General features: G+C 50.5%; 48 protein-coding genes and 1 pseudogene (2 of these 49 only partly in view). 20 read left to right on the forward strand and 29 right to left on the reverse strand.

Annotated elements, in window-relative coordinates:
• From M0L20_RS15670 to M0L20_RS15685, 4 genes are all read right to left on the reverse strand, one after another.
• On the reverse strand, nucleotides 1-2,157 hold the 5' portion of the coding sequence (locus M0L20_RS15670) for a S9 family peptidase (RefSeq protein ID WP_435531831.1). 63 nt of this gene lie to the left of the window's left edge; 2,157 of the gene's 2,220 nt are visible here — the first part of the coding sequence; the start codon lies at nucleotides 2,155-2,157; its stop codon lies off the left edge, out of view.
• Between the two features lie 69 nt (nucleotides 2,158-2,226).
• The gene (locus M0L20_RS15675) at nucleotides 2,227-2,547 is read right to left on the reverse strand and encodes a heavy metal-binding domain-containing protein (RefSeq protein WP_232561857.1); all 321 of its coding nucleotides are present in this window, start codon (nucleotides 2,545-2,547) and stop codon (nucleotides 2,227-2,229) included.
• A gap of 130 nt (nucleotides 2,548-2,677) precedes the next feature.
• Nucleotides 2,678-5,215 carry a carboxylesterase family protein gene (locus tag M0L20_RS15680; RefSeq protein WP_248477874.1) on the reverse strand — a complete coding sequence of 846 codons (2,538 nt, stop codon included), beginning with the start codon at nucleotides 5,213-5,215 and terminating at the stop codon, nucleotides 2,678-2,680.
• Nucleotides 5,216-5,497: 282 nt separating this feature from the next.
• Entirely contained in the window at nucleotides 5,498-6,844 is a 1,347-nt protein-coding gene (locus tag M0L20_RS15685) for an alpha-L-fucosidase (RefSeq protein ID WP_248477876.1), read from the reverse strand.
• A 186-nt stretch (nucleotides 6,845-7,030) separates the two neighbouring features.
• On the opposite strand from M0L20_RS15685, the gene M0L20_RS15690 reads away from it, so the two are divergent.
• Nucleotides 7,031-7,564, forward strand: a complete 534-nt coding sequence (locus M0L20_RS15690) for a lipocalin-like domain-containing protein (RefSeq protein WP_248477877.1) — start codon at nucleotides 7,031-7,033, stop codon at nucleotides 7,562-7,564.
• A 61-nt stretch (nucleotides 7,565-7,625) separates the two neighbouring features.
• Here M0L20_RS15690 and M0L20_RS15695 read toward each other — a convergent pair whose 3' ends face one another.
• A complete protein-coding gene (locus M0L20_RS15695) occupies nucleotides 7,626-8,306 on the reverse strand; it encodes a uracil-DNA glycosylase family protein (RefSeq protein ID WP_248477878.1) in 681 nt (226 codons plus the stop codon).
• Between the two features lie 118 nt (nucleotides 8,307-8,424).
• Here M0L20_RS15695 and M0L20_RS15700 point away from each other — a divergent pair, with 118 nt between their 5' ends.
• From M0L20_RS15700 to M0L20_RS15710, 3 genes are all read left to right on the forward strand, one after another.
• On the forward strand, nucleotides 8,425-9,300 hold the full coding sequence (locus tag M0L20_RS15700) for an SMP-30/gluconolactonase/LRE family protein (protein ID WP_248477879.1): 876 nt from the start codon (nucleotides 8,425-8,427) through the stop codon (nucleotides 9,298-9,300).
• Between the two features lie 79 nt (nucleotides 9,301-9,379).
• The gene (locus M0L20_RS15705; RefSeq protein WP_248477880.1) at nucleotides 9,380-10,915 is read left to right on the forward strand and encodes an FAD/NAD(P)-binding protein; all 1,536 of its coding nucleotides are present in this window, start codon (nucleotides 9,380-9,382) and stop codon (nucleotides 10,913-10,915) included.
• Nucleotides 10,887-11,810: an AEC family transporter gene (locus M0L20_RS15710; RefSeq protein WP_232561864.1), complete on the forward strand. Its 924-nt coding sequence runs from the start codon at nucleotides 10,887-10,889 to the stop codon at nucleotides 11,808-11,810. The genes M0L20_RS15705 and M0L20_RS15710 overlap by 29 nt, the downstream gene beginning before the upstream one ends.
• Nucleotides 11,811-11,925: 115 nt before the next feature.
• Here the strand turns inward: M0L20_RS15710 and M0L20_RS15715 are convergent, their stop codons facing one another.
• The 8 genes and pseudogenes from M0L20_RS15715 to M0L20_RS15750 form a co-directional block, all read right to left on the reverse strand.
• Nucleotides 11,926-13,032, reverse strand: coding sequence for a vWA domain-containing protein (locus M0L20_RS15715; protein ID WP_232561865.1), 1,107 nt, complete (start codon nucleotides 13,030-13,032; stop codon nucleotides 11,926-11,928).
• A gap of 230 nt (nucleotides 13,033-13,262) precedes the next feature.
• Nucleotides 13,263-15,602, reverse strand: coding sequence for a TonB-dependent siderophore receptor (locus M0L20_RS15720; RefSeq protein WP_248477881.1), 2,340 nt, complete (start codon nucleotides 15,600-15,602; stop codon nucleotides 13,263-13,265).
• A gap of 462 nt (nucleotides 15,603-16,064) precedes the next feature.
• On the reverse strand, nucleotides 16,065-16,988 hold the full coding sequence (locus tag M0L20_RS15725; RefSeq protein ID WP_248477882.1) for an aspartate carbamoyltransferase catalytic subunit: 924 nt from the start codon (nucleotides 16,986-16,988) through the stop codon (nucleotides 16,065-16,067).
• A gap of 73 nt (nucleotides 16,989-17,061) precedes the next feature.
• Nucleotides 17,062-18,486: an arylsulfatase gene (locus tag M0L20_RS15730; RefSeq protein WP_248477883.1), complete on the reverse strand. Its 1,425-nt coding sequence runs from the start codon at nucleotides 18,484-18,486 to the stop codon at nucleotides 17,062-17,064.
• Nucleotides 18,487-18,520: 34 nt separating this feature from the next.
• Nucleotides 18,521-19,453: a M20/M25/M40 family metallo-hydrolase gene (locus tag M0L20_RS15735; RefSeq protein ID WP_248477885.1), complete on the reverse strand. Its 933-nt coding sequence runs from the start codon at nucleotides 19,451-19,453 to the stop codon at nucleotides 18,521-18,523.
• Between the two features lie 319 nt (nucleotides 19,454-19,772).
• Nucleotides 19,773-19,997: pseudogene (locus M0L20_RS15740) on the reverse strand (DUF433 domain-containing protein).
• 52 nt (nucleotides 19,998-20,049) lie between these two features.
• Nucleotides 20,050-21,609, reverse strand: coding sequence for an alpha-amylase family glycosyl hydrolase (locus M0L20_RS15745; RefSeq protein ID WP_248477887.1), 1,560 nt, complete (start codon nucleotides 21,607-21,609; stop codon nucleotides 20,050-20,052).
• A 118-nt stretch (nucleotides 21,610-21,727) separates the two neighbouring features.
• Nucleotides 21,728-22,327: a Maf family protein gene (locus M0L20_RS15750; protein ID WP_248477889.1), complete on the reverse strand. Its 600-nt coding sequence runs from the start codon at nucleotides 22,325-22,327 to the stop codon at nucleotides 21,728-21,730.
• Between the two features lie 85 nt (nucleotides 22,328-22,412).
• Between M0L20_RS15750 and M0L20_RS15755 the strand changes: the two genes are divergently transcribed.
• The 4 genes from M0L20_RS15755 (at nucleotide 22,413) to M0L20_RS15770 (ending at nucleotide 26,214) form a co-directional block, all read left to right on the forward strand.
• Nucleotides 22,413-22,943 (forward strand): GNAT family N-acetyltransferase, encoded by a 531-nt coding sequence (locus M0L20_RS15755; protein ID WP_248477890.1) that lies wholly within the window; start codon nucleotides 22,413-22,415, stop codon nucleotides 22,941-22,943.
• 158 nt (nucleotides 22,944-23,101) lie between these two features.
• Nucleotides 23,102-25,039 carry a BamA/TamA family outer membrane protein gene (locus tag M0L20_RS15760; RefSeq protein ID WP_232562813.1) on the forward strand — a complete coding sequence of 646 codons (1,938 nt, stop codon included), beginning with the start codon at nucleotides 23,102-23,104 and terminating at the stop codon, nucleotides 25,037-25,039.
• A gap of 60 nt (nucleotides 25,040-25,099) precedes the next feature.
• Nucleotides 25,100-25,555 carry a MarR family winged helix-turn-helix transcriptional regulator gene (locus M0L20_RS15765; RefSeq protein WP_232561873.1) on the forward strand — a complete coding sequence of 152 codons (456 nt, stop codon included), beginning with the start codon at nucleotides 25,100-25,102 and terminating at the stop codon, nucleotides 25,553-25,555.
• A gap of 53 nt (nucleotides 25,556-25,608) precedes the next feature.
• Entirely contained in the window at nucleotides 25,609-26,214 is a 606-nt protein-coding gene (locus M0L20_RS15770; RefSeq protein WP_232561874.1) for a YceI family protein, read from the forward strand.
• A gap of 81 nt (nucleotides 26,215-26,295) precedes the next feature.
• Here the strand turns inward: M0L20_RS15770 and M0L20_RS15775 are convergent, their stop codons facing one another.
• The gene (locus tag M0L20_RS15775) at nucleotides 26,296-26,739 is read right to left on the reverse strand and encodes a type I restriction enzyme HsdR N-terminal domain-containing protein (protein WP_248477891.1); all 444 of its coding nucleotides are present in this window, start codon (nucleotides 26,737-26,739) and stop codon (nucleotides 26,296-26,298) included.
• Between the two features lie 79 nt (nucleotides 26,740-26,818).
• Here M0L20_RS15775 and M0L20_RS15780 point away from each other — a divergent pair, with 79 nt between their 5' ends.
• Nucleotides 26,819-27,589 (forward strand): AMP nucleosidase, encoded by a 771-nt coding sequence (locus M0L20_RS15780; RefSeq protein WP_248477892.1) that lies wholly within the window; start codon nucleotides 26,819-26,821, stop codon nucleotides 27,587-27,589.
• Between the two features lie 58 nt (nucleotides 27,590-27,647).
• Here the strand turns inward: M0L20_RS15780 and M0L20_RS15785 are convergent, their stop codons facing one another.
• Nucleotides 27,648-28,985: a tetratricopeptide repeat protein gene (locus M0L20_RS15785; protein WP_248477893.1), complete on the reverse strand. Its 1,338-nt coding sequence runs from the start codon at nucleotides 28,983-28,985 to the stop codon at nucleotides 27,648-27,650.
• 340 nt (nucleotides 28,986-29,325) lie between these two features.
• Here M0L20_RS15785 and M0L20_RS15790 point away from each other — a divergent pair, with 340 nt between their 5' ends.
• On the forward strand, nucleotides 29,326-29,748 hold the full coding sequence (locus tag M0L20_RS15790; protein ID WP_248477894.1) for an Hsp20/alpha crystallin family protein: 423 nt from the start codon (nucleotides 29,326-29,328) through the stop codon (nucleotides 29,746-29,748).
• A 69-nt stretch (nucleotides 29,749-29,817) separates the two neighbouring features.
• On the opposite strand, the gene M0L20_RS15795 is transcribed toward M0L20_RS15790, so the two are convergent.
• Nucleotides 29,818-30,483: a phosphoribosylanthranilate isomerase gene (locus M0L20_RS15795; RefSeq protein ID WP_248477895.1), complete on the reverse strand. Its 666-nt coding sequence runs from the start codon at nucleotides 30,481-30,483 to the stop codon at nucleotides 29,818-29,820.
• Nucleotides 30,484-30,570: 87 nt separating this feature from the next.
• Between M0L20_RS15795 and M0L20_RS15800 the strand changes: the two genes are divergently transcribed.
• Nucleotides 30,571-31,824 carry an MFS transporter gene (locus M0L20_RS15800; protein ID WP_232561880.1) on the forward strand — a complete coding sequence of 418 codons (1,254 nt, stop codon included), beginning with the start codon at nucleotides 30,571-30,573 and terminating at the stop codon, nucleotides 31,822-31,824.
• 98 nt (nucleotides 31,825-31,922) lie between these two features.
• On the opposite strand, the gene M0L20_RS15805 is transcribed toward M0L20_RS15800, so the two are convergent.
• Complete coding sequence (locus M0L20_RS15805) at nucleotides 31,923-32,132, reverse strand: hypothetical protein (RefSeq protein ID WP_248477896.1); 210 nt, start codon at nucleotides 32,130-32,132, stop codon at nucleotides 31,923-31,925.
• A 195-nt stretch (nucleotides 32,133-32,327) separates the two neighbouring features.
• Between M0L20_RS15805 and M0L20_RS15810 the strand changes: the two genes are divergently transcribed.
• Nucleotides 32,328-33,194, forward strand: coding sequence for an SMP-30/gluconolactonase/LRE family protein (locus tag M0L20_RS15810; protein WP_248477897.1), 867 nt, complete (start codon nucleotides 32,328-32,330; stop codon nucleotides 33,192-33,194).
• A gap of 159 nt (nucleotides 33,195-33,353) precedes the next feature.
• On the opposite strand, the gene argH is transcribed toward M0L20_RS15810, so the two are convergent.
• The 4 genes from argH to M0L20_RS15830 all read right to left on the reverse strand — a co-directional run bounded on the left by argH (nucleotide 33,354) and on the right by M0L20_RS15830 (nucleotide 38,822).
• On the reverse strand, nucleotides 33,354-34,688 hold the full coding sequence (gene argH, locus M0L20_RS15815) for an argininosuccinate lyase (protein WP_248477899.1): 1,335 nt from the start codon (nucleotides 34,686-34,688) through the stop codon (nucleotides 33,354-33,356).
• Between the two features lie 117 nt (nucleotides 34,689-34,805).
• The gene (locus M0L20_RS15820) at nucleotides 34,806-35,360 is read right to left on the reverse strand and encodes a pyridoxamine 5'-phosphate oxidase family protein (protein ID WP_248477900.1); all 555 of its coding nucleotides are present in this window, start codon (nucleotides 35,358-35,360) and stop codon (nucleotides 34,806-34,808) included.
• Between the two features lie 50 nt (nucleotides 35,361-35,410).
• The gene (locus M0L20_RS15825; RefSeq protein ID WP_248477901.1) at nucleotides 35,411-37,501 is read right to left on the reverse strand and encodes a glycoside hydrolase family 97 protein; all 2,091 of its coding nucleotides are present in this window, start codon (nucleotides 37,499-37,501) and stop codon (nucleotides 35,411-35,413) included.
• Between the two features lie 67 nt (nucleotides 37,502-37,568).
• Nucleotides 37,569-38,822, reverse strand: a complete 1,254-nt coding sequence (locus tag M0L20_RS15830) for an MFS transporter (protein WP_248477902.1) — start codon at nucleotides 38,820-38,822, stop codon at nucleotides 37,569-37,571.
• Between the two features lie 145 nt (nucleotides 38,823-38,967).
• On the opposite strand from M0L20_RS15830, the gene M0L20_RS15835 reads away from it, so the two are divergent.
• Nucleotides 38,968-39,621, forward strand: a complete 654-nt coding sequence (locus M0L20_RS15835) for a DUF1345 domain-containing protein (protein WP_232561887.1) — start codon at nucleotides 38,968-38,970, stop codon at nucleotides 39,619-39,621.
• Here M0L20_RS15835 and M0L20_RS15840 read toward each other — a convergent pair.
• Both M0L20_RS15840 and M0L20_RS15845 read right to left on the reverse strand, forming a co-directional pair.
• Nucleotides 39,618-39,797, reverse strand: a complete 180-nt coding sequence (locus M0L20_RS15840) for a hypothetical protein (RefSeq protein WP_232561888.1) — start codon at nucleotides 39,795-39,797, stop codon at nucleotides 39,618-39,620. The two genes, M0L20_RS15835 and M0L20_RS15840, sit on opposite strands and share 4 nt — an antisense overlap.
• Before the next feature lie 60 nt (nucleotides 39,798-39,857).
• Nucleotides 39,858-41,093, reverse strand: a complete 1,236-nt coding sequence (locus M0L20_RS15845) for a nucleoside recognition domain-containing protein (RefSeq protein ID WP_232561889.1) — start codon at nucleotides 41,091-41,093, stop codon at nucleotides 39,858-39,860.
• Nucleotides 41,094-41,202: 109 nt separating this feature from the next.
• On the opposite strand from M0L20_RS15845, the gene M0L20_RS15850 reads away from it, so the two are divergent.
• Both M0L20_RS15850 and M0L20_RS15855 read left to right on the forward strand, forming a co-directional pair.
• Nucleotides 41,203-41,892, forward strand: coding sequence for a M15 family metallopeptidase (locus M0L20_RS15850; RefSeq protein ID WP_248477903.1), 690 nt, complete (start codon nucleotides 41,203-41,205; stop codon nucleotides 41,890-41,892).
• A gap of 169 nt (nucleotides 41,893-42,061) precedes the next feature.
• A complete protein-coding gene (locus tag M0L20_RS15855; protein ID WP_248477904.1) occupies nucleotides 42,062-45,370 on the forward strand; it encodes a cellulose binding domain-containing protein in 3,309 nt (1,102 codons plus the stop codon).
• A gap of 66 nt (nucleotides 45,371-45,436) precedes the next feature.
• Here the strand turns inward: M0L20_RS15855 and panC are convergent, their stop codons facing one another.
• On the reverse strand, nucleotides 45,437-46,276 hold the full coding sequence (gene panC, locus M0L20_RS15860) for a pantoate--beta-alanine ligase (protein WP_248477905.1): 840 nt from the start codon (nucleotides 46,274-46,276) through the stop codon (nucleotides 45,437-45,439).
• A 137-nt stretch (nucleotides 46,277-46,413) separates the two neighbouring features.
• On the opposite strand from panC, the gene M0L20_RS15865 reads away from it, so the two are divergent.
• The 3 genes from M0L20_RS15865 to M0L20_RS15875 all read left to right on the forward strand — a co-directional run bounded on the left by M0L20_RS15865 (nucleotide 46,414) and on the right by M0L20_RS15875 (nucleotide 50,090).
• Nucleotides 46,414-47,220 (forward strand): glycogen/starch synthase, encoded by an 807-nt coding sequence (locus tag M0L20_RS15865; protein WP_232561892.1) that lies wholly within the window; start codon nucleotides 46,414-46,416, stop codon nucleotides 47,218-47,220.
• A 151-nt stretch (nucleotides 47,221-47,371) separates the two neighbouring features.
• Nucleotides 47,372-49,210, forward strand: coding sequence for a glutamine--fructose-6-phosphate transaminase (isomerizing) (glmS, locus tag M0L20_RS15870; RefSeq protein WP_232561893.1), 1,839 nt, complete (start codon nucleotides 47,372-47,374; stop codon nucleotides 49,208-49,210).
• Nucleotides 49,211-49,382: 172 nt separating this feature from the next.
• A complete protein-coding gene (locus tag M0L20_RS15875) occupies nucleotides 49,383-50,090 on the forward strand; it encodes a head GIN domain-containing protein (protein ID WP_248477906.1) in 708 nt (235 codons plus the stop codon).
• A 44-nt stretch (nucleotides 50,091-50,134) separates the two neighbouring features.
• Here the strand turns inward: M0L20_RS15875 and M0L20_RS15880 are convergent, their stop codons facing one another.
• From M0L20_RS15880 to M0L20_RS15895, 4 genes are all read right to left on the reverse strand, one after another.
• A complete protein-coding gene (locus M0L20_RS15880) occupies nucleotides 50,135-50,716 on the reverse strand; it encodes a cupin domain-containing protein (protein ID WP_232561895.1) in 582 nt (193 codons plus the stop codon).
• A 38-nt stretch (nucleotides 50,717-50,754) separates the two neighbouring features.
• Complete coding sequence (locus M0L20_RS15885) at nucleotides 50,755-51,207, reverse strand: hypothetical protein (protein WP_248477908.1); 453 nt, start codon at nucleotides 51,205-51,207, stop codon at nucleotides 50,755-50,757.
• Between the two features lie 144 nt (nucleotides 51,208-51,351).
• Entirely contained in the window at nucleotides 51,352-53,553 is a 2,202-nt protein-coding gene (locus tag M0L20_RS15890) for a penicillin acylase family protein (RefSeq protein ID WP_248477910.1), read from the reverse strand.
• Between the two features lie 275 nt (nucleotides 53,554-53,828).
• Nucleotides 53,829-54,674: an SDR family oxidoreductase gene (locus tag M0L20_RS15895; RefSeq protein ID WP_248477912.1), complete on the reverse strand. Its 846-nt coding sequence runs from the start codon at nucleotides 54,672-54,674 to the stop codon at nucleotides 53,829-53,831.
• Nucleotides 54,675-54,775: 101 nt separating this feature from the next.
• Between M0L20_RS15895 and M0L20_RS15900 the strand changes: the two genes are divergently transcribed.
• Nucleotides 54,776-55,213, forward strand: a complete 438-nt coding sequence (locus M0L20_RS15900) for a winged helix-turn-helix transcriptional regulator (RefSeq protein ID WP_232561899.1) — start codon at nucleotides 54,776-54,778, stop codon at nucleotides 55,211-55,213.
• Between the two features lie 3 nt (nucleotides 55,214-55,216).
• Here M0L20_RS15900 and M0L20_RS15905 read toward each other — a convergent pair whose 3' ends face one another.
• Nucleotides 55,217-57,043, reverse strand: coding sequence for a M61 family metallopeptidase (locus M0L20_RS15905; protein ID WP_248477914.1), 1,827 nt, complete (start codon nucleotides 57,041-57,043; stop codon nucleotides 55,217-55,219).
• Between the two features lie 327 nt (nucleotides 57,044-57,370).
• Between M0L20_RS15905 and M0L20_RS15910 the strand changes: the two genes are divergently transcribed.
• Nucleotides 57,371-57,671: the beginning of a hypothetical protein gene (locus M0L20_RS15910; protein ID WP_232561901.1), read on the forward strand. The gene runs 383 nt beyond the window's last position; only the first 301 of its 684 coding nucleotides appear in the window; the start codon lies at nucleotides 57,371-57,373; its stop codon lies off the right edge, out of view.

Raw genomic sequence — 57,671 nt, forward strand, 5'->3', positions numbered from 1 at the left:
CGAGGTGCCCGGTCCTTCCGAAATACTGTGTGTTCGGTTTGGATAAGGCATCACCTGAAACTGCTTGTTGTGTTTAACCAGTTCGTTGATCAGTACTTCCGCATTGGAGTAGTGTACGTTATCGTCACCGGTGCCGTGAATATACAGTAGGTTGCCCTTCAGGTTCTTAGCGTAGGTGATGGGCGAACCCGCCACGAAATCCTCGCGATTTTCCTGCGGCAAACCCATGTAGCGTTCCTGGTAAATATTGTCGTAAAACAGCTGGTTGCCAACGGCGGCAATGGAAATACCGGTTTTATAAATGTCGGGATATTGGAACAGCAAGTGCAGCGTCGTAGAACCACCACCGCTCCAGCCCCAAACCGCCACGCGGCTTGTATCGAGATACGCGTGTTGAGAGAATAGCTTTTTAGCGCCCATCGCCTGATCGCGGACGTTGATGCGACCGATCTGCCGGTAAATGGCTTTCCGCCAGGCAGCCCCTTTCAGGTTCGGGGTTCCTCGGTTGTCGAGCGCTACGTACACATAACCCGCTTTGGCCATATCGCCCGCAAACAGATTATTCATGCCAACCGAAAAAACATCGTTGACCGTGCTGCTGGCCGGTTCGCCGTACACGTGAAAAACAACGGGGTATTTTTTGGTGCTGTCAAAATCGGTAGGTTTTGCCATCCAGCCGTCCAGCGTGATACCGTCGTCGGTCGTTACTTTAAAAAAGCTGACGTTCGGTTTGGCAACGGGTTTGCTGCGAGCGGCAATGCTTTCGGCTTCGTTTACGGGTTTATGGTCGGGCAGGCTAATCCATTCGCGGGCCGGTAGCGTCTGATAGTTCGTGAACGTGTGCATGGCCAGTCGGCCATTGGGCGAAATCGTGTAACCGTGTGTGCCTGCCAGTCCCGCCGGGGTAACGCGCTCGGCTTTACCTTTACCGTCGAGCCGGGTGCGGTACAGGTACCGCTGGTTCGTATTTTGGGGCGAGGCAATGAAGTAAATCTGGTTTGTTGCTTCGTCGATGTGGTTGATGGACGCGATGTCGTACGAACCGGGCGTGAGCAGTACTTCCTGCTTGCCGTCGGCGCTGACACGGTAGATATGCCGCCAGCCATCTTTTTCGGATACCCAGACGAACGCCTTTCCACCATTAAGCCATTCCCAGCCCGCCGGACCGCTCGGACTCCATCGGTCTTTCCCGTCGATCCAGGCTTTGTCGGTTTCGGTCGCAATAAGGTTCGCGGAGCCGTTGCTTGGATTGCAGATAAACAACTTGCTTTCGTTCTGCTTCCGGTTCAACTGCTGTACAATCACTGCGTCGGTTGTTGGAAACCATTCCATTCGGACAAGGTAATGCTGCTGTGGATCTCCCGGAATGGTAAGCCAGTTCGTGGCTCCACCCGTTGCGGCCACGATACCGATGCGGGCAGGGGAGGGACTCTCGCCAACTTTTGGGTACTCCACCGGAATCACGTACGAATAAATTGAATCCGTCGTGTTGAGCATGAGGTAATCCCGGATTTTGGTCGCATCGACCTGCCAGTAGGCAATGCGTTTGCTGTCGGGACTCCACCGGAATCCGTCGCGGCAATCAAATTCTTCTTCGTAGGCCCAGTCAAATGTACCGTTGATGCGTTTACGAGTGCCGTCGGTCGTGAGTTGGGTGCGTTGCCCGGTCGCTACATCCTCTGCGTACAGATTATGCTCACTGACGTAAGCTACTTTCTTACCGTCGGGGGAGAATTTTGCGTACATCAGCGACTGCGCCGGTAAAGCCGAAGCCCCGGAACCAGCTCCCAACTGTCGTTGCTGACCGGTTTTTCGGTCGATAAGATAGTAATCACCCCGCGTGTTGTAACGCCAGACACGGGCTGTATTGGTGAAAATTAGAAGCTGGCTGCTGTCGGGTGTGAACGCAAAATCGACAACGTCGAGCTGCCGATTAGAAACGGGTACTTGAAATTTGTCTTTGGTAAGTAGCGTCGTCTTTCGACCCGTACGAATATCCGTTGCCACTAAGTTTCCCTGATCCAGAGAAGCGTAGGCATTGCCATCTGCCGACCAGTGCGTTTGGCGACCGGGAACCTGAGCAAGCGTAAGCGTGAGCGAAAAACCAAGCCACGCGGTCAACAAAGCATGGCGGACTGACAAGGGTGATGAAGTCACAAAAATGTAGCTAGTTTCGGTTAGTTAGTAAAGTTACATTAAATTTAGTCGACTACCAGCAGCCGGGCTTTATTCAACGACAACCGCTGTCCCGTTGGCACTGACCATAAGCATAGCGCCGTTAGAGCCGATGGTTTGATAATCGAGGTCAACGCCAATGATGGCATTAGCTCCGAGTCGGGTAGCCTGATCGATCAATTCTTTCAGAGCAATGCTTTTGGCTTCGCGCAATGCCTGCACATAAGCCCCGGAATGCCCGCCAACGACATCCTTAATGGTAGTGAAAAAATCTTTGACGAGGTTAGCGCCGATGATGGCTTCCCCGTTGACCAGACCGACGTATTTTACAATGCGTTTGCCTTCGATATTCGATGTAGTGGTTATGAGCATGGAAAGGAGCTGGAGAGATTAATAGAGCGTAAAGGTATGCACTTGTCTGCTTTATGGAAGTATTCGTTGATACCGATTGTGGTGTCGGTTTCTCAAAACCGACACCACAATCGGTATCAACGACAATTTTTTACTCATTCGCAACGGTATCATTACCGACTAATTTCCAGGTGTTGTCGAAGAAACCGGCCAGTTTGACGCCTTTGCTACCTTCGCGGAGCATGTCCAGGCTGAAAATCATGAAATCGGGGAAGCCGCTGGCACCCGCAAAGTACTGGTTGGCGGAAGCTGCTTTCATGCCTTTGAGACCCGTTCCACCAATGACGGCTACCGAGGCTACCGGCGACCCTTTAATTGGCCACACGAAATAACCCGCCAGATCGTCGCCTTTCCAACTCTGGCTACCTGCCCGAATTGCATTGCGCTCCACCTGAACCGGGCAGTCGCTAAGCAGCACTTTCCAGGCGGCATTCGTAGTAGCATTACCAAACAAAACAACACCTCGGTCCGCGTATTTTTGCAGCGAGAATTCTTTGTCCGCAATGACGTCTACGGCTCCGTTACCCCGGTAATACCAGGTTTCGGCATCGTAGCGGGCTTTTTGCAAGCTCCACTCGTTTTCTTCTTTGGTGCCAATCGTGCTGTAGACAAACACCATCCGGTTTCTGAATGCATCTTTGAATGTTCCGTACCGATGTGGCCCTTTCTGCGACTTGTCGGGTTCGGTGGCTACGATCCATTTGTCATTTTCCCGGCGCAGGAACAGGCTATCGCTTGTGCCTTTTGTTGTGTAAGCTACAGGAGACTGTCCATCCAGCGTGATCGCTACGTTGGTGTTCGCGTTGAAATCCGTGAGCTTAAGTTTTAGCAGTTGAACGTTTTCAGTCGTTCCCGAAATCGCCTGTTTTGCCCGGTTCAGCTTGATCCGGCTGTACTGCAACGGCTGGTTCTGCTGCTCGATAGAAGCCCAGTAATACGAAGACGAGATGCCGGGGTTCGACGTCATGAAATCAATCGCGTTGACCGTTGAATCGGCTGGCCGCTGGTGCCACTTGAAAAAGTCGAACAGAGGTTTCCAGTCTACGCTTTGATCGCCAAACCAGTGTTCTCCGTTCGGGTATTCGTAATAGCTCAAATCCGAATGAAACGTGCCCAGCAGTTTACGCATCTGTCGGGCGTAGGTTACAGGAACCGTCCGGTCGGCGTCGCCATGCAGTACATAAACGCCCAGCGGTTTGTAGTTGCTTACCAGTTTCAGGACATCGCTCTGATTGCCAGATCGTAGCAAGACGCGCTCCATCGGGTTGTTGCTGCTATCGGGAATAACCCCGTCGGCGGAACCGTATTCTTTCAGGGTCGGATAGCCCGCGCAGGGCGCAATAGCCGCCCACTTGTCGGGATAGGTCACACCCAGAAACCACGTACCATGACCACCCATTGAGTGACCCGTTAGGTAAACATGCTGCGGATCGGGTTTAAAGCGATTTTTACCGATGCTCAGGACTTCCAGCGCATCGAGACGGCCCCAATCTTCCCAGTTGAAACCGCGAGGACGGCGGTTGGTAGCGGCTACCAGCGTGCCCCAATCTTTTGGTTTGTAGGCTTTTGCCTGGCCGATGGCTTCAACGCCCGCACCGTGTACGGACAGAAATAAAGCGGCATTAGCTGTGTTCGTCGCAGACTGTGGCGTCACGGCGTAGTATTGCAGGCTGCCGTCGATGTTGCTGATAAACGTGCTGCTGTACGATTCGCCCGGCGCAACCGCATCCAGCGTAACCTTCGATTCATCAATCGCTTTACCTTTGTTGACCAGCGTGAGCGTACAATCGTGCTTACCTTTCGTGCTCACGGCGCTTCCGTCGAATGTGAACGGCACTTTGCGCGTAGACAGGGCGGGTATGGTTGGTAAGGTGGTCAGTACTTCTTTGCCGGCCAATTTACTGCGTAGCTGCAAACCAGTTAGTGCCTGATTGGACGTGTTGACGACGACAACGGCACCCTGCAAGCCCGCATTCTGACCGCTGACGACAAGGCTCGGCAGGGTTGGATCGTCCGTGAGAAGCGAAACGGGTTTTTCGGGAAACGTCAGATTCGCGATGATCATCATACCGCGAACGTAAAATTCGTTCAGCCCTTTTTTGAGTTTAACGGGCAACGACAGATAGCCCATGCTGTACGCGTCGCCCATGTGTAGTTCGCCATTGACGTACACGTTGCTGTTGCCTTTGATATTCAGCAAAGCCGTTTGTTCGTTGGGCGACGAGTAAGTCAGATAGATATACCCACCGCCCGTGCCGATGCCACCGCGCATACTACCGGGGGTAATGCCTGGTCCAGCTGGTCCGCCGGAGCCGAACCGGAACCCGTTACGACTTCTGAGCCGGTTCAGGCTATCAGCCGCGATGGATTGCCACTTGATTTCCTGTCCCTGCTCGGTTTTGCTAAATACCGATCCCTCGGTTGGTTGCTTGATGGTGTTGGTATACAACTGATACGCCAGCGGGTCCATGTAAATTGCTTCTCGCCCGTAGCGGCTACCCGTAACGGCCATGAGTCCTTTGGTGAACTGGTAAACGTTCTGCCCGGCTGGGGGAGTGGGCTTGACCTGAGCTTGCGCGGAAAAAAAAGTACTGATTACTAAACTGAGGAGACTAAGTGTCCTGTGCATGTTGAAGGAGTAGTTAATTACTAGCAGGAAGGTTAATCATGAAAGATTTTGCTTTCTTGGTTAAAACAGAGGAAAAGTTTTGCGATATGCTTCCTGAATAGCTTTTGGGCAACAATACTACCATAGCCAGCCTTATTTTACAAGACAAAGTCGTCTTTACTGGCTGCGTAGAGGAAACGCATGGGAAATTTGCTATTTAATGATTGTAAAATAAACGAAAGCGCCGGATTGTCAATCCGGCGCTTTCTCGGTACTAGAGCTACATTGGTTAAGAAAACGTGTTTATTTTTTCGCCACTTCTGGGGCCATCTCCAGTTCGACGATGGTGTCGATGGCATCGGCGCTGGGCGCTGCGTTAAGTGTCAATACTACACCGTCGGGTGATTGCGTAAATTTGACGGGGCTCTTATCCGCAAACAGTTTCGCCGAACGAATCTTTGCCGAAACAGAAGGTAACGTCAACTGCCGGTCCTGCCAGTTGAGAATGTGCACAAAAACGCGGTTACCTGCTGCCGTCGTAACACCCCAATCGCGGGCGGGTACAGGACCGCTTCGGGTTCCGTAGATCGTTTCGCCGTTTTTCTGCGTCCACTGGCCCATTTCAGCGAGCGTCTTGACAAATTCGGGCTGAATCTTACCGTTGGGCATTGGACCAACATTCAGCAAAAAATTGGCGTTGTGCCCAGCTGCTTTTACCAAGTACTGCACCAACTCTTTCGTGCTTTTGTAGCGGTTGTCCTTAATGTTGAAGCCCCAGGCTCCGTTCATGGTTTCGCAGGTTTCGAGCGGCAACTGTCCAATGATCGACTCCCCGCTGAATCCGGTTTTGTTCTGGCCCGGCAGGTCTTTTTCAAACATCTGAAAATCTTCACCAGGGAAAGGTGCAACGTGGTGGTTGTTGCCGATAAGCGTAGCGGGCTGAAGCTTATGAATCAGCGAATACGTCCGGTCGAGCTTCCAGTCGACAAGCGTTTTATGCGGACCTTTTTTGTCGTGGGCCGACTGATCCCACCAGCCATCGAACCAGATTCCGCCAATCGGGCCATAGTTGGTCAACAACTCGGTTAGTTGCGTATCCATGTACGTCAGGTACTTATCGAAGTCACCGCTTTGGGGGCGGCCCGCCGTTGTACCCGTCTGACCGCGTGGAAAGTAATCGGGATGATGCCAGTCGAGGTGCGAATGGTAGAAAAACAGTTTGATGCCCTGCGCGCGGCATTCGTCGGCGAGCGCTTTGATAACGTCTTTTTTGTAAGGCGTCCGGTCAACGATGTCATAGTCCGATACCTTTGAATCGTACATCGCAAAGCCATCGTGGTGCTTGCTTGTGATGGTAATGTACTTCATGCCCGCGTTTTTGGCCATTGCAACCCATTCTTTCGCGTCGAAAGCGGTCGGATTGAAAAAGGCCGGTAGTTTTTCGTAATCCTTGATCGGGATTTGGCGCTGGTTCATAATCCATTCGCCGTCGCCCAGGATACTATAGACACCCCAGTGAATAAACATGCCGAACTTATCGTCCTGAAACGCTTTCCGAGCGGCCAGATTATCGGCTGTCGGCTGGTAACTGTTTTGAGCGTGTGAACGGAACAGGATACCGAAACACAGTGCAATGAGAAGTAAACGCATGGAATATGCTATTTCGTTGGTGGTACGTCTGCTTTAAAAGAAACGGATTAATTCATTTTACTGTAAAGCGGGTTTTGCAGTTCATCCGGCACTTATGACGCTTCGTTAATTGGATTATACGGTTCAATCTGGTTGTCCCTGTGGCCTCGCGTTCGCTCCTATACTTTTGTAGCGAACCAGAAAAAAATGAATCAAACAAATACACAGATGGACATGATGAAGTTAGGTCGTTTACTTACTTGGGCGTTGGTCGTAGCGATGCCGTTATGGTTTGGAAGTTGTAAGAAAGAAGGGGGCGGTGGTGATCTTGTAACGCCAAATTCCGTTGAAGGAAGCTGGAAAATTTCGGGTATCAAACTGAAACAGGGTACCCAGACCCAGGACTACCTAGAAGTAATGAAACAATACGTTGGTGAGGGAGTAATCGATTGTCTGACCGATACGAAGATTACCTTCAATAGTAACAGCAAAATTACGGGTGTCGCATCGCCCAAATGCCAGACGGATAATGCCGACGATATAAGTCCGGTGAGTGATACCTCGACCTGGAAAGTAACGGGTAATAAGCTGACGATCACGGATGGCGACGGATCTACATCTACCTACGATCTAACCCTCAACGGAGGTACCATGACCTGGGGCATTGATGCGCAGGAGGATCTGGATGGAGATGGTAAAAATGATAACTACACCACAATTATTGAATTCAAACGCGCGTAGGTTACTATTCTCTCTTTGCTAAAAAAGCAGCCCGTCGCACGACGGGCTGCTTTGGTATAAGTCAGTTGATGGGCAGGCAATCGGCCAGAACGCGGATGTATTGATCCAAATAAAGTGCCATATCCCGGCTCTTGTACTGCAAAATATAGCGGGGATGATCAAGCGTGACGATGCGGTCGAAGAAGCCCTGCTGGTCGTTGAGCCGACGTAGGTACGTTTCATTTTTGCGACCCAGGCATACGGCTGCCCGTCTGTCATAGCCAAAGCCGATCTGGGTCTTTACCGTTTCGGTAATGGCGGGCCAAAGCGCTTCCGTAGTGGCCCGATCATCGTAGAAATTATAATTCTTACCCGCCTTCGTTAAGGCCAGGGGGAACAACGAGGTCAGGAAGAAACGACTATAAAATTCCTTGGCCCCACCGAACGCTTCGATAACCTGGTAAATAAACCGACTCGACAGTTCGGGCGTATCGCGCAGGTCGTTGTCTATACCGCAATACCGGCGAAGGTTTTGGGGGGTGGTAAAAGAAATACCCGTCACGCCCGCCCCAAACCGTCCCGGATTGATGCCCAAAACGAAAATGCGCAGTGTTGTGTCGCTGTAGAATCGGTTATAAAATAAACGTATAATTTGCTGAACATCAGTAGACTGGTATGGATTCATGACGCCGATTTCAGGGGGCAGGCTGGTTGGTGCCGTGAGTGAATTATAGTAGCCAATGGCTTTATCAGAAAATGTCATAAGAGTAAGCGTTAGCGGGCTTTGGCGAACCATCGAACCGGTTGATTTATAAACAAGCGGTCGGTGGTGGGGGTTCTTTTTTTAGAGACATGACCGAACACCCCTAATTTCAACAATTATGGCACAATCTGAACAAGAAGTCTTTACCGCTTTCGACGCGACAAATCTTATTGCTCCTGGCGCTACGCTGACCCGCGTATCCAACCAGTTTAGCTTTACCGAAGGCCCCGCCGTTGATGCCGAAGGTAACGTATTCTTTACCGACCAGCCGAACGATAAAATTTGGCGGTATGGTATTGATGGTACGCTGTCGGTATTCATGGAAAAGTCAGGCCGCTCGAACGGGATGTATTTTGATCCTGCCGGTAATCTGGTAACCTGCGCCGACGAGAAAAATGAAATCTGGTCAATCAGTCCGCAAGGTAAAGTAACGGTGCTGATGACGGATCACGAAGGCAGCAGGCTCAATGGTCCCAACGATCTTTGGATTGATCAAAAAGGAAACATTTACTTTACCGACCCGTATTACGAGCGGGACTATTGGGCGCACAATGGGCCGCAGGTAACCGGCGAATACCTGTATTTTTTGCCTCATGGTAGACCCCATCCTGAGAAGGTCGATACGGATTATGTAAAACCAAACGGTATCATCGGCACCGCTGACGGCAAGCAGCTCTACGTCGCCGACATCGACGATGACAAAACCTATCGCTATACCATAAATTCCGACGCCAGTTTAAAAGACCGTCAACTTTTTGTGGAACAGGGTTCAGACGGAATGACGCTCGACGAACAGGGTAATCTTTACCTGACGGGGGGCGACGGCGTAACGGTTTACAGCCCTGCCGGCGAAAAAATTGCGCAAATACCAATTGACGAAGACTGGACGGGAAACATCTGTTTTGCCGGTACTGACCGCCAGACACTGTTTATCACGGCATCCGAGTCAATTTACACCCTGAAAATGCAAGTGGCAGGGCAAAATAAGGCGTAACAATACCATTAAAAAGAGGTTAAAGAAGCAGGGGTGTTACCAACCAGATGAACTGAATAAGCCCTGCTTCTTTACCCAGATGGACCAGCAAAGGATTGCTATTGTAGGAGGAGGTGCCTGTGGAACGGCTACGTTTATTCACCTCGTATTGAAATTGATCGTAACGCCCGAATCGGAACCCGTATCATTTGCGCTCATTGAAAAACGAGATGAAATAGGACCGGGGTTAGCCTATGGCACAGGCCAGAAAGGACATTTGCTCAACACATCAGCGGGATTGATGGGCATCTTCGCCCAGGAGCAGAACCACTTCGTCGAATGGATGGCTAGCCATCGCGAATTGATCGATGCCGAATACCCCGACATTGCTACCGACGAGCACAGTTACCCGCCCCGCGAACTTTACGGCATTTATCTTAAAGAGACGTTTGAGGAGTACGTTGAACTGGCCCGGCAGCATGGCATGACGGTCAATCTGTACCACGAACTGGCCGTCGACGCAGCAATTACTGAAGAGGGTGCTACCGTTACGCTCGAATCAGGACAAATTATTGAGGCTGATGTGCTGGTACTGGCGACAGGAACGCCCAAGTCCAACACCTTTAACGACCTGGAATCGTCGCCCAATTACCTGGATTCGCCCTGGCCCGCCGGTCGTATTCTGGACACGATTACTGATAAAGACGCGTCGGTTTGCGTACTGGGAGCCAGTCTGACCGCCATTGATGCGATCATAACATTGGTCAACAACGGCCACCGGGGACCCATCAAATTATACTCGAAAGACGGATTGATACCCCGCGTACAGTCACCGGAAGAAAAACCCTTCGACCGGAAGGAGCTGACCATCGGCAACGTTCGGCGAATCATCCGGGAGCAGAAGCGGGCGCTACGTGCCAGCGATCTGTTTCGCTTGTTTCGGGCTGAGGTTGAGCAAATAAAAGGACCGCTGGACTGGAAGCAGTGCCGCCGGATCGGGAAGTCCCAACTCGACCTGTTGAACGAAGACATTGAACAGGCACTTCAGGGCGACAGCATCTTTCAGAATATTCTGTATTCAACTCGCTATAGTTCGTTTGCGATCTGGCAACTGCTGCCGCAGGATGAACGAATCCGCTTCTCCAAGTGGCTTAAGCCTTATTCGGACATCAACCGTCACGCTATCCCTCTCCAGAACGCGTACAAACTCCGCGATCTGCTGGCTTCGGGTCAGGTGACGGTTACGGCGTATTCGGACGAAGTGACATGGGATGACAAAACCCGGCGTTTCACGATGACGACGGAAAAAGGATTCACCGATGAAGCCGACTACGTAATCAACGCAACTGGTCCGGCTACAAAAGCAGAAAAAATGCTTGTTCCGGTTTTGGAACGACTGCTTAAGAAGAACCAGTTGGTTCCTTGCGAAGCGGGTGGCGTACAGGCCGACGTCAATACCATGCAGCTCTACGTGCCAAACATGGGCGATGCGCCCGCCTATGGAATCGGCCATCTGCTGGTCGGCGAATTGTTCGATACAAACTCCGTTTGGTTCAATGTGGCCCGCATTGACCCGCTAACCCAATCGATTATCAAACGAATCCAACATGAACGTACTGAGCGAGTTGCTTACTAGTGTCGTACCCTTGTACGGTTTTATCATACTTGGGTACGTCGCCAGTCGGTGGCTTGGTCTCAAAAGTAAGCCCATTTCGAGCCTGTTGCTTTACGTGCTGATTCCGCTGGTCATCTTTGATAACATCCTGAAAGCCGAACCCGCCCAGTTGGCAACGGCTATGGGCATTATCTTTCTATTGGCGGCTCTTATGAACATTCCCGCTCAACTGGCCGGTCGGCGGTTGGGGGGGGATATCAATCAGGACTTGCTGCGTTGCTCGTTTTCGTACTTCAACATCGGCTGGTTTGGTATTCCAGTCGTAATGGCTTTGTTCGGAGAGGAAAAAATGCCGCTGATCATCAGTGCGTACATGGGAAATGTGCTGTACGGTGATACCGTGGGCTATTACCTTATATCCCGTAGCAAAGACATGGGCGTCGGCGATTCAGTCAAAAATGTCCTGAAGATTCCGGCTATCTACGCGCTGGTGGCAGCTATTATTGCCAATGCGTACGGGTTTACAATGCCCGAATCACTGGAACCGGTAATGAAAGGAGCCAGTTGGACGCTCTCAGCCCTCGGCATGACCATTATCGGTGTCACACTCACCGCCGTTGATGTGAAAAAGGTTGATTATAGCCTGTTCAGTAAGATCATGGCTGTACGCTACGTGGCCGCTGCCGTGATCCTTGGAGCACTGGTCTGGCTTGAGTCTATCGTGCTGGGTAAACTGGAAGGTGACGACCAGAAATTGATCCTGTTAATGGCGTCGTTCCCGATTGCCGCCAATCTCGTCGTGTTTGCCACCTTTATCGATTCCGAAACGGAAAACGCGTCTATTCTGGTGACATTCTCGTCCATTATCTCGTTGTTCCTCGTTCCGGCAACTTGTCTGTTACTATTTCAGTCGTGAGTAGAGTTAGATTATTTCTTTTCGTAACCTACCTCTCACAAGTTGGGTATAGTTTTTGTCATGGCTTCGGCCACCCGGCCCGACGCCATGACAAAAACTATACCCAATACCTCTGCTAACCTTTAATATTCTTCCGGCGGTTCCGCTGGAAATCCTCGAACATCATATTGCCTAATCCCTGCAAGCCACTGTAGTAAGCGCGCCCGTTATTCACCTTCGTAAACTCTTGCACGAACTGTTTCAGATACGGGTCCGAAGCAATCATGAACGTGGTAATGGGAATCTCTAATCGACGGCATTGAGCGGCTAACGTCAAGGTTTTGCTCACTACCTTGCGATCAAGCCCGAACGAGTTTTTGTAATACTTAATCCCTTCTTTCAGACAGGTCGGTTTTCCGTCGGTGATCATAAAGATCTGCTTGTTCTTGTTTTTGCGTCGACGCAGCAAGTCCATTGCCAGTTCAAGCCCGGCCACGGTGTTGGTGTGGTAAGGACCAACTTCTAGATACGGTAATTCCTTCGCCTGAATCTGCCATGCATCGTTCCCAAACACCACAATGTCGAGCGTGTCTTTCGGGTATTTCTGTTTGATCAGCTCGACCAGTGCCAGGGCTACTTTCTTAGCGGGCGTGATGCGGTCCTCGCCGTACAGAATCATCGAGTGGCTGATGTCGATCATCAGTACCGTTGACGTCTGCGTTTTCTGCTCTTTCTCCGTTACCTCCAGGTCGCGCTCCATCAGGCGGAAATCATCGACACCGCTGTTGATCTGCGCGTTTTTGATGGATTCGGTCATCGAGATCTGTTCCAACGTATCGCCAAACTGGTAGGTCCGTAGATCACTGCTCAATTCATCACCCGAGCCCGAGTAAGGCGTATTGTGGTTGCCTCCTGATTTCGACCGCTTGAGTTTACCGAAAATCTCATCGAGTGCCGACCGTCGGATCGTCTGTTCGCTTTTAGGCGTCATCACGATTTTGCCTTCCTCGTTGTCTTCGGTCAGATACCCTTTTTCTTTCAGATCGTCGAAAAAGTTACCGATGCCGTATTTGTCGTCGGTCAGGCCGTACTGCCGGTCAAGCTGGCTCATCCAGGACATCGCCTGCTCTACATCGCCGGAGGTCAGCAGGAGCAGTTGCTGGAAGATGTTAAGGAGCTGATCGAACTTATTGCCGTCTTTTTGTTCGGGGGGGACGTAGTCAGAAAATTGAAAGCCTTTCATATAGCCAATGAGTGATTGAGCGAACTGTAAATGCGTGAGGTGCTAGTTACGTAAAATCTTTCTTTGAGAACAGTATGGGTAACGGATTTGTTCGGCTGGCTAAAATGAGTCAGCGTATGGGCAAAATAGGCGTGTCGTTAATGGATAGCTGGTATGCAAAAATCCCCGCCATCGACCAATGCTAACGATCAGTCAATGGCGGGGATTGTCCGCTAACGAATTAAAATGGTTTAGAACCGGTAGCTGATGCCAACGCGTGAGTTACGGCCCGGCTCAGCCTGATAGTAGTAGAAGGTCAGGTAGGGCGAACCGGAATACAGATAAGCGTCGGTCAGGTTGAAGACGTTAGCCGTGACCCGGAACCGATCCTGTTCCCAGAACAACCCACCGTCGAGTTTGAAGTAATCGGGTAGTGCCAGCTGTCCCGTTGCCCCAGTCCAGGCCCAGGTTGTGCGCTCACCCTGGTAGTTGAAACCCAGAGAAGCTCCAACCCCTTTCAATACACCCTGCTGAACCCGGTAGCTCAACCAGGCATTGGCGTTGTGCTTCGCGTAGCCTGGCACTTTGTTGCCGACCAGAGACTCGGTAGCCGAACGTGAAATCTTTGAATCCGTCAAGGCGTAGTTGGCAACCAGGTTCAGACCGCTTACAATTTCGCCCCGCAAATCGAATTCAATACCCTGCGTTTTGGTTTGGCCGAACTGGATAACAAACTGCTCGCTAGCCGTATTGCTGGGATCAGCCGAGTTCTGGTTGTTTTGCAGGATGCTGTACAACGCCAATGTCGTATTCCAGCGACCGCCGAACCAATCGCGTTTCAGGCCGATCTCCTGGTTGTTGCCGGTAACGGGTTTCACCTCGCCACCGTCGCGCCGGATACCGGTCTGCGGGACAAAGGACTGATCGTAAAGGGCATAAACCGATGTTTGTGGATCAATCGAAACACTCAGGCCCACCCGGGGCGTAAAGCGTTTTCCTTTGGTGATGGTACCGTACGAATTATTCGTTACGTCGGTAAAACGACCCGCCAACGTCAGGCGAAGGCGATTATTAAGAAAGCCCAATTCGTCTTGTGCGTAGAAGCCGGTATACGACTGCGTCAGCACACCGCCCGCCCGCTGGGCTAAACTCTTGCTCCGGTCAAAGTTGCTAATGGGGAGCACAGGTGCTCCTCGCGTAGCCCGGTAGATGTTGAACGAACCCGCTGTGTCTAGATTGAAGGACTGTCCCCAGTCGGCGAGGTACTCTTTGCTGCCTAAATCCAGACCTGTCAGGATGCGGTGCTGAATACCGCCCGTCTGCGCCGTTCCGTTCAAGTATAGCTGACCAAATTTCATAACAGACGACGCGTCCCAGATGCTTACGTTTCGGATGACGTCGCCATTCGCGCTCACCGAGTTTACCCACATCGAACTACCCATCTGCTGGTAATTGAAGTACGAGCCCTGAGCCGTTATTTTCCAGTTGGGATCGATCTGGTGCTGAAGGTTAATGGTCAGGTTATGATCGTTGATAGTAGTGGGTTCCAGACCGCGTTCGGCAAGCGTAAAATCGCGGGGGAGCTTCGCATAGCCACGCGTATCGAACGCATAGTAACTACCCACGTTCGACATTTTTGAATACTGATAAATGTATTCGGTCGTCAGTGTTGTCCGGTCGCTTAGGCGGTAGCTGATAACGGGAGCAACGCTGTAGCGGTTGTTGTATTCGTACGGGCGGAACGAGTTTTTGGTTTGCCCCATCGCGTTGAAGCGGTACAACAAACGACCATCCGAACTGAGCTTGCCGTCCAGATCAATCGAAGCCCGGTAGAAATCGTAACTGCCCAGAATAAGGCTGGCTTCACCTTTGGTAACACCTGTTGGCCGTTTGGTCACGACGTTGTAAATACCGGTTGGGTCGCCATTCGACATCATAAAACCGGCGGGACCTTTCACAAACTCAATGTGATCGACAAAGCTCATGTCTTCCGTTAGCGGACCCCAGGTTGAGGTGATGTTCATGCCGTTCCGAAACGCTGACAAACGACCACCCCGCGCGTTTACCCGCGAATACATATCGCCCCAATGTTCGAGCCGGGTCGCTCCGCTAACGTTGCGAATAACGCCATCGCTCATGCTGGTAACCAGCTGATCCGATAGCACCTTATTGGTGATAACCTGAATATTCTGCGGAATTTCAAGAATGGGAGCCGTCAGCCGTAGCGACGAAGAAACGTTCGGGTCGGTGTACTTGCCCCGTCCGGCCATCACCATAACTTCCTGCAACTGGTTGGCACTTTCGTTGAGCATAACGGTTGGGACATCGGTAACCTGCCCTGCTTGCACGCTTACAGCCTGTTCCCGAGTTTCCAGGCCAATCAGTGAAATTTGAAGCGTATAGTCGCCTGCTTTAATGTTTTTTAGCTCATAGGTACCCTCCGCCGTAGACATGGCACCGTAACGAGTTCCTTTCAACTGTACGGTAACCGATTCGACTGGATTGCCTTCGGAAGAAGTAATCTTACCGCGAAGGCCACCCGTTTGCGCAAAGGCAACACTACTACTAAGACACAGTAGTAGAACGTACATATATAATTTGCTCATCTTGACTGAATTTGGTTAACGGCTGCAAAAGTACATATTAGTTCTTATTTAGACCACGTATAAATAAAATAATTGAGTATATTTCTTGTCGGACATTCTTTTATACAACTTAGTCCTACCGAGAAAGCCTCAAAAAAACGGCTACAATGACGACGGGCGAGTTGATTTCGGGTATTTGCCCAAAATCAACCCGCCCGTCAGGTAAGGATTATACTTACTTATCAATTCGTGCTTACGCCTTTGACGTAGTCAAAGTAGATGCCGGATCAGCTACCAAAGCGGACAAAGTTGTGGAGTCAGCGGGACCGCCATGTGGTGTCGGTTTCTCAAAACTGACACGGATTGCTACCGCCGAGTGTCGGTTTTGAGAAACCGACACCACGGTCCCACCGACACTGCTCTTCCAGCCCGCATGGGCGTCAATCAGCGAACTATTATCAAACGTTTCTACAATTGGGCCAGTAAATAAAGCACCGCCATACGAACCGCAACACCGTTTTCTACCTGGTCCAGAATGATGGAATGCGACGAGTCGGCAGCATCGGAGGTTAGTTCGACACCCCGGTTGACGGGGCCAGGGTGCATCAGAACGATAGGCCGATCGAGTTCGTCGAGCATTTGTTTGGAAATGCCGAAGTACAGCGAATACTCGCGTAACGACGGGAAGTATTTGATTTGCTGGCGTTCCAGCTGAATGCGAAGCACGTTCGCCACATCGCACCAGGCCAGGGCCGCCCGAACGTCATGCCCGACTTTCACCCCAAGGGCTTCGATGTGTTTTGGAATAAGCGTTTTGGGGCCACACACCATCACCTCGGCTCCTTGTTTCTGCAAACAGAAAATATTGGACAGCGCTACCCGCGAGTGGGTAATGTCGCCGATGATGGCAATGCGCTTACCAGCTACGTCGCCGAGCTTTTCGCGAATGGAAAAGGAATCCAGCAACGCCTGGGTCGGGTGTTCGTGGGTGCCGTCGCCCGCGTTGACGACATTGGCGTTGATGTGCTTGGTCAGGTAGTGAGGAGCGCCGGGGCTGCTGTGCCGCATCACGACCATATCCACTTTCATCGCCAGAATGTTGTTGACCGTATCCAGTAAGGTTTCGCCCTTCTTCACCGAGCTGCCCGACGCCGAAAAATTAACGACATCCGCCGACAATCGCTTTTCGGCTAGTTCAAACGACAGTCGGGTACGGGTCGAATTCTCGAAGAAAACGTTGGCGATGGTCACATCACGTAACGAGGGAACCTTCTTAATCGGGCGGTTGATGACTTCTTTGAACTGCCCGGCCGTTTCCAGAATGAGCTGAATGTCAGATTCGGTCAGGTCTTTAATGCCCACCAGATGGCGGACGCTGAGAGATTGGGCCATGGAAGCAGTAAAACTATAAATTGGGCAAAGATAGTGGTCTGCTCCACGGAACAAGTCATAGAAGGCTATTTTTTCATTGTTTTACCAGGGGAAAGAGCGTGGACTCAACGTGCGAACTGGTCATCAATCGGCCCAGTTCGTCCGCTTTGTCGGGGTATTGGGCCGCTAGGTTTTTGGTTTCGCCAGGGTCATTTGACAAGTCATAAAGCTCGACTAGCCCCTTCGGATTCTGGACAACCTGTAGCCGAACCGCTTTCCATTTGCCCTGACGGATAGCCTGTTTGCCACCTCCTTCGTGAAATTCCCAATACAGATAATCGTGTTTTTGCTGCGTTCCTCGGCCCGTCAGCGACGAAACAAAGGATAGACCATCAATTGGAGTAGTTGATTTGGCTCCTGCCAGTTCGGCAAAAGTGGGAAACAGATCCCAGAATGCGCCCATGTAATCGCTTTTCGATCCCGGGTTGATGACGCCGGGCCAGCAAGCGAGGAAAGGCTCCCGGATACCCCCTTCGTACAAATCCCGTTTGACACCCCGAAAGCCACCACCACTGTTGAAAAATTGAGGATCGGCTCCTCCTTCCGTATGTGGGCCGTTGTCGCTGGTAAAAATGACCAGCGTGTTCTGGTCCAGTCCTTTTGCTTTCAACGAAGCCATCAACTGACCGACATACAGGTCGAGCCGGGCTACCATAGCGGCAAACGTAGCCCGTGGATAGGCCTGCGAAGTGTACCCACCCGTTTTGGCGTCGGGTCCATAGTCGGCTCCGTTGAACGGTTTCTCATCGAATTTTCCTTTGTACTGCGCAAACAGACTGTCGTCGGGGACGAGCAGTTCGGCATGAGGGAGGGTGTAAGGCAGAAACAGAAAGAACGGTTGTTTGCCCGTCTGTTCGTTTAGAAACTGAAGCGCCTGTTTCTGAATAAGATCCGGCGCATAGTCGCGGGCTTGTTTCAGGTCCTGATTGCCATTCAGAACCACTTTCTGGCCATTGTTCCAAAGATGATCGGGATAATAACGGTGGGCCAGCGCCTGACAGTTGTAACCGTAAAACTGGTCGAACCCTTGTCGGGTTGGGTCGCCCTCCGAACCGACGGGGCCTAATCCCCATTTGCCGAATGCCGCCGTGGTATAGCCCGCTTTTTTTAACAGTTCAGCCATGGTAACGACCGAATCAGCGATGGGTTGCTGGCCCTCGGGCTTTACTTCTTTGTTCCCCCGTATGTACGTATGGCCCGTATGCTGCCCCGTCATAAGTGATGAGCGCGACGGGGCACAGACGGATGTACCCGCGTAAAACTGAGTGAACTGCATTCCTTCCTTGGCCAGCCGATCAATATTAGGTGTCTTGATTCGTTTCTGTCCATTAACGCCAATGTCGCCGTACCCCAGATCATCCGCCAGAATAACGACGATGTTGGGGCGGCTAGGTGTTTGAGCGTAGTTGACAAGAATAAAAGAAAGACTAACGGAAAGGCAGAGAAGAAAGGTTTTCATAGGCTGCTGGTTACTGTTTCGGTATTCGCGGAGGTTATTTTACCGCCGTGAAATTCATTTTCGGCTGCTGCATGGCGTTTTCCAGAATCTTTATTTCAAGCTGGAGAATTGCTTCTTCCGCTTTGCTGTTGATCTTGTCGGGGTCGTCGGAGGGTTTGTGGTAGTCGGGGTGGCCGCCCGTGTGAAAGAACAGCACCGGAATCTGTTTGGCGTAAAAAGCCGCGTTGTCGGAACCCCCATTGCCGGGACGATCCGTGAAAAACTTGATTGTACTTTCGACACCCTTGAACACAGTCGGCCAGGCATCGCTCGTTCCGTAACCACCAATGCCAACGCCCCGCTCAGGATTGTAGCGGCCAATCATGTCCATACAGATCATAAAATTCATTTTCTCCAACGGCAATGTCGGATTATTGAGAAAGTATCTGGAGCCCTGCAAGCCTAGCTCTTCAGCACCAAAGGCCATAAATAAGAAATTGTATGGCTCTTTGACGTTGTTTTTGGCGAAATACTGTGCTAACTCCAGCAAACCAGCCACACCCGACGCATTATCATCGGCTCCGTTATGAATCTTTCCTTCGGGTTGCGTCTCCAGTGAACTACCCTGCCGACCCAAGCCGAGGTGATCATAGTGAGCGCCGATGACAATGGTGTACGGTGCGCCGTTGTCCAGAAAACCAATCATATTGGCGGCTTTTGGTAAACTGTCAGCAACGACTACCCGTCTGATTTTTGCCGTAAACGGCTGGTAATAGCCATCGGTGCCCAATGGTAATAGTTTGTACTTGCGAAACTGTTTGGCGATGTACGCGGCTGCTTTAGCATTTTCGGGGCTGCCTGTACCCCGGCCCTGCATCTTATCGGAAGCGAGTTTGTCGATGTGTTGAGCAATCCGTTTGGCGGATGGCGTCTGCCCAAAAAGGGGGCCAGCTAAAAAAACCAAGAAAAAGAGAAAGCGGTTTTGCATAAAATACTTTAGACGAAAAGCCCAAAGATACTAACCACTTACGCTACCAAAGACAATACATACGGCTAATCTAAAACCAGACTTTCATTGTCAGTTGATTAATCTTTGTCTTTTAGCCAATCGGCCAGTAGATGGGGCAGTTGTTCATTCACTAAAAAATTCATGCTGCTAACAAGCTGTCTAAATTTTTTCCTGAAGGATCGAAGTGAGTGTTTTTTGTCATCCCGAGGAACGAGGGATCTTTGCGAACCGGTACTTTATACTATTTCCGAAGATCCCTCGTTCCTCGGGATGACAAAAATGGTACAAAAATAAATTCTTAGACAGTCTCTATAGGAAGGGTATTAAAGTGCGCTAGTCGAACGGCATAGTTTAAACATTCTTGAATATCATCCGCTTCCAGACCTGGATAATCAGCTATGATTTCAGATTATGTCATTCCGCTGGCTAACAATTCTAGAATTGTCGTGACTTACAGCCGTGACCCACGAATCGTGGGTTTGCCGTGGCATATAGTTGGGTCAATGGTGATTCGGGTTAGCATACTCTCTATGTTTATGTAAAAGTAAGACAGAGAATAGTATTCGCAATTTGCTCTATTTCAACACGACACAACTGTAAGCAGGTACGGTCAGGCGGTCACTGTTGAGCGAGCTACCCGCTGCGCCTTCAAAAACGATGGCTGTACACCATTCTTCCGTTGGCGAGAAGACGACATCAATCGATTTTTTGGTCAGGTTATGAACAACCAGTACACGCTGACCGTCTGAGCCATTTTGCCGGATGAATGCGACAACGCCCTTCTGGCGGATACCTGACTGGCTCAACAGGCTCAGGTTGTTATTCAGAACGGGATGGTTATTCCGGTAGTGGATCAGGCGTTGGTAGTGGTTGAAAAGCGAGTTCGGGTCCGACTGTTGCTGAGCCAGTGGCTGAATCGTCTGGCTGGTGCTGTAGCGACCCCGACGCCAGCGCGTCCGTTGTTTGTCCCGTTCCCGAATGTCCCACAAAAACGGTTCCCGTATAAACTCATCCGGCTTCATACCCAACATCCCGATTTCTTCGCCATAATACAGATAGGGAAGGCCGGGCAACGTCAGCAAGAGATTGGCCGCTACTTTCAATTGATCAATATTTCCATGAAGCAGACTGCCAATCCGGTTCTGGTCATGGTTTGACAGGAGTAAGGCATCAATAAATTGAGGGTTAACCGTTCGGAAGGTGGCGTGGACATATGAAAGATACTCCACCAAGTCTTCGGTGTCATTTTCTTTCCGAACGATCTCCGCGATCATCAATTGAAGGTCGAAATTGAAATTGGCTTTCAACCCCCGGAAATAAGGCGCAATGTGTTCGGGGCGGGTCCAGACTTCGCCGACGGTATAGGCACCGGGCTTAGCCGCTTCGACTACCTGCCCGAATTGTGCCCAAAACTCATGATTTTTAGGTTCTTCAAACTCGCGGTATAAATGACGTGCCGCGTCGAGCCGGAAACCGTCTACGCCAATGTCGTTGAGCCAGTAGCGAACAATCTTAAAAACTTCGTCCCGTACCGGCTGATAGTCGAAATTCAGGTCGGGCATACCGCTCCAGAACATACCGTAATATCGTTCGGGGTAGGCTGCTCCACGAACTGCGTGCCAGGGGTTTCGTTCGCCCGAATCGGCCGTAATGTCGCGGGTTGCCAGCTTACGCCGTTTGATCTCGTCAGGGCGAAGCCATTTATAGTAGTTCCAGTACGGGTTATCAGGCCCCTTTGAGGCTTCCTCAAACCACGGATGTTTGATGCTGGTGTGGTGGAGAACCAGGTCGATAATAACGCCAATACCCCGCTGGTGCGCTTCGGTAACGAGCCGCTTAAAATCGTCCATCGTTCCATACTCCGGATCAATGCCATAGTAATCCGTCACATCGTACTTATGATACGTTGGCGACGGGCTGATCGGCATGAGCCAGATCGTCGATACGCCAAGGTCTTTCAGGTAATCAAGTTTGCTGGTAACCCCGTTCAGGTCGCCGATGCCATCGCCGTTGGAGTCGGCAAAGGAACGGACAAAAATTTCGTAGTGAACCCCCGTCTGGCCGACCGAAGGAGAAGACGCATCAGCTGTAAAGCGTGAGCCTACCGCTGATGGCGTGGCATTATTTGTGTGCATTCAGGAAAATGTAGCTATCCTTTTGGTGAACGGAGAAACGAACGGATGAGTTTATCTTTGTGTCTATCTTGACCGGTTTTGCCGAGTAGCTAATACAGCTAAAGCAATGATTAGTTCTTTACACGTTGATGGCGTAAGGCTTCAGCGCCTGATAAACCCGGTGCGTTGGCAAACCCATTACCGTGTAAAATGAGCCTTCTAACTGGTCGATACCAACTAAACCGATAAAGTCCTGCGCGCCGTAAGAACCCGCTTTGTCGAAGGGTTTACACTCGTGGATATAGTATGAGATTTCTGCATCGGTCAGCGTGACAAACCGAACAGTTGTTTCATCGGTAAAGGAATGTACGATTGGCTCGGTCGAATCAACGGACGGAGTCAGGAGGGCAACGCCGGTCCGGACGCGGTGGGTTCGTCCCGATAGCGCCCGCAGCATTCGGCGGGCGTCAGCTTCGTCCTGGGGCTTATTCATGATCTGGTTGTCCAAAATAACAACCGTGTCGGCGCAGAGAACAATGCGCTGCCCTAAGTCCGGCATAAACTGTTCCGCTTTCTGACGGGCGAGATATTCGGCCACTTCATTGACGGGCATCGTGTCAGGAAAAATCTCGTCGGTGGGACGCGTCTCAATTGTAAACTGAAATCCGGCGTCGTTCATGAGTTGTTTCCGGCGGGGCGATCCGGATGCCAACACGAGCGGGTAACGTAAGAGGAACATGTATAGGTCGGTTATGTACTATTGACGGACAAATTTCGGGCTATATTCGTAAAACATACAGAATAACCTATAAATCACTAGTCTCTTGAGAATTCGTCCTGCTACTGGTGCCGATGCGCCAACACTCGTGCCGTTAGCGGCAACGACCATACGCGAAGCTTTCGGGCCCCCTCACAATCCGGCTCAGCTTGTTGAGGAGTACATTGAAACGGCCATCACTGAGCCCATCCTGGAAGCTGAACTGGCCGACCCACGTTCAACGTTCTTCATCATCGAAAATGATGAACAGATACCCGTTGGTTACGCGAAGTTACGTCGGCATCGGGCACCGCGTCGGTTAGCGCAGTCGCTTGGCGAAACGGATAAAGCCATTGAAATACAGCGAATTTATTTGTTGCAGCATCAGATAGGGCAGGGGCAGGGTCGCCTGCTTATGCAACACTGTTTAGACTGGGCGCGTAGTGCTGGTTACACCGTCGTCTGGCTCGGTGTTTGGGAGCGGAATGAACGCGCACTTGCCTTTTACCAAAAAAATGGGTTCGAGCGCTTTGGGTACCACTATTTTCAGTTTGGGTCCGAGCGGCAGCGGGATTTTTGGCTCAAAAAACAGTTATAGCTTCGGGAATTGCTCAAGAGCTACAATAGCTGACCTGGCGAAAAGGCTATGAGTCAGAAAGAAAATAATTTTTGAACCGCCTAAACGAACGGAAGTTTTTACGCTCTAACTAAAAAACACATCCAGTGAACCGCTCCTATCCGAATCTATTAGTGCTGATGCCCTGCCGTTTGCTGGTCTGGTGCATCGCATTACTAGGAGCGGGCGCGTATGGTCAGATCGGTCAACCAGAGAATGATTCGACCCGGTATGTATCGAAAAAACTAAACGATTCACTCGCCACCAAAACGATCTCAACGATTGCCGACAGCGCACTCTTGCAGCGAGACAGCGTTTTTTATAATCGCCTGAAAACAAGAATGTACAAGCACCGGCTGACGCGTCAGTTGTATGACCTTGTTTTTCAGGATGTTTACAACAGCCAGGTTCGGACGGGGGAAGTTAAGCAGATCGAAGTAAACCCGTTCAAAGCCTACGAAGGCCGCATTATTGGCGATATTTACATTCGTCGGCTTGGCGTGTTCGGACATTCCGTTTATGACACGCTACGGAAGCCCGGTAACTGGGTTGAACGAACGGGTAACCGACTGCATACCAATACCCGCGAACACATCATTCGTCGATCCTACCTACTTTTTAAAGAAGGTGATGCGCTGAACCCGACGGTACTGCGCGATAACGAACGCTTGTTACGAACGACATCCATCTTTCACGACGCCCGGATTCTGGTATTACCACGTCCCGGAAGTCGGCAGTTCGTTGACGTATATGTGATAACGCAGGACGTCTGGTCGCTGTCGCCGACAGGTGGCGTTGGGGCGTTGAATCAGTTTAGCGTTGGTTTTGAACAACGAAATTTTCGTGGGCTAGGCCATCAACTGTTTGCGCAGGTTGCTTACTCAGGACCCGATCCGCGCCAGAAGATGGAATACCAGGGGCGCTATACCGTTCCATTCATTGGCAAAACTTTTTTGACCGCTCAGGCCGAAGTGCTGTATTTGCGCGACCTGAAGCAGGCTGCCCTTCGCTTGTACCGACCCTTTCTGACGCCGGACACCAAATATGCCGGGTCAATCGAACTAAACCATACGCAGGTAAACAACCGATTTGTGGCCCGCAACGACAGCGTATTATTTGTGCCGCTCAGTTACAATTATTCCGATGCCTGGATTGGGCGGTCGTTTCGAATCTTTTATAGCGCGAAAGACGACGAACGAAAAGGTCGATCAAGATTGATTCTTGCCATACGCAACACCAATTATGAGTATTTGCGCAGACCAACCGTTACGGCGGATACCAATCAGCTTTATCAGGATAGCCGCACAACGCTGTTTAGTATCGGCTACACACGACGAAGATACGTTCGCGATGTACTAATTTACGGTTACGGGCGCACCGAAGACGTTCCGGTCGGAGAGGCCATCTCCGTGGTGACTGGTTTTGATAACGCAGAATTAGGCCCCAGAAAGTACGGGGGCTTAAATTTTTCGCAGGGAAAATACCTACGTAAGCTGGGGTATCTCTACGCCCTGGTGAGTATTGGTGGCTATATCCGTAATCAGCGGATGGAGCAGGGCGTTTTCTCGCTGGAAGGAAATTATTTCAGCTCACTTCTGTCAACCCGATGGGGCAATATGCGACACTTTTTTAACAGCCGCTTTTACCTTGGTATTAATCGGTTCGACAACGAATACATTACGCTCAACAGCAGTGGCAGTGGCATTAATACGGACGGAATTGGCATCAATAACGATGCATTACGCGGCACGAACCGCTGGCTGATCAACTACGAAACGATCCTATTCTCGAAACTAAACCTGGCGGGATTTCGCATTGCCTTTATCGGATTTGCCAATCTGGGGCTCATTAGCTTTCCTGAGCGACCGCTCCTAAGTAGCCCTGTTTACCAGGGATATGGGATTGGATTTCGATTGCGAAATGAAAACCTGACTTTCAACAGTTTTCAGATCCGATTTGCGTATTACCCAAACATACCCAACAATACTATTCCGCTCCGGATTGCTTTCGAAGGCATATCGGGATTACGGTTCCGAGACTTCGATTTAGCAGCTCCGCAATTAATTCAATACCGATAGGGAACAATTATAATTGTATATAATGTTGCTACATTAAATGTTATCGATTATATTTGCGCCATGTCAATAGAAACCGACATTAAGCAAGCAACTCCATTCAGGACGCCTTACCACCGGGTGATGGTCAACCTGATTTATACCAGCAATTGGATGGCTGATAGTCAGATGCGCTTGCTGAAACCATTTGGGTTAACCTTACAACAGTATAATGTCTTGCGGATCTTACGCGGGCAGTCACCCAATCCGGTTAAGGTAAGCGACATTACGGAGCGGATGCTCGACAAAATGTCCAATGCGTCCCGGTTGGTTGACAAATTGGTCGCTAAGAAACTTGTGCTGCGGACCGAATGTCCCAGTGACCGCCGGGCCGTTGACGTTGTTGTTACCGACAAAGGACTGGCTCTGCTTACGCAGCTGGACGTTCATCAGGCCGAACTGGACGCTGACTACCAAAGCAAGCTTACCGAAGAAGAAGCAGTTTACTTGAGTCAGTTACTCGACAAACTAAGGGCTTAAACAGAATCACCTTTACTTACACATACAACCACAAAACAAAAACAAATAAACAAATGAAAACGCGTCAATTTTTAGCTGGTCTTGTTGCAGTTGCTGTAATGGCCGGTACCTCGGCTTTTGTTGGCCCAAAAAAGGTAGCTACATATAAAGTAGATACACAGAAAAGCGTATTGAACTGGAACGGTAAGAAAGTAACCGGCGAACACTCTGGAACGGTTAAATTATCAGATGGTTCTCTAGCCGTAGACGGTGGTAAACTGACGGGCGGGACCTTCTCGTTCGACATGAATAGCATCGTTTGTACGGATCTGACCGACGCTGGCTACAATGCGAAGTTCATTGGGCACATGAAGTCGGAAGATTTCTTCAACACAGCGAAATACCCAACGTCGACCTTTAAAATCACCAAAGTAACCCCAAAAGGTGGTGATGCGTACGACATCACGGGTAACATGACCATCAAAGGAATCACGAACGCTGTAACGTTCCCTGCAACGGTTAAGGCTACTGCCAATGGCGTTGAAGCAAATGGTAAAGCAACGCTTGACCGTACCAAATACGACATTCGTTATGGTTCGAAATCGTTCTTCGAAAACATTGGTGACAAAGCAATCTACGACGATTTCACCATCGAAATGAAAGTAGTAGCGAACAAATAAGTTCTGTTTGTACCTGATAGTGATTAAACCCGGCGTCTGGCGATGCCGGGTTTTTTGTGCGGTTAAGTAAACCACTGATGATCAGACGTAAGCGGGGAAGTCATCCAAAAACTGCACTTCCGATGTGGTATGGTTGATGCCGCAACAGTAGTGAGTTATTCCGTTCGAAACAACCAGATAAGGGGCACGGTGAACGTGATTGTACCGGGCGATCTGATCAAACACCGACTGGGTAAGTTGGATGTGGGGCGCTTTGCACTCAACGATCAGGAAGGGCTGTCCCTGGCGATCAAATGCCACGACATCGGTGCGCTTCTGAGTCATGTTCAGGGTCAGGCCACCTTCGGCACGAATAAGCGCTTTCGGGTACGCATAATGCGTGAGAAGCAGGTTGATAATGTGCTGTCTAACCCACTCTTCGGGTGATAGACGAACATACTTCCGGCGTAACAAATCGAAAATATAAGGTTTACCGTCGACTTGCTTAATTTTGCAATCAAACTCGGGTAGGTTCAGCGTAACCATATCCCAAAGATAGTGAGCAAATAGGTGAATTTTCGTGTCATTCGTTATTTGCTTATTCGGTATCTCCTTATTGAAAACTATGAAGACAAAAGAAGAAATCGTCCAGAACTGGTTACCGCGCTACACCGGCACGCCAATTGAGCAATTCGGAGAGTATATCCTGCTAACCAACTTTATTAATTATGTTGACCTATTCGCCAAAAAGTTCGATGTAGAAATAAGTGGTATCGGACGGGCTATGCAAACGGCTACGGCCAACAACATTACGATTATCAACTTTGGCATGGGTAGCCCCATGGCCGCAACCGTCATGGATTTATTGTCAGCCGTTAATCCGAAAGCTGTGTTGTTTTTGGGAAAGTGTGGCGGACTCAAAAAGACCCAGATCGGTGATTTGATCTTACCGATCGCGGCCATTCGGGGTGATGGAACCAGTAATGATTACATGCGTCCCGAAATACCAGCCCTGCCGTCTTTCCGGTTGCAGCGAGCGGTTTCGTCAACGATCAAACGGTACGAACTCGATTATTGGACCGGTACCGTTTACACCACTAACCGGCGTATCTGGGAGCACGACGAAGTGTTCAAAGATTACCTGCGGGAGATTCGCACGATGGCGATTGACATGGAAACGGCTACCATTTTCACCGTTGGCTTCGCCAACTCCATTCCGCACGGAGCCCTGCTGCTGGTGTCGGATAACCCACTCGTGCCGGAAGGCGTTAAAACCGAAGAAAGCGATAAACGCGTGACGGGGCAGTTTGTCAACAAACACCTCGACATTGGCATTGACGCACTGCTTGAACTCGAATCATCCGGCGATTCGGTGAAGCACCTCCGGTTCGAATAAGAATAAAGCGCTCACTAGATAGGCAACAGTCGCTTATCTAGTGAGCGCTGGCTTTTAATTAGTTGCAAATGTCGCTAATGACTTTATAAGCAGGGCTATAACCCATTTCGCCAGCTTTGGAAAGGTCAAGGCAGCCGCTGTTTTCGTCGCCCAGGCTGTACTTGATGAGCCCTCGTACATAGAACGCTTCACCGTAGCGAGGATTTAACTTGATGGCGTCGTTACAGTCGGTGATCGCTCCCCGCTGGTCACCCTGGGCCGATTTGATCAGACCCCGTGAAAAATACGCTTCGGCATAAGTAGGGTTCAATTCAATCGATTTGCTCAGATCAGCAATAGCACCTTTCTGGTCACCTTGTTTGTTTTTGCTAACCCCCCGACTAAAATACGCTTCGGAACGCTCCGGCGAAAGTTCGTTGATGCGATCCCGATCCTGTACCCGATTCCGGAGATTATCCAGAATAGGCCGGGTTACACGCGTGTTGTACACCACTTTCGTATCGGAGTTGGTATTGTTCATATCAATCGATTGGGTGAAATCCAAAAGCGCCCCTTTCTGATCGCCGAGTTTACTACGGCAGAAACCCCGGCCATAATACGCTTTATAATTGTCTTTCTTAAGCGCAATCGAGCGGTCGTAGTCGGCCAGTGCGCCTTTATACTCTTCGAGCTTGCCTTTGGCAAAACCCCGGTAGAAAAACGATTCAGCGTCTTCGGGACTTAACTCGATTGCTTTGTTGAGATCGGCGATGGCTCCGGTAAAGTCATTAAGCTCAACTTTCGACACACCCCGTCCGGCATAAGCCTGGGAGCGTTTGGGAGTCATGTCAATAACCTTCGTGAAGTCGGCAAGGCTACTCGAAAAATCATTGAGTTTTTGCTTGGTGATGCCTCGGGCGTAGTACACCTGAACATTGGCCGGATCGAGTTCCAGCGTTTTCGTAAAATCGGCTAGTGCGCCCCGGTACTGGTCAATCCGGCTCCGGCTGACGCCCCGGTTGTAATAAGCCTGTGGGTCGTCGGGGTTCAGTTCGATGGCGCGGCTGAAGTCAAGTAGCGCAGCCCGGTGGTCTTCCTGTTTGCTTTTGCTAACGCCCCGGCTTAGGTAGGCCATCGCATCTTTACCGTTTAGTTCGATAGCCCGGTCGTAGTCCAGAATGGCCCCCCGGTGATCTTTGAGATTGGCTTTGGCCAGTCCCCGATTGTAGTAGCTGGGTGCATTTTCGGGGTTCATCGTGATGGCCATGCTAAAGGCTTGGAGAGCACCGGTGAAGTCGCCCGATTTACTTTTCCCGATTCCATTCTCGAAAAAGTCGACGGCAGTTTGCTGGGCGGATGCGGTAAGTGTAAAACCAGCAAGCAATAAGGTTCCTAGCGGCAGAAGAAGTCGCTTCATAAAAAATAAGTACAAGATAAAATGTGGTGAGTATACTTACATGTATCTGGTCATAAATTTAAGTGATGTTACTAGATAGGACAAGAAAAATTAGCGTTAAATTATTGTTAGTCAAGACTATAGGATTGGTGGGATAGTGGCCTGCTTACGGAATAAACTGCCAAAATAGAGGCTGTATGTCTATAAGGATTAATTTTTTATGACAATATGTCATTTGCATTTTAGGGTTTTAATCAATATTGTGTCATTTTGTCTGCTATATTTTGCTATTTCGGATTGGTACATTGTTTGTCTATATCCGTATGTATTCGATAGAAGACAACTCAAACAACAGAAAAACATGGCAACTTTAGTTCGATATAACCGCATCCCAACTTTCTTTAACCCTTTCTACGGTCGTCCAGTCATCAACCGGTACCAAAACGTAAATCCGAATGTTCCTGCTGTGAACGTGAAGGAAGTTGAAGCTGGCTATCAGCTTGAATTAGCTGCTCCAGGTTTGAAAAAAGAAGATCTGAAAATCAACGTAGAAAATAATACGCTGACAATCGCTTATAAACCTGAGCAAAAAGCAGAAGAAACAACCCAAAAATTCACCCGGCACGAGTTTGGTTTCAGTGCCTTCGAGCGGAGCTTCCGTCTGCCTAAAACGGTGAACGCCGACGCCATCGCAGCTACCTACTCGAATGGTATCCTGACGGTTGAATTACCCAAAGTGGAAGTGAAAGAAGAAAAGCTTGTGAAAGAAATTAGCATTGCTTAATTGAGTAGGCAAATACAGAAGAGAACTGGGGAGTTGGTAGCTGATTGGGCGACCGGCTCCCCAGTTTTTTTATCCGATCAGGAGCCGTACGAAGGCTTCCAGTTTGTAGGCGTCCAACTGGCCATTTGTCCGAACGCCACTGCAAATATCAAGACCAAACGGCTGTACCGTTTCAACCGCTTTTCGGACGTTGTCGATGCTTAGTCCGCCCGCCAGAAAAACCGGCACGGGCGACTGTTCAACGATTCGACGGCTCACCGCCCAGTTATGCACTCGTCCGGTACCGCCCAGTTCCTTGACAGCCAGATTGGGATTGCCAGAGTCGAGCAGCAAGGCGTCGGCTCCGTGCTGAACGGCCAGTAAGGCTTCGTCAATGTTTTTCTCATCAATGACGTGAATGACCTGCACCAGTTTGATCGCGGGCAAGGTCGCACGCAACTGAGCGTAGGTTTCGGGTGGTATGGCGTCAACCAACTGGATGGTATTGGCTCCTACACGCTGTTGATGGGCAATAACGTCTGCCGTGTTTGTTTCGCTAGTGAGCATAAACGTGGCTACGGGTGGGGGCGTTGCCTGAACAATCTGGGCGGCTAACGTATCCGCTACGACACCGGGACCGCTGGGCATTCGACCAACCAGACCCAACGCGTCGGCACCGAGCCGAACGGCTAATCGAGCTTCGTCGAGGCTACTGATGCAACAGATTTTAATCCGTGTTCTGAACGGAGATTCCATGAGGTACTGCGTTTTGTGAATTTGATGGTGAAGGGAGGGACAAAAATCGGATTTAATCGGTTAATCAGGTAATCAGCATCCCAAAACATGGTTTCCGACAGTACCCGACCAGATACCTACGCATCCCTCCGTATTCCTGATTTCCGCTATTTTGTCATGAATAGCTTTCTGATGACGGTTACGTTGCTCATTCAGGAAGTTATTTTAGGCTACGAATTGTACAAGACAACGCACGATCCCCTAGCTTTGGGTCTGGTGGGTTTGGCCGAAGCCATTCCATTTATTGCCCTGTCGCTTTTTGGAGGGCATCTGGCCGACCGTTACGATAAGAAACGTATTTTACAGTGGAGTTCGCTCGTAATCGTGTTAGGCTCCGTAATCCTGTACCTTGTCTTTCGACCGTCTGTAGTTGCCGGATTATCGCAAACCGCACGATTGGCGACTATCTATGGTGTATTGATGCTGATTGGTACGGCCAAGGGATTTTACTCACCGGCTAGTTCGTCGCTGAAACCGTTTTTGGTACCCCGCGAATTATACGCTAACTCGGCGACCTGGAGCAGTTCGGCCTGGCAGGCTGGCGCAATCGTAGGGCCGGGTCTGGCTGGTTTTATATACAGTTGGGTTGGCTTCGACAACACGCTGATCGTTGTCATCGGTCTTTTCGCTGTTTGCCTGTTTTTGATTAGCCTGATCGAGTCGAAGCCTGTACCCGTTACCAATGCACCCACGCAGGGATTTCGCGAGAGCCTGGGCGAAGGATTTCGGTTTGTGTTTAAAACGCCGATTGTGCTTTACGCCATTTCGCTTGATTTGTTTTCGGTGCTTTTCGGCGGAGTGGTGGCTATTCTACCCGTTTTTGCCGAAGACATTCTGAAAGTGGGTGCTGAAGGCTTAGGGTTTCTGCGGGCGGCTCCCTCCATTGGTGCGCTGACGACGATGGCTTTCATGACAAAATATCCACCAACCCATAACGCGTGGCGAAACATGTTATTTGCCGTTGCTGGTTTTGGGATTACAACCATCGTCTTCTCGTTATCGACGAATTTTTACCTGTCACTAATTATGCTGGCGCTGACGGGCGCGTTTGACAGTGTGAGTGTGATTATTCGCCAAACAATTCTACAAATCTTCCCGCCCGATCACATGCGTGGTCGTGTGGCGGCTGTTAACGGTATCTTCGTTAGTTCATCCAATGAGATAGGCGCTTTCGAATCGGGCTTGTTGGCTCGCTTGCTGGGCACTGTACCGTCGGTAGCGTTGGGAGGGGTCGTTACACTCTTTGTGGTCGTGTACGTATACGCTAAATCGAAAGAGTTGTTCGCTGTACGATTGAGTTAAAAACAGCAGCTGAGAAGTCGGTTAAACACGAAAGCACTCGCCTGATTACTGGTCGTTGACGGGTAATCGGGCGAGTGCGTTTGCTTTGTACAAGAGCGTTAGCGGGGGGCTGCGTACTTATTACTGTCACCAATCAACGCGGTCATGTCAATCTGCTCATTGAGAAGGACGCGCGTGTTAAAAATTTCCCAGAATAGTTCGTCGGGCAACTGATAGTCACGTTGCAGTTGAACCATATCGCGGATGCTTTCTTTCAATTGTCCAACAAGAGGTTGCACCTGAGAAGCGCGGGGTTGGTAATTTTCCATTGCCTTTGTTTTTAGCGTGCGAGATTCTAAACAGCCTCGGTTTTATATTGTTTTACAAAAGGAAAAGGGTAGCTAACAGACAGTTAGAATAATTATATTGTTTCTACTTGGTACAAGTCATAAACGAGCTTTGACCCCGCTATCTTACAACTAAATTTTTTTAAAACTATAAATCCCCTGATTATCAACGCGCATATGAAAAGAATTCTGCTTTTTTCACTAGCCCTGTACGTCGGAGTGCTTCTTCTGGCTTTAACGCCTGCCGCTCGTCCTAAACCCGTTAAGCTGGTTAAGGTATGGGAAACAGATACGACGTTACGAACACCTGAATCGGTTCTGTACGATGGTAAAAGCACCCTCTACGTCGCTAATATTGACGGAAAGTCGGATTCGCTTGACGGAAGCGGGTTTATTTCAAAAGTGTCACTGGACGGTAAGATAGAAAATCTGCACTGGACCTCTGGACTGAATGCGCCTAAGGGCATGGGATTGTATAAAAATAGGTTGTATGTGACGGACGTATACCGGCTGGTGGCTATCAATACCGAGAATGGGCAGGCGGAAAAAACCTGGGATGCCGTTGGCAAAGGAGCCTTTCTGAACGACGTAACGGTTGATAAAGATGGAACCGTTTACGTATCGGATAGCCGCGCCGATAAGCTGTATCGGTTGAAAGATGACAAGTGGGAAGTGTTTATGGAAGGCGAACAACTCAACAAACCCAATGGGGTACTGGCAGTTGGGAAAGACCGGCTTATGGTGGGCAGTACCAAAATTGGCGCATTACGAACGCTGGATCTAAATACGAAAACCATGAAGACCGTCGCCGATGGCATGGCGAATACCGATGGAATCGTGCCAGAAGGAAAAGGCAACTTTATCGTGTCCGATTGGAGCGGCCAAGTCTTTCACGTGAGCGCCGATGGTACCAAGCAACAGCTTCTGGATACACGCTCCGATAAAGTCAATGCGGCTGATATTGAGTATATTCCTAAAGAGAAGCTGTTAATTGTTCCCACTTTTTTCAAGAACAAACTCGTCGCTTATCGGCTTGAAAAGTAGATAGCCATAATTTGAAAGACTATACTTTTTTGTCATCCCGAGGAGCGGGGATCTTCGGGATGACAAAAAGTACTCATTTTGGTTCGTCAGGACAAAATTTAGACAGCCTCTTCCTTTAGAGGCTTGTTAAAAAACCGGAGCCAACTGGCTCCGGTTTTCTTAATGAAGTAGCTGTTCGATGGCTGCCTGGGCCCGGTCGGCACCAAAGCCCGCCAGCGCGGTTTCCATCTGGGCGATAATCAGTCCGGTACCCAGATTGCCAATGCTACCCTCGTGCGTATGATGAAGCGTACGGGGTGGCGCATAGGTGTGCTCCGCAATTTCTTTACCGACTGTCTGATAAGCCTCGCGGAAAGGAACGCCCTGCAAAACCAGTTCGTTGACCCGCTCAACGCTGAACAGCAGATCATACTTGGAATCGTCAAGCAGGTTTGTTTTTACCTGAATATGTTCCAGCATAAAATCGGTGATCTCCAGGCAGTCAAGCAGTTCGTCGAAAGCAGGCATCAGGATTTCCTTCAACAGCTGCATGTCGCGGTGATAGCCCGACGGTAGGTTACTCATAACCAGCGTTACTTCCATCGGTAGCGCTTTTAGCCGGTTCGTTTTGGCCCGTAACAGTTCGGCTACGTCGGGGTTTTTCTTGTGTGGCATGATGCTGCTGCCCGTTGTGAGCGCATCCGGTAGCGTCAGGAAACCAAAGTTCTGGCTGTTGTACAGGCAGATGTCCATAGCCATACGCGAAATTGTCGATGCGACGGCTGCCAGCGCGGTCAGAGCCGTTTGCTCGGTTTTACCCCGGCTCATCTGCGCATAAACCACATTGACGTGCATTCCTTCGAAGCCCAGCAGTTCGGTCGTGAGAGACCGGTCGAGTGGAAAGGACGACCCGTAGCCTGCGCCCGATCCCAGAGGGTTGCGGTTAGCGAGTCGGTAAGCGGTTTGTAAGGTTAACGTATCGTCGGCCAGCGCTTCGGCGTAGGCCCCAAACCACAACCCAAACGACGAGGGCATGGCGATTTGCAGATGCGTGTAGCCGGGAAGTAAATCGTTTTTATGCTGTTCCGAGAGACTGATAAGCCGGTTGAACACGCGGTGCGTAGCCTGCGTAACCCGCCACAGTCGATCCCGCGTAAAGAGCTTCAGGTCAACCAGCACCTGGTCGTTACGAGACCGGCCCGAGTGTATTTTCTTCCCGACGTTCCCCAGCGTGCGGGTTAGCAAAAGTTCGACCTGCGAGTGTACGTCTTCAATACCGTCTTCGATGACGAACTTTCCCGCTTCAATGGCGCGGTAGATCGTTTTCAATTCGGCGGTAAGCAAGCTCAGTTCCTGATCCGTGAGCAGGCCAATCGTCTCAAGCATCTGCGCGTGTGCCAGATTACCCAGTACATCGAAAGGCGCAAGGTATAAATCCATTTCACGATCCCGTCCGACCGTAAAACGCTCAATCTGTTCGGCGGTAGAGACGCCTTCTTTCTGCCAGAGTTTCAAAATGAATGAGTTAATAAGCGAAAAGAGCGGCTAAACCAGGTAAACACCCGAATCGTTGCCCGCTTCAAAAGTCCCGCAAAGTTCGTAAAGAAAGTTGGTTACCGGATGGTTGCCGTCTTATTGTTTTAAGCCCAGGCTGGTTGGCAAACCATCGAGACTAACGAGGTTTTTCTCCTGCATGTATTCCTGAAGTCCGTCGGCTCCTTTTGTTTCCGCCCATTTGAAATGCACATCGCGCTCCCCGGCGTAGTCGTAGAGCGGAACACCAAAACCGCAGGACGTTTGAACCAAACTGATATCGGCAACAATGATCTGGCGGGTACTGGGCAGTATGGTAAAATGCGGAGCGTACACATCCCATTCGTCCGTACCGGGCAACACAGTAGACCCTTTTCCGTAGAGCCGGAGAATGTTGGGCGCACCGTCGAACGAGCAGAACATAAGGGTGATCCGTCCGTTTTCGAGCGTGTGCGCCGACGTTTCGTTGCCGCTACTGATCAAATCCATGTAAGCGACCTTATTCTCTGAAAGGACCCGGAATGAATCAAGTCCTTTTGGTGATAGATTGACGTGCCCATCGGCGCTTAGCGGAGCGGTACTGACAAAATAAATATGCTGTTTGCCAATGAATTCCCGATGGGCGGGCTTGATGGAATCGTGAAATTTACCCATGACTGCGTTGGTGTATCCTGGTTTGATTGGCTCTTACGAAGTAAATAATCTTATTTCTTGATCAGCTGAATTGCACAGCCACCGCCCTTGGCCAAGTGAATCGACAGGTTTGTTTTGGCCGTAACTTTTTTTCGTTCGATGGTGTACGCTTCCGGGTTTTTGTCCCAGTCAGCATCGGCGGCATCACGGTAGATGACGGCTTCGTACGAACTTCCGGGGTCCAGAAAATTTAAGTTGACGGATAGGTCGCGGCTGTTCTCGTCGGTAATACCGCCCACAAACCAGCTGTTCTTTCCTTTCTCTTTACGAGCCATCAGGATGTAATCGCCGGGTTCGGCTGCGAGTATTTTGGTGTCGTCCCAATCGACCGGCACATCCCGGATAAACTGAAACGCGTCCACGTGTTTTTCGTAGTTTTCCGGTAAGTCCGCTACCATTTGCAACGGGCTGTACAATGTCACATACAAAGCCAGCTGTTTAGCCAGGGTAGTGCGAACCTGCTGCGTGCGTGTGCTGTCGAACTGATTGAGCCGGAAGCGAAACAGACCCGGCGTAAAATCCATTGGCCCGCCCAATAGCCGCGTAAATGGTAAAATCGTTGTGTGTTCGGGTGTGATGCCCAACGTTGGCGCGTTATTAAATTCGCTGCCCCTGGCCGCTTCGCTAGCCATCCAGTTCGGGTACGTACGGTGCAGACCCGTCGGGTGGGCCGACTCGTGGGAATCCAGCATGATCTTGTACTGCGCCGTTTTTTCGGCAACCCGTTGGTAGTGATTGATCATCCATTGGCCGTCGTGGTGTTCACCACGGGGAATGATGCGGCCCACGTATCCCGTCTTGAGCGTGTTGATGTCGTGCTTGACCATGTACTGGTAGGCCGCGTCCATCCGACGTTCGTAGTTCGTGACGGAGCCGGACGTTTCGTGGTGCATAATGATGCGTACGCCTTTGCCGCGAGCGTAGCGTACCAGCGAGTCCAGGTTGTAATCGGGGTAGGGCGTAACAAAATCAAAAACGTCTTCTTTCCAGTTGCCGAACCAATCTTCCCAGCCGACGTTCCAGCCTTCGACCAGAACACCGTCAAAGCCGTATTTGGCTGCAAAGTCAATGTATTTTTTAACGTTCTGCGTATTTGCTCCGTGTTTGCCGCCCGCCTTTTCCCAGGTCGCTTTACCGATGTGCATTTCCCACCACATACCCACAAATTTCTGCGGCTTTATCCAGGACGAATCACCGATTTTGGAGGATTCGTTCAGGTTCATAATCAGCTTGGAAGTTAGCAAATCAGCGGCTTTGTCACTAACCAGGATGGTTCGCCAGGGCGTCTGAGTCGGCGTCTGAAGATAGGCTTTATTGCCCACGGCATCGGGTACCAGTTGAGCCGTCAGGGTTCGCGTCTTTTTGTCGAGCTGAAGGTGCATGACCGGATAATTGAGCAAAGCCGCTTCGTAGAGGCTGATGTACAGGCCGTCTGCCGTCTTGAACAGCAACGGTGTCTGCACCGCCTTGGGGCCAATCACTGACTTGAGGGCCGTATCTTTCTCTCGGTCAGCGGCTGTTACTGCATCTACCTCGCTTAGTTTGGTGGTGTTGTAGAGATACTCATTGGAATCGTAATCACCCGGCATCCAGAACGTTTTGTGGTCAGCCGAGAGCGTGAATTGGGTTAACTCATCGGCTACGACAAAGTGCGTCAGGGCTTGCTGGGGAGGAAACTCATAGCGGAAGCCCATGCCGTCGTTAAAGACTCGAAAACGCACCCGCAACTGAATACCCGAATCGGTTTTATCCTGTAACGTCAGCAGCAGTTCTTTGTAATGATTGCGAATCCGGTTGGTTTCGCCCCAAACCGGTTGCCAGGTTTCGTCCGTCGTCGATGTGTCTGCCGCTACGATGGTGAAGCGGTTCAGCGTTGCTTTCGGTTTACTAAGGCTGAAACCAAGACCAGAGGGTTCAATAACAGACTTGCCTTTGTACGCAAGCTGGTAGTTGACCGCGCCTGTCTGCGTGTTGCGAATGGTTAAGGTAATGGACTTGTCGGGCGACGTAATCGAGGTTACGGGTTGTGCATGTATACTTTTTGGTAAGGAAATAAGTGCTGCAACGAGTAACAAATACTTGACTGTATAGGTAGATATCATAGGGAATAGGGGTAAGACAACGAACGTATCAACGCAAAAACAAGTAGTTGAAATTTCGCCGAAAATCCTATTTGTTCGCTGAACTCGCCGGCAAACGTTGGCCTAAAATCCAGAAGCCGCCAGCAGCCAGCAAACTAATACCGGTGACGGCCAACCAGTGAGTGGAAAAGTTGAAATGAGCGATCATTTGCGAGCCAAAAGCCGGGGCCGTCGTCTGAGCCAGTGCCCCCGCCATTGAATACAGCGCCAGGTACTGCCCGCGTGTCGATGGGGTAGATCGCTCGACGGTAAACGACTGAATAAAAGGCATAACGAGCATTTCGCTAAGCGTGACGAGCACGATAAAAAACAGGGTCGCCGTCAGTATGGACAAGCCCGTAGCCTCCAATAAAGTCAGCGATGCGTAGGCAATCGAGGTGAGCACGATGCCCCCGACAATCAGATTGACTTTTTTCCATTTCTGCTGCTCAACACTGTAGACCAACGCCATTTCGACAACGACAATAATGACCCCGTTGAGCGCCATCAGTGCGCCGATTTTGCCTTCTGTCATGTGCAGAACCTGTTTGAAAAACAGCGGCACAACAGAGAACAACTGCATGAACACAATCAGATACAAAGCTGCGCACACCATGAAGGCAATAAATACCGTGTCCCGGTAGGGCGAGCTGACCAAACCCGATTTGTCGGCGTCAGGGCGCATGGTTTTGGTAACGCTGAAGGTCGATGCGTTATCGGGAGCGGGCAGATTCAACCAAAGGACAACCGTTGCCAGCAGACAGGTTAATCCGTCGGCCCAGAAAAGAAGGTTGTAATCGATGCCGGCAATCCAGCCACCCAGACCGCCACCAACCGCCCAGCCCAGATTAATGGCTAATCGGTTGAGTGAGAAAGCGCGGGTGCGCGTATCCGCATCGGAATAATGGGCAATAGCCGCCTGATTGGCCGGGCGAAACGAATCGCCGAATAAGGTAAAAATAAAGACGCTTCCGCAGAGCGCATAAAAACCCGTAACCAGCTGAAGCATCAGCAGAAAAAAACCGCTGAACAGCAGACTGAATAACTGGACATAATAAAATCCAAACCGGTCGGTTAGCCGCCCGCCCAGAAAAGTACCGACAAAAGCGCCCATGCCGTAAACCGCCATGACGATACCCGCGTCAGCAACAGAATAGTGCAGATGCTGCGTCAGGTAAAGCGTCAGAAAAGGCAGTACCATCGTGCCACATCGGTTGATAAGCATAACACCCGCCAGTAGCCATACCGATGGCGCTAATCCTTGATACGCATTCCTGTAGAGTCGAAGGGAGGCCTGGAACATAGCGCGAAAGTACGACGAATCTATACGCGGGCGAACATCCGACAAAATCTCCGTCGGCTTGTTATTCAGAAAAGCGATTCGTGAATTTTAGAGTTATACCATCAAAAACACGTACCGTACTACGCTTATCGCTTGCCCCTAATCCATGTTTCTGGAAAGAATCACTCGTTTTGAAGCCAATCACCGACTAATGATTGGCCTTACCGTTGCTTTTATCACTTATTTTCTAGTACCGCCAACGGTTAAGGGGGCTGCCACCCTGATTATTGTCTGGATCGCATTTGCCCTGACCTTGCTGCTGTTGATGTGGCTGACTATTTTCATTGCGCATCCCCGTGATCTACCCCGGTTATCGCGTCTGGAGGATTCCAGTCGAACGCTGATTCTGGTATTCGCCATTACAGCCGCCGTAGCCAGTTTGTTCGCGGTATTTGCGTTGCTGGATTCGATGGATAAAGCGAATCAGAGCCGGAGCGTTACATTATCAGTTCTGGCCGTGGCCAGTTCCTGGACGTTATTGCATACGCTTTTTACGCTTCGCTACGCGCACCAGTTCTACGGCGATGATCCTGAACAGAAAAAGCGTCCCGGCGGATTGGAGTTTCCGAATGACTCTGAACCGGACTACCTGGATTTTGCCTATTTCAGCTTTGTCATTGGTATGACTAGTCAGGTATCGGACGTGGCTATCAGCGCTAAGCGTGTACGACGAACAGCGCTGGCCCACGGAATACTATCGTTTTTGTTTAACACCGTCATTATTGCCCTGACGGTTGGCGGACTCTCAGGAAAGCTTTAACGGGCTCGTCCACCGGATCGGCTTTGCCGTTGTGCTTTCTCCTGCTGCTCTTTCTCGTAATCTTCACGCTGCCGTTTGTCAGAAAGTAAGGTACGGTAAAGACCATTCAAGACGTAAATATCATCAACTTCATCAATCAGTCGGTGCAGGTGCTCGCGGACTTGCGTAATGTTCATGCGGATTCGTTTGTTGAGTCGTACTGTTTAGGTGTATAACACCGTCGTCTGGCTTTTAGCTCAGTGAAAAAAGAAATAACCGAGGGCAATACCGGCGATGACGCCCACCAGATCGGCAAATAAACCATACGGAATCGCATGACGTGAGTTGCGGATGCCGACCGAGCCAAAGTACAGCGCAACGATGTAAAACGTCGTATCCGCCGAACCCTGAAAGATGCAAACCAGCCGCCCCACGAACGAATCGGGTCCGAACTGTTTCATGGCGTCGATCATGAGCGCTCTGGCTCCCGAAGCACTCAGCGGTTTCATCAGGGCCACGGGCAGCGCATCGGTAAAGTCGGTGTTCATGCCGGTAAGGGCAAATAGATATTTCAAGCCACCAACGAGGTAGTCCATAGCCCCCGCATTGCGGAATACGCCGATTGCGACCAGCATACCCACCAGATACGGGATGATCTTTACCGTTGTTTCGAAACCACCTTTAGCCCCTTCGATAAATGTTTCGAAAATGGGTACTTTTTTCCGGATCGCGCCCAGCAGAAAAGCGACGATGATCGTCAGCAAAAGGCCGTTGCCAAATACTTTCGAGATGGTTTCGATTTCTTCTTTGGGTCTGCCCGCTAGAAACCACAGGGCCAGAGCGATCAGGGTCGTAATGCCCCCTAGCCAGCCCAGTACCGTGCTATTCAATAGGTCGATGCGTTGCTTGATACCTACGGCTATCATGGCTACCACCGTGGTTACGTACGTGCCGATTACGCAGGGGATAAAGATGTCTGACGGATCGGTAGCACCCAGGATCGCCCGTTGCGCCATCACACTGAGCGGAATAATCTGTAAGCCAGAGGTGTGAAGCACCAGAAACATGATCTGGGCGTTGGAGGCCGTGTCTTTACTGGGATTCAATTCCTGAAGGCTCGCCATTGCTTTCAGACCGAAAGGAGTAGCGGCATTGTCCAGCCCCAGCATGTTAGCCGAGAAATTCATGATCATCTGCCCGTTGGCGGGGTGATCTTTCGGGACTTCGGGAAAGAGTTTGTTAAAAAACGGACCAATAACGCGGGCCAGCAGATTGATGGCCCCGGCTTTCTCGCCAATGTTCAGCAAGCCCAGAAAAAATGTCATGACGCCCGCCAGGGGTAGGGCGATGTCCATAACGGCCACTTTCGAAGAGTCGAACAACCCTTCGACTATCACTTTAAAAATTTCGGTATCACCCAGAAAAATGAGCTTAGCCAGCGCAACCAGAAAGGCAATGACAAAAAAGGCAACCCAGATGTAGTTTAAGGCCATGTAACAGGGTAAGACAAGGGATTGATTAAAGCCGATTGCCGGAGCAGTCGGTAGATTTTTGTTATTTAGGCTTAAAATTCACGATTCAGGACCAATAACCAAAAAAACGATGCGTTTCTTCGTCGCTCACCTCGCTTTTTCCCTGTCCGTTATAGCTGCTCTAGTTTTTTCTACTGACGCTGCGGCTCAGGAGGTTGAACAGGCTATGATCAAACAGGGGTTGGTCGATGTTCAGAAAATTGACCCGACCATTCTAGTCGAACTCAAATACTCAACGACTGATAATTTCGTCGGTAAAGACGTGTATGGCGATTTGACGCGGGCGTACATGCAGCCGATGGCGGCTAAAAAACTAGCTAGTGCCAGCCAATACCTGCAAAGCAAACACCCCGACCTGCGGCTGCTGGTGTACGACGCGGCCCGTCCGCGTTCGGCCCAGTGGAATCTCTGGAATGCATTGCCCAACATGACCGAAAACGAACGTCAGAAGTACGTAGCCGATCCGCGAAAAGGGTCCATTCACAACTACGGATGTGCCGTTGATCTGACCGTCGCGACGAAAGACGGTAAGCCACTCGATATGGGTACCAAGTATGACTTCTTCGGTGAGCTGGCGTATCCATCGCGTGAAAACGAATTGCTGAAAGCCGGGAAGCTAACACAGAAACAAATCGATAATCGGCAAATTCTGCGAACAGCAATGAGGCAGGGCGGCTTTAGCCCGATTGAGTTTGAGTGGTGGCACTTCAACGCTTTATCGCGGGAGAAAGCAAAAATGGCTTTTCGCATCGTCGATTAGCGAGGAGCCAATCTCTTTCTGATAAAAATGTAAGTTGTTAAATTAATGGATGTTAATATTTTTAGTAGTAATATGACATTGTCTATATAGTCTATAATTTTAATGATAGCTTAAAATGGAACAGGCAAGTTTACAGTAGCTTTACATAAACTTAACTAATCCATTTTATATGATCTTTCAACGTTTACGGTCTTCGTATTCAACGGCTCGGCTGTGGCTGTTATTTGCGGCATTGCTGGTGGCCGGTGCTACCAAAGCACAAGAGCAAATAGTAATTAGCCAGGTGTACGGGGGTGGTGGTAATGCAGGTGCCCCTTACAAAAATGATTTTATTGAGTTGTTCAACCGGGGCACAGCAGCGGTTAATCTTGACGGCTGGAGTGTACAATATGCAGCAAGCGGAGGAACTAGCTGGCAGGCAACCCGGTTGAGCGGTACTATTCAGCCGGGCGGTTATTATCTAGTGCAGGAGGGGGCTGGTACAAACACTACTCTTCCAGGCTTGCCTATGCCTGACGCAACGGGTGGTATAAATATGAGCGGCACTGCGGGTAAAGTTGCTTTGGTAAAAGCGACTTCGGTGCTGTCGGGTTCATGCCCAGTAGTAAATGATTTTGTAGGCTTCGGTACGGCTACAAACTGTTCAGAGACAGCTCCTACTGCCAATTTGACTAATTCGACTGCCGCTGTTCGGGCTGGTAATGGCTGTACGGATACGGGTAATAATTCTGCGGATTTCACCATAGGTACGCCCAGCCCACGCAATTCGGCAAGTCCAACTAATCTGTGTAATTCAACGGCACCTACCATTGCTGCAACGCCTAACCCGGTAAGCTTGAGCTACGCAGAAGGCAGCGGTCCGGCTACACGGATTATAACAACCAATGCCACCAATCTTACGTCAGCAAGCGGTGGTATTACCGTAACGGTATCGAATCCTGCGTTTGCGGTTTCGTACAATGGTTCGTCTTTTGGCAACTCCGTTACTATTCCTTACACTAATTCAGGCTTGTCCAGCACAACCCTGGCTGCTCAGCTGACAGCAGGTCTGGTTCCTAATTCGTATTCGGGGTCGATCACCTTCAGCGGGGGAGGAGCAACGGTTGACCTCCCTGTTACGGGCGTTGTCAGTGCATCCGTTTCGACAGGAATTGTGTCAATTGCCGCAGCACGGACGGGTATTGGTAATACCTACACGGTTCAGGGCCGGGTAACGGTTACGAATCAGCTGGGTGCTCGCCAGATCTACATTCAGGACGAAACGGGTGGTATTGTTGTCTACGCTAGCCCGTCTGGTACTGACATTAGTTCGCTCGTACAGATCGGCGATCTGGTGCAGGCACGTGGACCAGTCACGGTATTCAACGGTTTTACCGAAATAACATCGCCGGCTGCTACAAACTTCACGCTGGTTTCAGGAGCTGGTACCGTCGTGCCGGCGCCGATCGAGATTACACCCGATCAGTTGCCCAACTATCAGGGGCGGCTGGTTAGTATTTCAAACGCTTCCATCAGTGGCTCAGGGGCTACGTTTGTGGGCGGAACCAGTTACACCATTACCAAAGATAACCAATCGGCTACCTTACGCATCAGTGCCAATTCGCCACTAGCGGGTGCCGGTCGTCCAAGCAATCCGGTTAGTGTAACGGGTATCGCCGATCGGTTTGTGTCGGGAGTGACTACGCCAGGAAACAATGGTCTGCAACTACAACCCCGGATTCTGGCTGACATTCCGGGAAGCACAGCCGCGCAGGATGCTATTTGCGGACCAGCCGAAAATACGGCACTGCCCCGCACGCAAACGCTGGATGTTGCTGCCTGGAACATGGAATTCTTCGGTGCTGACGGTGGTTCGATCAACTGTCCAAGAGGAACCTACACGTACGAAGACATGGGGCCTGTCAACGAAGACCTTCAACAGGTTAACGCGACAGCCGTATTGACGAAGCTGAACGCCGATATCATCTCGGTAGAAGAAATCAGTGATATCAACCGCTTTAGCGCAACGGTAGCCGCTATTCCAGGCAGTTACAGCTACGTTTGCTCCGACAAGTTCTCGTATTTCTTCCAGGACCAGTGCGACCAGCAGGTCACGAACGGTACGGTATTCGGACCAACCTCGCTGGCTCAGAAAGTTTGTGTGATTTACAATACCGCTACGGTAACGCCGGTTCTGTCCGAAACGAAACCGCTGCTGTTGGATAAATACAACTACCCATCTGGTAACGGCTGGTCGTCGGGTCGTTTGCCTTTCCTGTTCGTTGCCGATGCGACGATCAATGGCGTTACGCGCCGGATTCACGTGGTTACGGTACACGCTAAGTCGGGAAGTGCAGCGGGTGATTTTAACCGTCGCAGACAGGATTTTGCCGATCTGAAAACGTTGCTTGACACCGAATACGCGACTGCAAACATCGTTATGATGGGTGATTACAACGACAAAGCTACGTCATCGATCTACACGAGTTCGCCGGTTTCGTCGTTCAACAACTTTGTGTCGGACGAAGCTGGTTATAAAACCGTGACCAAGCCACTCGAACAGCAAGGTTGCTCGACGTTTAACTCGTCGGCCAGCTTCATCGATCACATGATTGTTTCGAACGATCTGGCCGCTGGCTACATCGACAACTCGGCCTACGTGTTGCTGCCGTTCAGCATTCCCAATTACGGCAACACAACATCGGATCACAACCCAATTTTTGCCCGTTTTGACTTATCCAAGCTGGCAGTAACGGTTGTAAAAGCGCTTTCGCGCGATCCTGATAATGGTCAGCTTAACTCCAATACGCTCAAGCCTTACCTGACGCTTCAGAATCAGGGTACTACCTCGGTTGACTACAGCACAATCACGGTTCGCTACTGGCTGAATGTTGAGGACAACATGGACCTGATCTTCCAGAAAAACTACGTAGCTATCGGTCAGAACAACCTCAACCTACGCTATGTGTCGACTCCGGGTCGTCAGGGTGCAACGGGCTACATCGAATATAGCTTCTCGCCGGGAGCGGGTAGTCTGGCTCCAATGAGCGAATCAGGACCGATTGAGATCCAGGTTTACAAGCAGAACTACAGCGCCTTCAATCAGGCTGGTGATTACTCCTATGTCAACAACAGCGCCTTTGGGCTTAACAACCGCATCACGGTTTACCAGGGCGGAAGCTTGATTTACGGCGTTGAACCCGCTAGAACTAATGCTGCGCGGCTGGGTGCCGAAGAAGCGGGTGCTACGTTACAGCTTAACGTACTGGGTAACCCAGTTGTAAACGAGTCGGTTGAGGTTGAAATTCGCGGGGCGGCTGGTCAGAGACTGCAACTCCGAACGATCGACAACCGTGGCCGTAGCGTGAACACAACGATTATCGAACACGCTGCTGCCGTTGAGCGCGCTACGATTTCGGTTGGTAAGTCAACGGGCGTGTACCTGCTCCAGGCGACAACCGCAACGCAGAAGCAGGTCGTAAAACTTGTCAAGGAATAAGACTCCCTGGCGCACAACAAAAAAGGGCCGCTCAGTTGAGCGGCCCTTTTTTGTTGGTCTGACTTGTCAGAATACCAGGTTATCAATCAGGCGTACCTGGCCCAGATGAGCCGCCAGGCAGATAGCGGTTTGTCCCGGAGCCAGCACTTCTTCGACAGGCTGCATGGTATCGGCATTAACAACGTCAATGTATTCGAGCCGGAAATTTGGATTGCCGCTAAAAACGTCGATTACTGCCTCTTTTGTCTGCGCGGTACTCTGACCCTCGGTTAACAGATTTTGAGCCAATGTAAGGGCTTTAAACAGGGTTACGGCCTCTATGCGCTGATCGGGCGTGAGATTTCGGTTCCGGGATGACATCGCCAGCCCGTCGGCCTCCCGGATCGTTGGACACCGAACCAGTTCAACGGGAAAGCTCAGGTCGCGAATCAGGCGTCGCACTACGGCTACCTGCTGCAAGTCTTTCTGGCCGAAGTAAGCCCGGTTGGGTTGTACGATATTGAACAACTTACCCACCACCAAGCCGACGCCGTTGAAGTGACCCGGTCGGAAAGCGCCTTCCATGATCGTTTCCAGCTCGCCGAAATTTAGCCGGAGTGTAGGTGGCTCCGGGTACATCTCGTCGGCGGAGGGCGCAAAAACTATGTCGCAGCCAGCGGCTTCCAGTTTTTGGCAATCTTCTTCCAGTGTCCGTGGGTAGCGACTCAGATCGTCAGGATTGTTGAATTGTATGGGGTTGACGAAGATACTGCTTACGACGATATCGTTCTCCTGTTTAGCCTTTTCGATAAGCCGGATATGACCTTCGTGCAAAGCGCCCATCGTTGGCACAAATCCAATTTTCTGGCTTGAACGGGCTACGGAAAGGTGGTTGCGAAGATCAACAGCGGTACTAAAGCGATGCATAACGAGCGACTGGTTTTTTAGGCTGCAATGATAGCGGATTCGTATCTTTTTCGGGCAAAATGTATTGAAATACGGAAAAAAATTGTATAATTTTGCAAGTTTTTTGATAGTCTTAACAACACACCCCGCCCGTTTTTATGAGCAAATTACGCATCCTTTACGTGGCCAGTGAAATAAATCCTTTCCTGAAAACGTCTGACGTTGCCGATTTCGTCCGCAAGCTGCCCCAGGCTATGCAGGAACGAGGAATGGAGATTCGAATTTTAGTGCCACGCTTCGGGCTTATTAATGAACGCAAAAATCGGTTGCACGAAGTTGTGCGGCTATCGGGAATCAACATCGCCGTTGGTGATGAAGAAAAACCGTTGATTATTAAAGTTGCGTCAATTCCGACGGCCAAGTTACAGGTCTATTTTATTGATAATGAAGATTATTTTCAGCGTAAATACGTTTTCCACGACAAGGAAAACCGATTCTACGATGACAACGACGAGCGGGCTATCTTCTTCTGCAAAGGGGTGCTGGAGACGGTGAAGAAACTCGGTTGGGCTCCCGATATCGTTCACTGCAACGACTGGATGACCTCCCTGATTCCGCTTTACCTTAAAACAACCTATAAGAACGACCCAATGTTTAAGGACACCAAGTCGGTTTTTACGGTGTACAACAATGGGTTTGACCATCGTTTTGAAGGGGATATCATCGAAAAAGCGCGCATGATGGATATCGACGATTCGATGCTGGAAGAATTGAAAACGGCTGACTTCGGTGGTTTCATCCGGATTGGTTGCGCCTACGCCGATGCCGTGGTCCGTGCCGAAGAAGAATCAAGTGCTAGCCTGAACGCGGTGCTGAACGACCTGCCTGAACATAAGTTCGACGGGGCCGAGGAGAATGATGTGACAGAGCGGTACTACAATCTATACACGCAACTAGCTGGTTAACGCAAAATAGCTTGGTTCAAACCTTACCCAGGTAACGTATAGTAAAACTCATTTACCCAAAAGCCGGATATTCCGGCTTTTGGCGTTACTTTACGCACGTTGATTGATTATCGAAAAACGGTGACATTACTCCTAAACAGATAAAAGAGCTATGTGCGGTATTGTAGCGTACGTTGGGCACCGGGAAGCGTGCCCATTGGTTTTGAAAGGTCTGAAACGACTCGAATACCGGGGGTACGATAGCGCCGGTATTGCCCTGATGAATGGGCACGGCCTGCGTGTGTACAAGAAAAAAGGTAAAGTAGCCGCTCTGGAGCAGGAACTGGCTGCGCGCGAAAGCAGCGGTACCATCGGAATGGGCCATACGCGCTGGGCAACGCACGGTGAACCCAACGACGTAAATGCGCACCCGCATTACTCCTTTCACCGGAAACTAGCAATTATTCACAACGGAATCATTGAGAACTACGCGGCTATCAAGCAGGCATTGCTCAAGAAAGGCCATACGTTTACCAGCGAAACCGACACGGAAGTGTTGGGACAGTTTATCGAAGATATCTGGGAAAACAATGGCGGTTCGCTCGAAGATGCGGTCCGGCTGGCGTTGCAGGAGGTCGTGGGGGCGTACGCTATTGTGATCATGAACGAAGCCGATCCGACCCAGCTTGTTGCCGCTCGAAAAGGATCTCCGCTGGTGATTGGTGTGGGCGAGGGTGAGTTTTTTATGGCTTCGGATGCGACGCCAATCGTTGAATACACCAAGGATGTCATTTACCTCAATGACTACGAAATCGCTGTTATCAAAAACGGCTTGCTTACCGTCGTAACGCTCGACAATACGACGACCACGCCTTACGTGCAGAAGGTAGAGCTGGAATTGGAAGCAATCGAAAAAGGTGGATTCGACCACTTTATGCTCAAGGAAATCTTTGAGCAGCCGCGTTCCATTGCCGATTCGATGCGAGGACGCGTTCAGGCTGACAGTGGTACCATGCAACTCGGTGGGTTACGCGATTACTTGGATAAACTGGCGGCTTCGGAGCGGATTGTCATTATCGGTTGTGGTACGTCATGGCACGCGGGCTTGGTTGCCGAGTATATTTTCGAAGAACTGGCCCGGATTCCCGTCGAAGTTGAGTATGCGTCCGAATTCCGGTATCGCAATCCGATCATCAAAGAAGGCGATATTGTCATTGCTATTTCGCAGTCGGGCGAAACCGCTGATACGCTGGCCGCTATCGAACTGGCAAAGTCAAAAGGAGCAACGATCTTCGGTGTTTGCAACGTGGTAGGTTCATCAATCGCGCGGGCCACGGATGCAGGAGCCTACACGCACGCAGGACCCGAAATCGGGGTTGCCAGCACGAAAGCATTTACGGCGCAGGTTACCGTGCTGACGCTGATGGCACTGGCCGCTGCCAAACGGAAAGGAACAATCTCGGAGTCGCTGTTTCGCTTGTTACTGGCCGAGTTGGAAAGTATTCCGGCAAAGGTCGAAAAGGTGCTGCAAGCCGCCGACAAAATCAAGGAAATCGCATACATCTTTACCTACGCTCGTAATTTCATCTATCTGGGACGGGGGCTGAACTTCCCGGTTGCACTGGAAGGAGCGTTGAAGCTGAAAGAAATCAGCTACATCCACGCCGAAGGCTATCCCGCTGCCGAAATGAAGCACGGACCGATTGCGCTCATCGACGAGGACATGCCGGTGGTCGTCATCGCCACGAAGGACAGTTCGTACGAGAAAATTGTCTCGAATATTCAGGAGGTAAAGGCCCGCAAAGGTCGTGTCATTGCCATCACAACGGAAGGCGATACGCATTTGCCCAGTCTGGTGGATTTCACGATAGAGATTCCCAAAGTCCACGAAGTACTGGTTCCGCTTGTCTCGGTAATTCCTTTGCAACTGCTGGCCTACGACATTGCAGTTATGCGGGGCCGCAATGTTGACCAGCCGCGCAACCTGGCCAAATCGGTGACTGTCGAGTAAAGAGCGAAAAATTTTAAGTCAAAAGCGCGATGAGCAGTAAGCTTATCGCGCTTTTTCAATTCAGAGCAAAAATGGGTTATTTCAGCAAGTGAAAACTACTATTCGTCTAGGGAAGTGCTATTTCTGGTAAGCGGGTAAGTGACATTTGCGGCTGTAAATAACAGCTATACCCATGAAACAGCGATTGCTTTTTTACGCTCTTCTGTTTTTTCTGTCTGTCCAACTGACGGCTTGCCAACAGGAACTTGGACCTTACAAGGAGGTAACCCAGACCTATCCGCTGGCTAATTTCGACCGGCTTGATATGGGCAGTGCTTTTCATATCGATGTTCGGTCGGGGAGCAGCTTCGAGGTTGCCGTTCGGGGGAACGAAGCCGATGTAAACGACCTTGACTTGAGAGTACGAAATGGAACCTTGCACGCGGAATATCGGGGTACATCGCGCCGGAAACGCTACGATATGTACGTTACCGTTACAATGCCAACGCTACGGGAAATCAATCTGTCGGGGGCGGCTCAATCAACTGTCACCGGCTTTACCAGTTCATCGGTGGTTAATGCCTCGCTGTCAGGGGCGTCGAACGTAACGATAAATCTTGCCGGTTCCCGGTTGACTTCAGAACTGTCAGGGGCCTCTACGATCCATGTAGTAGGGACTAGCGATGGCCTGGCGAGTAACCTGTCGGGAGCCAGTAAACTCGACGCTTTTGACTGCCTGGCGAAACAAGCTCAGTTGGATTTGTCGGGAGCCAGTACCGCCCGCGTCCGGGTTCAGGAAGAGCTTACCGTAAAGGCCAGTGGAGCAAGTACGGTGCGGTATCAAGGCAGTCCACAGACCCATATTGAGTTGTCGGGATCCAGCACGGCGGCTAAGGAGTAAAAACGTGCTGGTCGTAAAAGTTACCAGCACGTTCTTCGTAAAGTCTAGCTGCGCCAGATGGTGGGTAGTCCAGCCGTTTTGCCGAGTAGCGGATCGGTAGCCGGTATGGGTAGAGCCGCAATGTTTTTGTCGGTTTGCGGTCGTTCACCCGCCAGTCCCCGGTTTACATCCCATTCGCGTCCGTCGGGATAAGCACCGACAATGCCCAGGTTTTCGCTGCCGAGGTTTTTATGCCCAACGCCGGCTGGAATAACCAGAATATCGCCAGCCTGAACATTTATTTTCTGCCCATTTTCTCCGCCCAGGTGCAACAACGCCTTTCCGGAATAAACGCCCAAAACCTCGTGGGACGTGCTGTGGTAATGATGAAAGGCGTAAACGCCGTTGCGCCAGGAATTTGTCCAGTTGTTGTCGGCAAAACGTTTTTCCAGCCAGCTGGCCCCCTGTTGGTTGCGCTCCGTGAACGCATTTCGATACACAAGCAGCGGGTATTTGCTGTTCGGAATTTTGCCATCGTCTTTAAAATAAAACGTTTCGGGGCTGTCGGACTGCGCTATGCTCATGGTCGAATAAGGGAAGCGTATAGAGGCTAAGCCGAGCAGAGACAAAAAGGTTTTTCGTTTCATACCATCAACGCAAGGCTACCAGACCACAATTGATAATGTTAGTTCGTGACTCGTTTGTAGGTTTCGACAATCACCCGGTCGATGCCGAGCTTTTCTACTTTCTCAACGCCTTTCTGAACGAGCGTATCGCCGGATAGCTTCACCACAAACTCAAATTTGTTGTTTTCCCACGCTTTATCGGAGTAGTAGTCCAGGTATTCGGTGTACGTACTGTCCGTAAACGTGTATTTCCCTCCGCCCGCTGAGAACCTGGTTGCCGACGAATCGTTCTGGCCGCTGATGTCGTGGTTTAGGAAAGCAAAGTGCGTTGGGTTCAGGATTTTGATCATTTTACGTTTCGGATCAAACGTCGAATAAGTAGAGTCTTTTTCGGTTGCCGTTGCCGATACAAGTTCCCACGTTCCCTGAATGGGTGTGTCGGATTGTTTGGTTGCACAGCCATAAAGAGTAGAAAGGGCTATGCCTAAAAAAAGTAAACAGTTGTTTTTCATTGTGGGGGTTTAGATGACAGCGGGCAAGTTAGCTTATTTTCAAACGTACGCCAATCACTGGCGTACGCTGTACGTCTTCACGGATCATGGATGGATCGATAGTCAACGCAACCGCTCTGCTTTTGCCCGTTTGTGGTTCATAAACTATTCGCCGGGACGATACGTCTTTTCGATATGCTGTTGTACCTCTTCGGGATAGAACCAAACATCTTTGAACTGACCCGCGCAGTAGAGCGGAGCCTGATCCGTGAAGTGCTTCATGCCCGGTTTGCTGCTTTGGCCGCCCGTAACGACCGAACGCGCTTTTACTTTCCTGCCGAATTCAACAACCGCAACAAAGCTATTGCCCACGTAACCGTACCGTTTTTTCGTGTTGGGATACGAACGAGCACCGAAAGCCGCCAGCGATCCCCAGGCGGAGGGCGTAAAACCAACCGCAATACTTGGCTGCTGATCGTCAAACGTTTCCTGAATTTTTCCGGTCAGGCGTTGGTATCGATTAATGTCACCCCAGGGCGTTTTCCAGGTTCCGAAGTCACGCGTCAGATCGGTCAGCACGTCCTTCAGGGCGGTTACTTTCTCCTGTGGGGAGGTATTGTTGATGGTGAAGTCGGTGAAGCTCAGATAGTCAAGGCGCTGGTCGGCGGGGACGCGGCTCCGGGCCAGGCGCTGAATCTTCTCACCCCACAAGATGGCGAGTGCTGTCCCGACGGAGCCTGTTCCGTAGCTTTTATCCCAGCTCTGCAACAACTGTACGGCTTCCCGCAGATCGCTCGATTGGTTGGCGGCATCACCCGCAACGGTTTGGTATGCGTTCAGCAGGGGAGGAAGCAAAGCATCGAAAGCGGCCAGATGGGGGTCGTTGGCAGCCGCAATAAGCGTGTCCAGCGTAAAGACGGATTTCTGGCTTAACACACGAACGGCATTGATACCCCGGTAGTTTTCGGCGTCGGGAGCCATGTACGTCGGGTATGTTGCCTTGTCGGGGCTGCTGTTGCCCGATACGGTGAACGGTGTCGAATTGCAGTTCTGAATCCAGCCGCTGGCCGGGTTACGAACCTGAACGAGTTCATCTACACCATGCAATCCTTTCCATTCGGTAGCCGGATTGCTGCCATCGACGGGTTGGTTCCAGTCAAATTTAGGGTCGCGTTTAGGCATAAAATTGCCGTGCCAGTACGCAATGTTGCCGTCCCGATCCGCAAAAACGGTGTTGTTCGACGCATTGCCGTTGAGTTTCATCACTTCCTTAAAACTCTGGTACCCTTTCGCCTTGGTGCGTAAATAGGACTGTTCGAGCGCGTTCAGGGGTGTATTCATCATACTGACCGTAACCCATTTGTCGCCTTTTTCGCCAACGACGGGACCGTGGTGCGTCCAGTATAGCGTAAACTCTTTGTACTGAATACCGTTGCCCACCTTGTACGGTAGCCGCACTGTTTGCGTCCGAACGGGTTGCTGCGTATTGCCTTGCCGATAAACAAGCGAATTACCTTTTTTCTCGACGGTTTCCAGATACTCATCCATTGAATCCGCACCGCTGGACGTGTGCATCCAGCCGCAGTTTTCGTTAAAGCCCTGATAGACAAAAAATTGCCCCCATGTAACGGCCCCGTACGCGTTTAATCCAGCCTGACTAACCATGTGAACCTCCGACCGAAAGTAAAAAGACGTGTGCGGATTGATGAGCAGTAGGGGATTTTTGGTGGCGCTTTTCGAAGGAGCGATGGCGAAGCCGTTTGAACCAACCGGGTCCCGTTCAAATTTGTCGAAATCGTAAATCCAGGAGGTTTTGCGGTGTTCGTAAAAGTCTTTCAGTCGGTCGATGGAAACTACGCTGATGTTGCCGCCGATGCTACCTTCGCTAAACATGAGCGGCATCCATGGCTGAAAACGTTTTAAAAGCCTGGGCGTAACAGCCGGGTGGGTATACAGGTAATAGTTCGTGCCATCGGCAAAGGCATCAAGTAGACTTTTCATCCAGACCGGGCTTTTTTTGTAAAGAGCAAGCGCCTGCGTCGTGTCCATGAAAAGACGTGCTCGCAAATCATGGTAAAGAGCGGATTCGCCATCGACCTCCGCCAACCGACCAATGGCGTCCAGGTAGTTTTCTTCGACGCGATCAAAATCATCTTCGCACTGGCTGTACAACAAACCAAAAACCACGTCAGCGTCGGTTTTTCCGTAGATATGCGGAACGCCCCAGGTGTCGCGGGTGATGGTAACTTGTTTTGCCTGTTTTTGCCAGCGCGCAATCTCGGCCTGACTAAATGGCTGGCCTTTTGTCGTGAGAAACGATAGAAACGCGGCAAAAAAGAAAAGGATCGGTGACCTGTAACGATTCATCGAAGCGGAAAAAGGATTGGTGGAAAATGACCGTCAGTAATGACCGTGAAAATAGAAAGGATTAAGCAGACTAAATGACTATAGCTTGTGGAAACTGCCTAAATCGAATAATTGGGCATAAAAGTGCAATTTGATGGGGAATTGTCAGTAAAAAGCGACATCGACCAGTATTCGTGCTGGCTAATCGATAATCTACAAAACTAAGTAGCTCCGTCCTACCAGCGATAGTGCTGTAAGACGGAGCTATATTTTCCTTCGAATGACCGCTGGGTGGATTAGCTTTTTAGGAAGTCTTCCAAGTTAACCGGCTGACGGCCCAGCAGTTTTTCCAGCGCCGAATCGGGCCGGTTGAAATCATTTTGTTTAATTGCTTCGGCCATACCGGTGTACAGGCTGACAACCGGAGCGGGCAGGTGCTTGGCTAGTTCAGCTTCGTAGGCGCTAGCGGGAATATCAAGGTAATCAACGGTTTTGCCGCTTTTCTGACCCAGAATAGCCGCTATATCAGCAAATGACCAGGCGCTTGTCGCACCGATCTCGTAAATCTGGTTCTCATGTCCCTCACTGGTCAGCGCGTTGGCTAGTCCCTCGGCAATATCTTCCCGAAGCGCGTAACTGACTTTTCCGTCACCGCCCGGAAAGGGTAGTTGCCCCGACTGAGCCGCATCACCGATAATCATGGGCAACACATCCAGGTACAGATTATTGCGGAAGATGGTGTACGTCAGACCCGATTCTTTCAGGAGGTTTTCGGTGTGGAAATGATCGATAGCGGCAGGGAATAGCGCGTTTGCTGACGGACTGGTAGCGCTGGTGTAGACGATGTGTTTCACCCCGGCTTCTTTGGCTGCGTTGACGGCGTTGGTATGCTGACGAACACGCTCTTCACCGACTACCGAACTGGAGATCAATAACAAGGTATCAACGCCTGCCAGGCTGGCTGCTAATGAGGCCGGGTCGGTATAATCGCCGGTACGAACCTGAATACCTTTGTCGGACAGGTCCGTTGCTTTGGCGGGATCTCTGACGATAGCAACTAATGAATTGGCGTCTGTTTTTGCTACTAAATAATTAAGCGTGGCTTTTCCTAAATGGCCTGATGCTCCGGTAACTGCAATCATAATCAATTGGTTTTTATCTGTTTCTTAGTTACTTTTGGTAACTCAAAAGTATTTCGTAACCGTATTCACCGCAAGAAGGTATTTTTTTGTGCGTCAGTAACATGAACAGAACTATTGCTGATAATCAGCAGGATATAGTGCAGGAAAAATTGCAGAAAATTTTGGGGCCCGTTGGCGGTTCAATCGCCAACTGCCCAATCCGGAATATTCTGGACCGGTTTAGCGATAAGTGGTCAACGCTGTCGATCTTTCACCTGGGCAATGCCGGAACACTCCGTTTCAACGAATTAAAGAAACGAATCGATGGTGTCTCGCAACGGATGCTTACCGTTACGCTTCGTACCCTGGAACGCGACGGTTTAGTCTCGCGCCGGGTTTATCCCGAAATTCCGCCCAGAGTCGAGTATGAATTGACGGATTTAGGAAAAAGTTTTCTCGTGCAGATCATTGAGTTGGGTGATTGGGCCAGCAACCATAGCGCGCAAATCATACAGGCTCGCGAGCAATACGCTGCCCGCGAGCGCGTACCTGTTGCGTAAGTCTTATCGTTCTTTTAACCAATCGTTTAGAATCGCTTGCTGCTGTTTGTTTGGATTGGGCAGGCGCGAGAGCTGAAAAGTACGTTCGAATTTTTGGCCTACCCGAAGTGTTTTCTCGTCTGTCTGACCGCCTTGAACGATGCGTAGCTTGACTGACTGATCAACGGGAATGGCTTTAACAGCCGCTAAGGTGGCCGGTTGGTTGTTTAACATTAGCAGGACGGCACCGCTCCGGATTCCGGCTTTCCAGGCGGGCGATTCCCAATCAACGCTCGACACCAGCAGGCTGTCCGATTTTGGGCGGAGATTTAAACCAAGCCATCCGCCGGGTGCTTCCCGGAGCGTGGTGTCAACGGATAAACCGGCGTAGGCCAAGTATTTCGGATAATCCAGGGGCTTGACCGTTGATGCGTAGTCAAAAATTTCGTCCAGCGGTTTGCCCGCCGTTTTTTCGCAAATCGTCCGAAATTCTTCGTCCGTAAAACCGCGCTTTTCTTTCTGGTAATATGTCTGATACAACATCCGCATCACATCGTCGAGCGATTTTTTGTTGTCGGTCTCGTGCCGAATTTTAAAGTCCAGGAGCATGCCCAGGACCGGACCTTTCTCGTAGTACGAAATCGTTTTGTAGGCATCATCGCCGGTGCGACCAAACGGCCCGTCCGACCAGGTTTCGTAACTCGCTTGTGTCGCCGACTGAAACCGGTGGCCCGGTTTATTTTCGTACGAAGCCATGTTGCTTCGAAGGGCGTTCAGCAGTTCTTCTTCGGACATCAATCCCGCTCGTCGGAGCATCAGGTATTCGTAGTAAACCGTAAAGCCTTCGGATACCCAGAGCATGTTTGTCCGGTTTTCCTGATCGTAATCGAAAGGACCCAGGGCAGCGGGCCGGATGCGCTTCACATTGTAATGGTGAAAGTATTCGTGAGCCAGAAACAGATACAGCCGTAGCTTGCCTTGTGAGGTGTTCAATCCACTGCCGTCAAAACTAATGGCGGTCGAGTTGAGGTGTTCGATGCCGCCCCCGCCCGGCCCGATGGCTATAAAGGTGTAGTGCTTGTAGGGAATGTCGCCAATGATCTCGGAACCCGCCTGAACAATCTTTTTGAGGTCAGCAACGAACTGGTTTCGGTCGAAATTGCCGATGTTATACCCGACAAAGTAATGCGGGATTCCGGCCACGGTAAAGGAAGGAAGCTGTTCCAAGTTGCCCATGAGCATAGGGCTGTCGTAAAGCACGTCAAAGTTGGTCGCGGTAAACGTATTCGGTTTGCCGGGAATCGAATCGAGACCCGTAGCGACAAGCGGTTTCCAGGCCGAATAAGGGTGCAAGGTTACCGTAACCGGCTGTTGAAGCTGGTTCGGCACGTACATAAACACGCCAGCGGGCGAGATGTAGCCTTTGTTGTCGTCCAGATAATTACCCGCCACAAAATCACGGGTTGCCTTTACGTCGTACGACAGCGTTACAGATGGGGTTTTGTTGGCACGGACACGCCAGGTGCTATTCGCCGTTTTCTCCCATTGCAGGGGCTTGCCCGCTGCGTCGGTCACCTGCATGTTGGCAACGCTACTCGCATAATTCATGAGTTGGTAATAGCCGGGCGTCCACACCGGCATTTTGAAATCGATTGTTTCCTGATCCGCGTTCGGGTAGGTAAAAACCACATGATACAAGTGATCGGTTGGTTTCGCCATCGTTACCTCGAAAGCCATAGCGGCTGGCTTGGTTTGCCCAACCCCGTACTGAAACGAAGTTAGAAAAGTGATGGCGAGCATGTAGACACGGTAGGTACTGGTAAACGCGTTTTTTACGGTTCGATCAAGCATAAATGTAGCGAATGATAAAGCACAGACGAGTTAGTATAAGGCCGTTACTTTCTGGTCTGCACACGGGTAGTATCAAAGATAAGCTGTAGGTCTTCTATTCACCGGCAAGACCGGTTTTTATTGATAAAATACCCTGTAACCAGATTGGGTAGAAGTGTTGGGTAAGCCTTCCTATTTATTAATTAAAATATCTGATTTTCGTCGGCTTATTGCTTTGTTATCAGTCGCTTGTTGCGTATATTTACTGTTGCGATTTACAACAAACAACCAAACTAATGATGCCGGTTTTTGTGCTGTGAAAAAGCGACTGGCCGGCTATATAACCGCATGAAGCGACGCTCAAATTCGAATCAACTCCAGATCGATTTTCTGGCGGCTTTCCGTCGAATGCTCATCAGTCTGGGCAACCCCGACAATCTGCCTGTCAACGAAAGTCTGTTTATGCGCATGACCGACCAATGGGAAAATACCCAGGTCATGCCTGCCGATTTATTATTCCAGAAAAGCCCGGTCGAAGCGGTTGTTTTCCGACTTCAGAAAACGGATGCCCGGCTGCGTTTTCCCGCCGAACTTATTGCGGGCGAAATCCGTGGTGAACAGGGGCTGACAGGCTTTTCGGCCAAGTTTC

The sequence above is a fragment of the Spirosoma liriopis genome (assembly GCF_023196085.1).
Lineage (GTDB): Bacteria > Bacteroidota > Bacteroidia > Cytophagales > Spirosomataceae > Spirosoma > Spirosoma oryzicola.

What these genes read in the sequence shown, in the direction of transcription:
- M0L20_RS15835 (WP_232561887.1), top strand. Translation starts at nt 38,968, where the DNA reads ATGTTTCTGGAAAGAATCACTCGTTTTGAAGCCAATCACCGACTAATG.
- M0L20_RS15690 (WP_248477877.1), top strand. Translation starts at nt 7,031, where the DNA reads ATGAATCAAACAAATACACAGATGGACATGATGAAGTTAGGTCGTTTA.
- M0L20_RS15700 (WP_248477879.1), top strand. Translation starts at nt 8,425, where the DNA reads ATGGCACAATCTGAACAAGAAGTCTTTACCGCTTTCGACGCGACAAAT.
- M0L20_RS15810 (WP_248477897.1), top strand. Translation starts at nt 32,328, where the DNA reads ATGAAAAGAATTCTGCTTTTTTCACTAGCCCTGTACGTCGGAGTGCTT.
- M0L20_RS15705 (WP_248477880.1), top strand. Translation starts at nt 9,380, where the DNA reads ATGGACCAGCAAAGGATTGCTATTGTAGGAGGAGGTGCCTGTGGAACG.
- M0L20_RS15805 (WP_248477896.1), bottom strand. Translation starts at nt 32,132, where the DNA reads ATGGAAAATTACCAACCCCGCGCTTCTCAGGTGCAACCTCTTGTTGGA.
- M0L20_RS15680 (WP_248477874.1), bottom strand. Translation starts at nt 5,215, where the DNA reads ATGCACAGGACACTTAGTCTCCTCAGTTTAGTAATCAGTACTTTTTTT.
- M0L20_RS15715 (WP_232561865.1), bottom strand. Translation starts at nt 13,032, where the DNA reads ATGAAAGGCTTTCAATTTTCTGACTACGTCCCCCCCGAACAAAAAGAC.
- M0L20_RS15735 (WP_248477885.1), bottom strand. Translation starts at nt 19,453, where the DNA reads ATGCAAAACCGCTTTCTCTTTTTCTTGGTTTTTTTAGCTGGCCCCCTT.
- M0L20_RS15885 (WP_248477908.1), bottom strand. Translation starts at nt 51,207, where the DNA reads ATGAAAAACAACTGTTTACTTTTTTTAGGCATAGCCCTTTCTACTCTT.
- M0L20_RS15845 (WP_232561889.1), bottom strand. Translation starts at nt 41,093, where the DNA reads ATGGCCTTAAACTACATCTGGGTTGCCTTTTTTGTCATTGCCTTTCTG.
- M0L20_RS15685 (WP_248477876.1), bottom strand. Translation starts at nt 6,844, where the DNA reads ATGCGTTTACTTCTCATTGCACTGTGTTTCGGTATCCTGTTCCGTTCA.
- M0L20_RS15760 (WP_232562813.1), top strand. Translation starts at nt 23,102, where the DNA reads ATGCCCTGCCGTTTGCTGGTCTGGTGCATCGCATTACTAGGAGCGGGC.
- M0L20_RS15720 (WP_248477881.1), bottom strand. Translation starts at nt 15,602, where the DNA reads ATGTACGTTCTACTACTGTGTCTTAGTAGTAGTGTTGCCTTTGCGCAA.
- M0L20_RS15770 (WP_232561874.1), top strand. Translation starts at nt 25,609, where the DNA reads ATGAAAACGCGTCAATTTTTAGCTGGTCTTGTTGCAGTTGCTGTAATG.
- M0L20_RS15730 (WP_248477883.1), bottom strand. Translation starts at nt 18,486, where the DNA reads ATGAAAACCTTTCTTCTCTGCCTTTCCGTTAGTCTTTCTTTTATTCTT.
- M0L20_RS15850 (WP_248477903.1), top strand. Translation starts at nt 41,203, where the DNA reads ATGCGTTTCTTCGTCGCTCACCTCGCTTTTTCCCTGTCCGTTATAGCT.
- M0L20_RS15710 (WP_232561864.1), top strand. Translation starts at nt 10,887, where the DNA reads ATGAACGTACTGAGCGAGTTGCTTACTAGTGTCGTACCCTTGTACGGT.
- panC (WP_248477905.1), bottom strand. Translation starts at nt 46,276, where the DNA reads ATGCATCGCTTTAGTACCGCTGTTGATCTTCGCAACCACCTTTCCGTA.
- M0L20_RS15865 (WP_232561892.1), top strand. Translation starts at nt 46,414, where the DNA reads ATGAGCAAATTACGCATCCTTTACGTGGCCAGTGAAATAAATCCTTTC.
- M0L20_RS15750 (WP_248477889.1), bottom strand. Translation starts at nt 22,327, where the DNA reads ATGTTCCTCTTACGTTACCCGCTCGTGTTGGCATCCGGATCGCCCCGC.
- M0L20_RS15875 (WP_248477906.1), top strand. Translation starts at nt 49,383, where the DNA reads ATGAAACAGCGATTGCTTTTTTACGCTCTTCTGTTTTTTCTGTCTGTC.
- M0L20_RS15695 (WP_248477878.1), bottom strand. Translation starts at nt 8,306, where the DNA reads ATGACATTTTCTGATAAAGCCATTGGCTACTATAATTCACTCACGGCA.
- M0L20_RS15840 (WP_232561888.1), bottom strand. Translation starts at nt 39,797, where the DNA reads ATGAACATTACGCAAGTCCGCGAGCACCTGCACCGACTGATTGATGAA.
- M0L20_RS15790 (WP_248477894.1), top strand. Translation starts at nt 29,326, where the DNA reads ATGGCAACTTTAGTTCGATATAACCGCATCCCAACTTTCTTTAACCCT.
- M0L20_RS15825 (WP_248477901.1), bottom strand. Translation starts at nt 37,501, where the DNA reads ATGATATCTACCTATACAGTCAAGTATTTGTTACTCGTTGCAGCACTT.
- M0L20_RS15830 (WP_248477902.1), bottom strand. Translation starts at nt 38,822, where the DNA reads ATGTTCCAGGCCTCCCTTCGACTCTACAGGAATGCGTATCAAGGATTA.
- M0L20_RS15780 (WP_248477892.1), top strand. Translation starts at nt 26,819, where the DNA reads ATGAAGACAAAAGAAGAAATCGTCCAGAACTGGTTACCGCGCTACACC.
- M0L20_RS15880 (WP_232561895.1), bottom strand. Translation starts at nt 50,716, where the DNA reads ATGAAACGAAAAACCTTTTTGTCTCTGCTCGGCTTAGCCTCTATACGC.
- M0L20_RS15820 (WP_248477900.1), bottom strand. Translation starts at nt 35,360, where the DNA reads ATGGGTAAATTTCACGATTCCATCAAGCCCGCCCATCGGGAATTCATT.
- M0L20_RS15900 (WP_232561899.1), top strand. Translation starts at nt 54,776, where the DNA reads ATGAACAGAACTATTGCTGATAATCAGCAGGATATAGTGCAGGAAAAA.
- M0L20_RS15785 (WP_248477893.1), bottom strand. Translation starts at nt 28,985, where the DNA reads ATGAAGCGACTTCTTCTGCCGCTAGGAACCTTATTGCTTGCTGGTTTT.
- M0L20_RS15905 (WP_248477914.1), bottom strand. Translation starts at nt 57,043, where the DNA reads ATGCTTGATCGAACCGTAAAAAACGCGTTTACCAGTACCTACCGTGTC.
- M0L20_RS15890 (WP_248477910.1), bottom strand. Translation starts at nt 53,553, where the DNA reads ATGAATCGTTACAGGTCACCGATCCTTTTCTTTTTTGCCGCGTTTCTA.
- M0L20_RS15775 (WP_248477891.1), bottom strand. Translation starts at nt 26,739, where the DNA reads ATGGTTACGCTGAACCTACCCGAGTTTGATTGCAAAATTAAGCAAGTC.
- M0L20_RS15895 (WP_248477912.1), bottom strand. Translation starts at nt 54,674, where the DNA reads ATGATTGCAGTTACCGGAGCATCAGGCCATTTAGGAAAAGCCACGCTT.
- M0L20_RS15800 (WP_232561880.1), top strand. Translation starts at nt 30,571, where the DNA reads ATGGTTTCCGACAGTACCCGACCAGATACCTACGCATCCCTCCGTATT.
- M0L20_RS15795 (WP_248477895.1), bottom strand. Translation starts at nt 30,483, where the DNA reads ATGGAATCTCCGTTCAGAACACGGATTAAAATCTGTTGCATCAGTAGC.
- M0L20_RS15855 (WP_248477904.1), top strand. Translation starts at nt 42,062, where the DNA reads ATGATCTTTCAACGTTTACGGTCTTCGTATTCAACGGCTCGGCTGTGG.
- glmS (WP_232561893.1), top strand. Translation starts at nt 47,372, where the DNA reads ATGTGCGGTATTGTAGCGTACGTTGGGCACCGGGAAGCGTGCCCATTG.
- M0L20_RS15745 (WP_248477887.1), bottom strand. Translation starts at nt 21,609, where the DNA reads ATGCACACAAATAATGCCACGCCATCAGCGGTAGGCTCACGCTTTACA.
- M0L20_RS15725 (WP_248477882.1), bottom strand. Translation starts at nt 16,988, where the DNA reads ATGGCCCAATCTCTCAGCGTCCGCCATCTGGTGGGCATTAAAGACCTG.
- M0L20_RS15675 (WP_232561857.1), bottom strand. Translation starts at nt 2,547, where the DNA reads ATGCTCATAACCACTACATCGAATATCGAAGGCAAACGCATTGTAAAA.
- M0L20_RS15765 (WP_232561873.1), top strand. Translation starts at nt 25,100, where the DNA reads ATGTCAATAGAAACCGACATTAAGCAAGCAACTCCATTCAGGACGCCT.